Below are 56,201 nucleotides of genomic sequence, written 5' to 3'. Positions count from 1 at the left end.
ATCCTCGCGGTCGAGGACGGCAGCCTCACGTTTATGGGCGCCGCGCTCGGTCGCGTCGCGCTCGTGACGACCCTCGGAATGGGTGCGGGCGGTGCAATGGCGATGCTGACCTCCGCGCGCTACCAGGGCAAGCCTGACCCGCTCTGGACCGCGAACGGCCTCCTGGCCGGCCTCGTGGCCGTCACCGGCGCGGTCCCGCACGTCACCTGGTGGGGCGGCGCGCTGCTCGGCGGCCTCGGCGGCTTCTTGGTCCTGCCCGCGTTCCACTTCACCGTCGACCGGCTGAAGGTCGACGACGTCTGCGGCGTCTTCGCGGTCCACGGCGTCGCCGGCGCGGTCGGCACCGCGCTCATCCCGGTCTTTGCGGTCGGTGGCTTCGCGCTCAATCAGTTCGTGCTCCAGGTCGTCGGCGTCGGCGTCATCGCGCTCTGGACGATCGCCGCCTCGGCGGTCGTGCTCGTGGCGCTGGACTCGCTGGTCGGCCTCCGCGTGAGCGAGCGCGAAGAGAGCGAAGGCCTCGACGAGGGCGAACACGGCGTCGCGGTCTACCCCGAGTTCGTCCCCAACGAGCGTCGTGAGAGTACCGTCGCCACGGACGGCGGCGACATTCGTACCGACGGCGGTGCGGACGTCTCCGAAACGGAGGTGAGCGACGATGAGTGACGAGATCAAGCTGGTGATGGCGTACATCCGGCCGGACAAACTCTCGGACGTAAAGCAGGCGCTGGCAGAGGTCGGCGCGCCGTCGTTGACGGTCACGAACGTCTCCGGTCGCGGCTCTCAGCCCGCGAAGAAGGGACAGTGGCGCGGTGAGGAGTACACGGTCGATCTCCACCAGAAGGTGAAAGTCGAGTGCGTCGTCGCCGACATTCCGGCCGAGGACGTCGCCGACGCGATCCTCGAAGCGGCGAGCACCGACGAGAAAGGCGACGGGAAAGTGTTCGTGCTGCCTGTCGATTCGGCCTACCAGATCCGCACGGGCAAGACGGGTCCCGACGCGGTGTGACTGCCGTCCCCGCCGACGCAACGTAGCGCTCCGTTGGAGCGCAACGAGTGACTGGCCCACTCTTTCTTCTCCTGCCCTGACGCGGTTCTCGTCTCTCTTCCCGCTCTCGGATCAATCGCACCGCTCCTGATTTTCACGCGCGCTCACGGTCGCGGCTCGAAGACGGCCCACTGGACGCGCGGCGGTTCCCGGGCGACGAATGTCGCAAAGTTAGGCAACATTTGTCTCCTCTCTGCCCGATTCGAGACCTTATACTGTTCTTATATCCTTGTAATGTGGACGAACGAACTCTAAATACGGTATTATTTGAATAAATAAACGGAAATTATTATATCCTCCAAAGTCGGTAACATCTGACGGGACTCGCGAACGAAGGTTTGCGAATCAGCACAACAGATGTACGATCGTCCAAGTCACGCGGCTGCACCAACCGTGAGTGGTATCGAATGCTGAACAGCGTCCTTCAGTCGGATCTTTCGGCTGTCGTCCAGGGCGTCAACCTCGTGTGGGTCCTGACGGTGACGTTCCTGATCTTCTTCATGCACGCTGGGTTCGCGATGCTCGAAGCGGGACAGGTCCGCTCGAAGAACGTCGCCAACCAGCTCACGAAGAATCTCCTGACCTGGAGCGTCGGTGTCGTCGTGTTCTTCCTCGCGGGTGCGGCGATCTCGACGATCGTCGGCGGGCTGACCGGCGGCGGCTCGTACTCGGTCGCTGGCGCGTTTATGGATCTGTATTCGCCGGCAGCCGGGAACGTCACGGCCTGGGTCGACTGGCTCTTCGGTGCCGTCTTCGCGATGACGGCGGCGACCATCGTCTCCGGCGCCGTCGCGGGGCGCGCGAAACTCCGCGCGTACGTCACCTACACGATCATACTCGCGGCCGTCATCTACCCTGTCGTCGTCGGCTTCACGTGGGCGGGCGGCTTCCTCTCGGCGCTCGGCTTCCACGACTTCGCCGGTGGCGTGATCGTCCACGCGATGGGCGGTATCGCCGGGCTGACCGCCGCGTGGATCATCGGCCCGCGGGTGAACCGCTTCAACGACGACGGCTCCGTGAACGTCATCCCGGGCCACTCGATGACGTTCGCCGTCCTCGGGACGCTCATCCTGGCGTTCGGCTGGTACGGCTTCAACGTCGGCACCTCCGCGTCGCCGCTCGCGCTGACCGAGTCCGGCGGGGTCGCGCTCGGCTCTTTCGAGACTGTCGGTCGCGTCGCGCTCGTGACGACGCTCGGAATGGCCGCCGGCGCGATCGGTGCCGCGGCGGTCGCGACGTATAGGACCGGCAAAGTCGACACGCTCTACGTCGCCAACGGCGTCCTCGCCGGACTCGTCGGCATCACGTCGATCGCGGACGCCATCGTCTGGCCCGGCGCACTCGTCGTCGGCCTGCTCGCGGGCGCACAGCTCCCGGTCGTCTTCGAGTTCGTCGAGAAGCGCCTACAGATCGACGACGTCTGTGCGGTCTTCCCGGTCCACGGCTCCGCTGGCGTACTCGGCGCGCTCGCGTACCCGCTGTTCGCGACGGGCGTCTGGAACGGCTCCGCGTCTTTCGTCGGACTGGCGATCCCGCAGATCGTCGGCGTCGCGGTCATCGCCGGCTGGACGTTCCTCGCCACGGCAGTCGTCTTCGGCGCGTTCCGCGCGGTCGGACAAGCGCGCGTCTCCCGCCAGCACGAACTCGAAGGGCTCGACTCCTCGGAGCACGGCGTCGACACCTATCCGGAGTTCGGCGGCCCCGACGAGTCGGGCGCGCGCGTCGACGGCGGCGTGATCCGCCCGGACGGCGGCGTGACCCAAACTGATTCGGTCGACGACGGAGGTGAATCGCTATGAGCGACGCAACCACGAACGACAGCGAAATCAAACTCGTGATGGCGTACGTCCGCCCGGACAAACTCTCGGACGTTAAGCAGGCGCTGGCAGAGGTCGGCGCGCCGTCACTGACGGTCACGAACGTCTCCGGTCGCGGTTCCCAGCCCGCGAAGAAGGGCCAGTGGCGCGGCGAGGAGTACACGGTCGATCTCCACCAGAAGGTGAAAGTCGAGTGCGTCGTCGCCGACATTCCGGCCGACGACGTCGTCGACGCGATCGCCGACGCGGCGCACACCGGCGAGAAGGGCGACGGGAAAGTGTTCGTCCTGCCCGTCGAGTCGGCGCACCAGATCCGCACGGGTAAGTCCGGTCCTGACGCCGTATAGCGGCCCGTCCCCGATCGGTGCCGGAGAGAAAGATCAAAGACGGGCGCTCACCGCACTCCCGGTGTGGAACTGACGCCGGTCACCGCCCTCGGACTCGTCGCCGCGCTCGTCGGCTTCGAGTTACTCGACCGACTTCGCGGCGCCATCGCTGCCGAGTCGGGCGGACGCGCTGACGACGGCCCGTCTGCGCCCCCCGCGGACGTGAGTCCGCTGGCCACCGACCTCCGCGAGCACGTCTGGAAGTGGGTGATTCCGGGACTCCTTCTGGTGATCGTCGCCCTCGAAGGCAACTCGCTGGCCTCGATCGGCTGGCGGGTCGACTCCGTCGAACGGCTCATCTTCCAGATCGGCGTCGGTCTCGCGGTGATGCTCGGGATGAACATCCTCTTTTCGCCGCTGTGGGCGCGCGTCGGCGACGGCGGCGAGAGCCTCGCGGCCGGTCTCGGGACGTTCGCGTCGCTGTCGGTCCCCGAACGGCTGTTCGTCGCGCTCACCGCGGGCGCGACCGAGGAGACCGCCTTCCACGGTTACGCGCTCGAACGCCTGCTCGCGCTCACCGGGAACGTCCCGCTCTCCGGCGGGATCGCCTTTCTCGCGTTCACGCTCGGCCACACTGGCGACACGTGGGACCGGGACGCCGTCGCCCGAATCGCCCAGCCAGCCCTCGTCACGACGCTGCTGTATCTCTGGTTTCGATCGTTGCCAGTGCTGATCGCCATTCACGCGCTGAACGACGCGGTCGGCCTCCTGCTCGCAGATCGGTTCGTGGTCCCGGACGACGGTGGCGGGCCGGCCGACGGACGCGACCCTGAGGCGGCAGAACGGGCCACCTCCGCCGCCGACGGGGACGACTCGGACGCACTCGGGTGGCTCCGTGGCGAGTGAGTGGCCCCCAGTTTCAGACACAGTCTGCTGCGAACACTCACGTCTGCCCGACGACTGCGCGAAGCGACAAGGATTTTGGACGCGCCGGTCGAATCGAGGCGTATGAACCACGACGAGTCGCGGGCGCTGTACGACCGCGCGCTGTCGGTGCTCCCCGGCGGCGTCAACTCCTCGGTTCGGGCGACCCGACCGTACCCGTTCTTCATCGAGCGCGGCGACGGCGCACACGTCGTCGACGCCGACGGCAACCGCTACATCGACTACGTGATGGGCTACGGCCCGCTGCTGTACGGCCACGATATGCCCGAGCCAGTTCGCGCCGCCGTCCAGTCGCACGCCGCTGACGGCCCGATGTACGGCGCGCCGACGGAGATCGAAGTCGACCTCGCGGAGTTCGTCGCCCGGCACGTCCCCTCCGTCGAGATGATCCGCTTCGTCAACTCCGGGACCGAAGCGACCGTCTCGGCCGTCCGCCTCGCGCGCGGCTACACCGGCCGCGACAAGATCGTCGTGATGCAGGGCGGCTACCACGGCGCCCAGGAGTCGACGCTCGTCGAGGGCGGCCCCGAACACGCCGAACCGAGCACGCCCGGCATCCCCTCGTCGTTCGCGGAGCACACGATTCCGGTGCCGTTCAACGACGAGGAGGCGATCGAGCGCGTCTTCGAAGCGCACGGCGAGGAAATCGCCGCAGTTCTGACCGAACCGATTCTTGCCAATACCGGTATCGTCCTGCCCGTGGACGGCTACCTCGAACGCCTCCGCGAACTGACCGCCGCCCACGACTCCCTTTTGATCTTCGACGAGGTCATCACGGGCTTCCGCGTCGGCGGCCTCCAGTGCGCGCAGGGAAAATTCGGCGTCACGCCGGACGTGACGACGTTCGGCAAGATCGTCGGCGGCGGGTTCCCCGTCGGCGCGATCGGCGGCCGCTCGGAGATCATCGAGCACTTCACGCCCGCCGGCGACGTCTTCCAGTCCGGCACCTTCTCGGGTCACCCCGTGACGATGGCTGCCGGCTACGAGTACCTCACCTACGCTGCCGAGAACGACGTCTACGAACACGTGAACCGCCTCGGCGAGCGCCTGCGGAAAGGCATCGCCGAGATCGCCGCCGATCAGGCGCCCGCATACACGGTCGTCGGCACCGACTCGATGTTCAAGACGGTCTTCACGCGCGACGGCCCCGCCTCGGCCGACGCCGACGTCTGTGACGCCGGCTGCCGACAGCGCGAGTCGTGCGCGCGGTACGACCACTGTCCGAAGACGGGCGCCGACGTCGCCGACGCCGAGACCGAGCGCTGGGAGCGGATCTTCTGGCAGGAGATGAAAGAGCAGGGTATCTTCCTCACCGCCAATCAGTTCGAGTCGCAGTTCGTCTCCTACGCCCACACCGACGAGGACGTCGAGGAGACGCTCGAAGCGTACAAAGAGGCGCTGTAGGTCGTTTCGTCACGGTCCCGGACTTTTTGTAGGATACCGGCGTACGGAGGGGTATGTCGAGCCCTCCACACGACGAGTCTCCCTCTGAGGACGACACTCCGACGCCGCCGACCGACGAGCCGACGCCGCCGACCGACGAGCCGACGCCGCCGACTGACGAGCAGTCGCGAGAACGCGACGTGACCTCGCCCATCGGCGAGCAAGCGCAGGACTTCGACGACCCGATCGGCGACCTCCTCCCGCGCGCGAGCGTCGACTCGCGGTGGTGGTACTGGATCGCCGCGATCCCGCTGTACGTCGTCCTCGGCGGCGTCCTCGCCGTCCTGTTCGTCGGCGCGTTCCTCTTCGACATCTTTCTCACCGGCGGAATCGCGACGGTCTTCGGGGCGTTCATCGTTCTCCCCGTTTTGGGCCTTCTCGGCCTCGTCCTCACCATCCTGTTCCCGGTCGCGACCTACGTCGACGCGCGAGCGGTCGCCGAATCGGACGCGTCGTGGACGCCCGACCCGCTCGTCTGGGGCCTGGCGGCACTCGCGACGGTCGTCCTGAGCGCGTTCACGCTGAGCGTCGTGCTGGCGCTGTACTACCTCTACAAGCGGCACGTCGCGGTCGGCACGCCCTGAGACCACCCTTCGGTCTCCAGCGTGCCGTCTCTCATCCCGACTCGACCCCGATATACGCCCGGAACCATCGCCACGTTCGCGGATGCGCGAGCGCGACCCCGACAGCGAGCGCGACGAGCCAGTACGCGAGCGTGAGTCCGAACGCGCGCCACGACCCGCCCGTAGCGACGACACGCCCGTGCCCCGAGAAGACATATAGCACGAGGAACGTCACCATCGTCGCGACGCCGACGACGAAGCCGCGGAACAGTTCCCAGGAGGGGTCGTAGTATCGGACGACAGCGACGCCAGCGACCGAGAGAATCGGCGCGTACAGATCCTGCGCAGGCGGCGACAGCGGCAGCGCCGACGTGACGACGCTCACCGGCGTGAACGCCGAGTTGAGCAGGAACCACAGCACTGCGACGTGGAGGAGTTCGCCGAATTCGTCGGCGATCCGGGTAGCGAGGGACACGGGGATCTATCGGTAGCGCCGCAGTGAGTCGGTTTCGGTCCGTCGTTCGCGGCGGTCCCGACAGCTCACCCTGCCAGTGACACCTTCGCAACGGAAGTGGTGGCCTTTTCACCTGTGGCCGCCGAAGTTTCGGCAATGACTACTCGCGGGACACTCCGACTTGCGACGCGGGGCTCGGATCTGGCGCTCCGGCAGGCAGCCAGCGTCCGAGACTCGCTCTCGGACCGGAAACTGGACGTGGAACTCGTCGAAGTCGAGACGCGCGGCGACCAGATCAGAGACGAACTCATCCACCGACTCGGGAAGACCGGCGCGTTCGTCCGCGCCCTCGACGAGAAGGTCCTCGACGGCGAGGTCGACGCCGCGGTCCACTCGATGAAGGATATGCCGACCGAGCGCCCGCCGGACCTCGTCGTCGCCGGCGTCCCCGAGCGCGCGTCGGCCGCGGATCTGCTCCTCACGACCGACGGGACCGCACTGGAAGACCTGCCCGTCGGGGCCGTCGTCGGGACGTCGTCGCTCCGCCGGAAGGCGCAGATTCTCGCGACGCGTCCGGACCTCGAGGTCGAACCGCTCCGCGGCAACGTCGACACGCGGATCGAGAAGCTCCTCGCGCCCGAGCTACAGGCCGAACACGAACGGCGCGTCGACGCCGACCGCGACGAGAAGGGCAACGCTGCAGAGGCGTCTGCGGAGGGCGAAGAGTACGAATCGGAGTTCGACGAGTCCATCGAAGAGTGGTTCGACGGCCTCGCGGAGATCGAACGCCGCGCGCTCGAACGCGAACTCGACGTCGAGTACGACGCCATCGTCCTCGCGGAGGCCGGCCTGCGGCGCGCGGGCCTGCTACACCACGTCGAGTACGCGCGCCTCGATCCGGCCTCGTTCGTCCCCGCCCCCGGCCAAGGCGCGATCGCGATCACGGCCCGGCGCGACAGCGACGCGACCGAGAAGATCCGCTCGACGCTCGACCACCCGCGGACGCGCGTCGAGACGACCGTCGAGCGGACGGTGCTTGCCGAACTCGGTGGCGGCTGTATCGCCCCGATCGGCGTCCACGCCAAACTGCAGGGGAAGCACGTCCACACGACCGCTCGCATCCTCTCCGGCGACGGCGAGGAGGAAGTGCAGGCGAGCCGTGACCTGCCGGTCGACGACCACGCCAACGCGGCGGCTGAGTTCGCCGACGCACTCGCCGAGCGGGGTGCCGACGACCTGATTGCCGAGGCGCGCGAAGCCGCGGAGGAGTGACGATGGAAGACGAGACGACAGCCGACGCGGTCGACGGCGATGCGACGGGCGGCGCTGCGGCAGCCGAATCGGATGCCGACACCGACGTCGGGATGGTCTACCTCGTCGGTAGCGGCCCCGGCGACCCGGAACTGCTGACGGTGAAAGCGAAGCGACTCCTCGAAGAAGCCGACGTCGTCCTCCACGACAAGCTTCCCGGCCCGGAGATCATCGAGTCGATCCCCGAGGAGAAACGCGAGGACGTCGGCAAGCGCGCCGGTGGCGAGTGGACGCCCCAGGAGTACACCAACCGCCGACTCGTCGAACTCGCCCGCGAAGGAAAGACCGTCGTCCGACTGAAGGGCGGCGACCCGTTCGTCTTCGGGCGCGGCGGTGAGGAGATGGAACACCTCGCCAGCGAGGAAATTCCGTTCGAGATCGTTCCCGGTATCACGTCGGCGATCGCCGGCCCCGGAACGGCCGGCATCCCCGTCACGCACCGCGATCACGCCTCGTCGGTCTCGTTCGTCACGGGCCACGAGGACCCGACGAAAGAGGAGTCGGCGGTGAACTGGGAGGCGCTCGCGGCCACGGGCGGCACCATCGTCGTCCTGATGGGCGTCGGGAAACTGCCGGATTACACCGCCGCGCTTCGCGACGCCGGGATGGACCCCGACACGCCCGTGGCGCTCGTCGAGCGCGCGACGCGTCCGGAGATGCGCGTCGCGACCGGGACGCTCGATACGATCGTCGACGTCCGCGACGAGGAGGGGATCGAACCGCCCGCGATCACCGTGATCGGCGCGGTCGCGTCGACGCGTGAGCGCGTCGTCGAGGTCCTGCGGAACCGCACGGGCGACGCCGTCGAGGTGGCCGACGAATGACCCGCGACGTCAGAGTCGCCGTGTTCCGCCCCGACGACGAACGGATGGCCGAGGCCGTCGAACTGCTCGACTCCCTCGGCGCGGCTCCGGTTCCCGATCCGATGCTCGCGGTCGAACCAACGGGCGCGGTGCCTGATGGGGCCGACGACGTCCCCGATCCGGATATCGTCGTCCTGACGAGCAAGACGGGCGTCGAACTTCTCGCGGATGCAGGGTGGAGTCCGGGCGAGGCGACTCTCGTTTGCATCGGCCCGCGAACTGCTGCCGCCGCTCGCGACGCCGGCTGGACCGTCGACGTCGTCCCCGAGGAGTACACCTCGTCGGGCCTCGTCGAGACGCTCGCAGACGAGGTCGACGGCCGCCGCGTCGAGGTCGCGCGCAGCGATCACGGCAGCGACGTCTTACTCGACGGGCTTCGCGACGCGGGCGCGGACGTGCACGAGACGGTTCTGTACCGACTCGTCCGCCCCGAGGGCTCCGGCCAGTCGACCGTGATGGCTGCGGGCGGCGAACTCGACGCCGTCTGTTTTACCTCGTCGCTGACCGTCGCGAACTTCCTTGACGCGGCCGACGAACGCGGCGTCCGAGAGGAGGCCGTCGCCGGCCTGAATCGCGCCGTCGTCGGCGTCATCGGTGACCCGACGCGGGAGACAGCCGAGGGGTACGGTGTCCGCGTCGACGTCGTCCCCGAGAACGCGACGTTCGAGGAACTGGCCACCGAGGTCGTCGAGACCGCCGCGCCGACGTACCACGAGTGAGTTAGCACGTCGCCGAGCTGACACCACTCGCCTCCCCGATCACCGCCGCCGACTCGACAGCGTGAAGTCCGCCGCACTCCGACGACGCGAGCGTGTCGCGTGACTGGCGATCGGTCGGTCTCGTCGCAGGGTGGCAGACGGCCGCGAGTCTCTGCTACTACAGCATTTTCGCCGCGACGGGGTTCGTCCGCGAGGCGTTCACGCTTTCTGAGTCGCTCGTCGGCCTCTTTCTGACGGCCGCGCTCGTCGGCTACACCGTGACGCTCTTTCCGAGCGGGGCCGCCGTCGACGGCTACGGCGAACGCCCGGTGATGATCGCCGGTCTGCTCGCGCTCGCTGCTGCCGCAGTCGGCGTATCCTTCGCGCCGACGTACGCGACCGTCCTCGCGGCGGGCGGCGTCCTCGGCGCGGCGTACTCGACGGCGATGCCAGCCTCGAACCGCGGTATCGTCGCGCACGCACCGACGGGGCAGACGAACCTCGCGATGGGGCTCAAGCAGGTCGGCGTCACGACCGGCAGCGCGGCGGCCTCACTCCTCGTCACGGGCGTCGCCGCCGTCCTCGCGTGGCAGGTCGGCTTCTGGGTGATCGCGCTCCTGGCTGTGGGCTACGCTGCCCTGTTCGCTGCGCGCTACCGCGGGCAGGAGGGCACTGGCGAGCTCTCGGTCCCGGACGTGACGGGGCTGTTCGAGCAGCGCGCGTACGCCGTCCTCGTCGCGGCCGGTCTGTTTCTCGGGGCATCTATCTTCACGATGCTCGGGTACATCGTCCTCTACGTGCAGGACGCCGTCGGTGCCAGCGCCGCCATCGGCGGAATCGCGCTCGCACTCACGCAGATCACGGGGAGCGTCGCCCGCGTCGGCGCGGGTAGCCTCGCCGACCGGCTTGGCGGCGCACGCGGTGCCGCGCTCGTCGCGCTCGGCCAACTCGGGCTCGGAACCGCACTGTTCGGAACGCTCGCGTTCGATCCGGGATCGCTCGTCCCCGTGCTCGTCCTCTTCGCGGGCCTCGGACTCTCGATCCACGGCTCGACGGGCGTCTTCTACTCGTGTCTCACCGACCTCGTCGACGGCGACGAAGTGGGCGCGGCGACCGCCGGCGGGCAGACCGCGATCAACGTCGGCGGTGTGGTGACGCCGCCGATTTTCGGCTTCCTCGTCGAGACCGGCGGCTACGACGCCGCCTGGGCGCTCCTGGCACTCACCGCCGGCGCGGCCACGCTCCTGCTGCTGCTCGTCACTCGCCAAACGTAAGCCGCGGCGAGCCACCGCGGCGGACTGGAGCGCAGATTTAAATCCGAGAGCGCCCCACGCCCGGATATGAGCGCGGACACGACGCCGAGCGCCGAGGGACCGGTTCCCGAACTGCGGGAGCGGGCGGTCGCCTGCGCGGAGCGACTACAGAGTGCCGACCGTGTGCTGCTCGCGTCGCACATCGACGCCGACGGGCTGACGAGCGCGGCCATCGCCGCGACGGCGCTCGAACGTGCCGAGATTCCCTTCGAGACCGTGTTCGCGAAGCAACTCGACGAGCGGGAGGTCGCTCGCATCGCCGCCACCGACTACGACACAGTTCTGTTCACAGACTTCGGGAGTGGTCAGTTGGACGTCGTCGCGCCCTACGCGGCTGACGGCGCGTTCACCCCCGTCGTCGCCGACCATCACCAGCCGGCCGACGTTCCGGAGGGGATCGACGAACCGGCGTTCCATCTCAACCCACTTCTTTTCGGGCTCGACGGCGCGTCGGAACTCTCCGGGGCCGGAGCCAGCTACACGCTCGCGCGCGCACTCGAACCGCCGGAGGGAGACAACCGCGACCTCGCCGGCCTCGCGGTCGTCGGCGCGGTCGGCGATATGCAGGGCACCGACGGTGGGCTCTCGGGCGCGAATCAGGGCATCGTCGAGGAGGGCGTCGCCGCCGACGTGCTCGAGGAGGCGACGGACCTCCTCGTCTACGGCCGCCAGACGCGCCCGCTTCCGAAGTTCCTCGAATACGCGAGCGACGTCCGTATTCCGGGCATCACGAACGACGAGAACGGGGCGATCGAGTTCCTCTCGGGACTCGATCTCGATCTGAAACACGACGGCGAGTGGCGTCGCTGGGTCGATCTGACGATGGACGAGCGACAGACCGTCGTGAGCGGCCTCCTGAAACGCGCGATGGCCTCGGGCGTCCCCGCAGATCGCATCGACGACCTCGTCGGGACGACCTACACGCTCACCGACGAGTCGCCCGGAACAGAACTCCGCGACGTCAGCGAGTTCTCGACGCTCCTGAACGCGACCGCACGGTACGAGCGCGCCGACGTCGGCCTCGCGGTGTGTCTGGGCGACCGAGAAGATGCGCTCGCCCGTGCACGCAAACTCCTCCGGAATCACCGCCGCAACCTCTCGGAAGGGCTGCAGTGGGTCAAAAACGAGGGGACGACTGTCGAAGACAACGTCCAATGGTTCGACGCCGGCACGCGCATCCGCGAGACGATCGTCGGTATCGTCGCCGGGATGGCCGTCGGAGCCTCCGGCGTCCGCGGCGACATCCCGATTCTCGCGTTCGCGGAGAAGTCCGACGAGGAAGTGAAAGTCAGTGCGCGCGGGTCGCACGGACTCGTCCGCAAAGGGCTGGATCTCTCTCGCGTGATGCGCGAGGCCTCACGAGCGGTCGGCGGCGACGGCGGCGGTCACGACGTCGCCGCGGGCGCGACGATCCCGACTGGAACACAGACGGAGTTCGTCGCCGAGGCCGACCGCATCGTCGGCGAGCAACTCTCCTGAGCCGTCGTCGGTCTCTCGATTCCGGTTTTCTCTCGTGTCCACGTGTCGCTGCCGTCTTCTTTCGACTCATCGCCGATCTGCCGATTCACCGCGGCCGGACCAACACATTTTGTATAGCGTTATCAAGTTTACTCTGTGCCGTTTCCGGTCGGTGGTGGACGAGTCGTTCACAATAATGCACTTGGCGCTGGTCGACGTCGTCTCAAGTATGGTTGAGGCTCTCTCTCGCGACACGAAAAACGAGACTGTCACACTCTCTACGGGCCACCGAGTCGAGTTGCCGCTCGTCACGGAGGCAAGGATGACCGGCGTCGTCCTGTCGGCTGATCCCCTCGCTGCTCGTGCATTGCTTCCGGACGGGCTGACTCCGATTCGACTGACGCCGGGCCGAGCCGGCGTGACGTTCCTGTGCGTCGAGTACCACCGCATCGGGCGTCGCGGTGAGATCGAACCGTACAACGAGTTCGGCGTTCTCGTACCCGCTACTGCTGGCTCGGGTCCACCTCCCTACGCGTCGATTCTCACTCACGGCGTGAGCGGGTACGTCTGGTACCTTCCCGTGACTACCGAACCCGCGAAAGCACTCGGTGTCGACGTCTGGGGCTACCCGAAGGAAGTCGGAGACATCACCCACGTCGACCGGGGTTCGGAACGCCGAACGACCGTCACGGTGAACGATCAACGCGTTATCGATATAACGATCCCTCGACCGCCGACGTTCGAACAAACGCGGTCGTCGGTAAGCTATACAATCAAAGACGGACGTGTGCTGCGGGAAGCGTTGACGCTCGACGGCGACGTCGGATTCTGGCCCTACAGCCGGGTCACGTACTCGATGGGCGATCACCCCCGAGGGCGACAGCTGAAATCGCTCGATCTCGGTGATCGCGCGCTTCTTCGCTTTGCGGCGGACGCGGAGTTCGTCATCGAAACCGGAGAGCCGATAGAGAGCCGTTGAGAAACGACTCCAACGAGATCGGCGCGGACCGCGGTTCTCGGGCGTTCTAGGTGTCCTCCTCGCCCGTTCGTTAGACGTGCGTGACTTTCGATAAACTCTATAACGATATACCAAATCAGCTTCCCGCGTTCACTCGTCGTAGGTACCGCCATCCAGATAGTACTGGACGCGGTCGATCGTGGATTCGGCAACTTTGCAGAACTCGACGACGCGGTGGCCGTTCTCCCGGTAATCCGCTTCTACCTCGACCGTCAGCGACTGATCGCGCAGGTGCTCCAGCAGTGCGTCGAGCTCGTCGGCGTCCCCGCGCACACGATGTCGTTCACCGACGGTCTCACCCGCGTCGACATCCCGGATGGTCTCGACGGCCGGAAGGAGGATCGACTCGCCGAGGTCGTGGGCTCGGTCCCGGAGCCGTTCTTCGCTCTCGTCGAACTCGGCGGCCTGAAACGCCTCGCGGGTGATCCGAGAGAAGACGAAATCTCGACCGAGATCGAACGGCAGCGAGAACGCGTACGCGAGTTCGTCGTGGTGCTGGCTCTCGGTGGTGTATTTCACCATCGACTCGCTGTCGGCCGTCTTCATCACGACGCCTTCTCGTTCGGCGTCGTCGAGGTCGTCGATGACGGCGTGAATCTGCTCGGGGACTTCCGTTGGCTCGTATCGGCCGAACAGCCGGGGCTGCGGGAAGTCGTACCGTTCGCAGAGATCACGTCGCTCCGAGACCGAGAACGGGTCGCCCGATTCGCGGTCGCGAACGTCGAACACGCGAATCGCGTACGAGTCGACGCCGTCGTAGTCGTGCGTGGAGTACGGTGTCTCGGGGCCGATCAGTTCGGCGCACAGCATCTTTTTTGGGTGATTCTCGAAGAACGGTCCCAGATCGAGCAGTTCTCGCGCTTTCGCAGTCGTGTAGGGGCAGACGTACCCGCCGCGCGTGAACGCGAGCGGCTCGTCCGAGCCCCCGACGGCTGCGACGCGGACGTTGAATCCGTCGAGTTTCTCCTCGGCGACGACGGTCTCGCCGGTCTCGAAGAACGAGGTGACGCCGGCGTCGAGTGCGAGCACGCGCGGGATGCTCGGATAGCCACGTACGATGGCGTCGTCGCCGAGAATCACGGTCCCGCGCTCGACGCCGTGACGGGAGTCGGGAAGTACGTAGACTGTCTCGCCGCCGACCGTGCGCTGCTCGAAGTGTTCGAACAGTCCAGCGGGATCCGACGCGGTCGAGTCCAGCCGCTCGAAGCACGCGCGTTCGTCCATACGGATACTCCGGGAGATTCGGTGAAAAGAGTCGGCCCGTGGCGCGTCCGGTCGGCTCTATAATAGCGTTTGCAAGTCTTTACTCACTCGATCGCACGACTGCGTGCGATCTGATGAGCAATCAGTGCAAACGCTACTATAGGGGATGACCTCTTTAGGGTTCACTCACGAACAGCGAGGTATGCCCGGTGACCTTCCGCGCCAGCAGTTCGTCCTCGACACGTCGCTCTTCATCACCGAGGAGATCCGCCGGGACGACGAGTCGCTGACCGACGCCGTGCTCAGACTGCTCGACCTCGTCGCGACGGCCCGATTGGAACTCAACATCTCCTGTCATATGCCGCCCTCCATTCACGACGAACTCGCGACGATGCTCCGCGACCGCGACGTCGACGACGAGGTGTTCTCGCGGCTCGACACGTGGGTCGTCCGCAAGAGCCCCGACCGCTACGGCGTCACCATCCCGGCGAACATCGTCTACGACTTCATCGACGAGATGAGCGACCGGGTGGATCGAGGCCTCCGCGTCTCCGAGAAGGCGCTTCGCGAGGTCGAACAACTCGACCCGGCCAACCTCGCGCAGGGCGACATCGACGACGGCGCGGCCGACTATATGACCGAGGCCGACCGAATTCTCTCAAATATGCGGGACAAGTACCGGAAAGCGCTCCGGCAGGGCGTCCTCGACTCCCGGGAGGACTTCGACCTCCTCGTGCTCGCGCGGGAACTCGACGCCGGCGTCGTCACCGAAGACCGGGGCATCATCTCGTGGGCGGACGAGTTCGGCCTCCGTTACGTCCGCGGCGGGCAGTTCCCCACCTTACTGGAGGAGTACCTTCGGGCGACGGGTGCCGAGGGCTACGCACCCGAGTAGGCCGACCGCGACTCCACGCGACCAGCACAGAGTCGTTATCGTACCACAAACTATCAAGTGTCAAATTAAATTTATTACGAACCGCGAACAAGTATAAAGTGGAATCGAGGTGATCAGCAATGGCACTGCCGACTGATCCCACGAGTTCCTGGATGCAAGGGCTCGACTTCCCGTCCCGAATCTTCGGTGACGCCGGGAGTACAGACTACGAACTGTACGAGGAGGACGAGGAGTTCGTCCTCACCGTCGAGATGCCGGGGTTCGATCGCGAGGAGATCACCCTCGCGTGGGACGACGGCGTGTTGAACATCGCCGCTGATCACGTAGAGGAAGACCGCGGTCGGAAGCGGACCTACCATCGACGCTTCCGCTTCCCGAAGGACGTCGACGACGACGCGATCGACGCCACCTACAACAACGGCATCCTCGAAGTGACCCTCCCGCTCGAAGCCGAGGGAACCACGCACGGCAAGACCATCCCCATCGAGGGGTGAGACGGCCGGTAGCGCCGCGACCGACCCGCCGGCTTTCCGCCCGTGACGGTCGGTTCCGACGGGGTTCACAAACCGCGTGACCGACCGTTCGTCGACGGTCGACTCGGCGCGGATGCTGCGACCGTGATTGTTTCTGTGTCGACCGATCCGACTTTCACTCGATCCGGGAGAGTCCACCCCGGCGCTGTCTTCGCGTTCTGTCAGCATCCGAAACGAACGGAAGGGCTCTTTGCGTCGAATCTGTTCACTGCCTACTGATGGTTTCGACGTTGTTCCTCGTCGGCGTCGCTGTCGCCGCCTTCGTCGGCGTCAACATTGGCGGCTCCTCGACGGGCGTCGCCTTCGGGCCGGCGACGGGCAGCGGCGTTCTCTCGATGCGGCAGGCGTCCGGTTTGATGGCCGTGTTCGTCCTCGTCGGCGGCTTCACGATCGGAACCAACGTCGTGCAGACGCTCGGCAGCGGCTTCGTCGCCCCCGAGTACTTCACGCTCACCGCGTCGATCGGTGTGCTCCTGTTCATCGGGGTCGGGATCCTGCTCGGCAACGTCCTCAGAGTCTCGACTAGCACGAGCCAGACCGCCGTCGCTGCCGTCGTCGGGATGGGTGCAGCGCTCGGTGCGCTCAACTGGCGCACGGTCGGCGTCGTCGTGATCTGGTGGCTTCTCTCGACGATCTTGGCGTTCTGGCTTTGCGCGTTCGTCGGCCGCTACCTCTACGACGCGGTCGTCGACACGCTCGATTTGGCGTCTCGGGACAGCCGACTCGCGGAACTGGCGGTGATCGGTATCGGCTGCTATATGGCGTTTTCCGCCGGTGCGTCGAACGTCGCAAACGCCGTCGCACCGCTCGTTGGATCCGGGGAACTGAGTATGCTCCCCGGTGTCGCGATCGGTGGTCTCGCAATCGGCGTCGGTGCGTTCGCGCTTGGCCCGCGGACGATGGAGACCGTCGGCGAGGACATCACCGATCTCTCCTTGGAGGCGTCGTTGATCGCCGAGACGATCGCTGCCTCGATTCTCACCGGTCTGAGCTGGGCGGGCATTCCCGCGAGCCTAGCTGTCGTCTTGACTGCCTGCGTCATCGGTCTCGGGTGGGGGCGTGCGAGCCGTCGAGTGCCGCTCCAGGCTGTCGTCCGTCCGGACGGTCTCACGAACGACGAGCAGGCGACCTGGGCGATCGACCAGCTCGATCTGTTCGACCCGAGCACGACGAAGCGGATCGTGACGACGTGGATCGCGACACCGACGGTCGCAGGCGTCATTGCGTTCGCTGCGTTCGAGGCCGCGGAACGCCTTCATCTTCTCACGTGATATCGTGTCGTTCACGTGACGTCGAGATCGCCATCCTTCGACGCTCGCCGACGCAGTCTCGCGATTTCTGCGAGTCAGCCTTTTGCATCTCAGCCTCCAACACGCGTACGATGTTACTCAGTACGCTGAGCGGGGGCTTTCGCGGACGCGAGACGCAGTTCCACATCGAACTGCTCTACGGGGCGCTCTTCGTCGTCGGCTTCGCGTATCTCGTGTTCCGCGTCGACCCGCGGGTCGCGGCCTTCGAGGGTGGCCTCGTCGTGGGGTATCTCCTGCGGATCTGGGAGAAGATGTCCATCTACGAACGCGTACTGGAAGAGGCCGTCTCGCGGGAGGCCGAGACCCAGGTCGAAGCCGAGGTGCAAGAGCAGGTGGACGAGCAGGTGGAAGGCCACGTCGAAGCCGAGGTCGAAGAACAGGTCGACGAACGAGTCGGCGACCGCGTCGAAGCCGAGGTGCAAGAGCAGGTCGGCCAGCAGGTCCAAGCGGAAGTCGACGAACAGGTCGGCGAACACGTGCAGGAACACGTCGAAGCGCAGGTGAGTGAGCAGGTCAGTGAACACGTCGAGGAGGAGGTCGACGAACGGGTCCAAGAACGCGTCGAGGAAGAGGTCGGCGAACAGGTGCAACAGGAGGTCGACGAACGGGTGCGAGAACACGTCGAGTCGGAACTCGACGAGCGAGCGGGCTCACAGTGACCCAGACGGCGTCTCTACGCTCTTGCCTCCCTTGGAGGCTGTCTGCCGTTCGATCGTTTTCGACGCGGCTACGTCACAGTCACCCGGTGATCTCGCGGTAGAACGACACCGAGAACACGGTGAAGAATCCGCCGAACAGCGTTCCGAGGACGACGATCAACGCGGTGACGCCGGCGAGGCCAGCGATCGATGCTGACGTCTGCGGCGCGGCCGCTGCCATCCCCGGTCCCATCGCCGGACTCGACGTCGTGCTCGGCGTGAGGACGAACGAGCTGACGGCGAAGACGCTCCCGAGGAGGCCACCGACCACGCCTGCAAGCACCGTGTATCCGAACGTGCTCAGGAGGTTCCCGCGGACGACCCCGACGCTTCGCTTGAGGCCGTCGACGGCGTCTCTGTCTTCGAGGACGATCGCCTGCCCGTAGAACTGGACGAAGAAGACGATCAGCAGGTACGCCAGCAACGCCACGGCGACCACTACGCCGATCACGGCGAGCGCGGCGAGATTTGCGCTCTGGAAGCCGCCGCTCCCGAGGAACAGCACGCCGCCGGCGATGCTCGCGGCGAATCCGAACATCCCGAACACGAAGTTGACCGCGACGAGGACGAGATACGCGATCAGGACCGCGACGTAGTATTGCTTGCCGGCAGCGACGAACGTGTCGAGCGCCGTTCGGCCGCCGAGAGCCTCGTCAGCCATCGCGAACAGTCCGCCCTGTACGAACGGCATCGCGGCGACGAACACGAGCGACAGCGCCGCGGAGGCGACGCTCGCGAGCAGCGGATTGACCGACTGGAGGAGCAGTATCGGGAACTGTACGATCATCAGCGCGAGTATCGGTACGAAGAGCACCGGATTTCGGAGGAGGGCGCCGGGGCTCTGTCGGAGGGCTGTCTGGACGGCCATACGAGGGTACAGTTCTCCGCACCCGCACAAAAAGTCTGGCGTGGTCGCCGTCGTCGCCCGTCGCTGTGTGATCGCGCTGGGCGCCCTTCTCTACTCGATCTGTCGCTCTCGAACCGTCAACACCGGGACGGACGCCGTTCGGAGGATTTTCTCGGTCACGCTGCCGAGCAGGTAGCGATCGAGGCCCGTGCGGCCGTGCGTGCCCATCACGACGAGGCCGATATCGTGTTCGTCGACGTACGAGCAGATCGTCCGGTAGATCGACGTTCCCGTCTCGACGTGGCCCGTGATGTCGGCCTCGTCGACGCCGGCCTCGGTTGCGACGCGGACGCCGTCGTCGACGAACTGCTGTGCGTTCGATTCCAACTGTTCGATCTGGAGGTCGACCCGCACGTCGAGACCGAGGTGGGCGATGTCGACGACGGAGAGGAGGTTCAGCGTGGCGTCGTCAGCGGCCGCGAGGTTCGCGCCGAACGAGAGCGCCGTCGTGGCACAGTCGCTGCCGTCGATCGGGACGAGGATGCGCTCGTAGGGGTAGTCGAGATCGGACTCCTCGTCGGGTTGCACGGTGAGTACGGGGGCGTTCGAACGCCTGACGACGCGCTCGGTCGTACTCCCGAGCACGAGCCGTTCGATTCCCGTGCGTCCGTGCGTGGGCATCACGACGAGGCCGACGCCCGTCTCCTCGGCGTACTCGACGATCGCTTCGTAGGGCTCGCCACGCCGGACCGTCGTGACGGTCTCGACGCCCCGGTCGGCGGCGCGGGCGGCGGCGTCCGCGACGATCGTTTCCGCCTCTGACTCGACCGCCTCGGCGACCTCGTCGCCGTGAGTGAGCCGATCGCCGCCGGGGCCAGCCGCCGTGAGGACGTGTAACGTCGCCTCGTGTGCGACGGCCAAATCGAGCACGTGATCGAGTACCTGCTCTGCGCCCTCGCCGCCGTCGGTCGGAAAGAGAACCTCCTCGAACATACTTTCGCAATCCACGCGAGCCCCCAAATAGCGTCGGATATGTAATTAGGTTGTACTTTCTGTGATCCGGTGATCGTTTCCTGTGATCCGGTGATCGTTTCCTGTGATCCGGTGGTCGTCTCCGTCTGTGGACGACTGCCCGGCGCCAGCGGCGCTCACTCGGTGTCGTCAGGCGAGACGGGGTGGTCTTCGTCGTCGGCTTCGACGTCGAGCGGGTCTTCGAGGTCGCCCATCACGGCCTCGAAGGCGTCCGTCGCCGTCAGGAGGCCAGCGACGTCACCGCCGTCGAGGACGAGCGCGAGCTCCTGTCGCTCCACCTGAAACTGATCGATCGCCTCGCTGATGAGCGTATCCGCCGACAGCGTCATCGGTGGCGCGGCGATCTCCTCGAACGTCGTGGTTCCGTCCCGAAGGTCGTCGACGTTCGCGACGACGGTCGGTACGTAAACGATCCCGCGGAAGTCTTCGGGATCCGCGCCGACGAGCGGGAACCGGGTGTGCGGACTGTCACCGATCCGTTCGAGGTTCTCTACGACCGACGCGGTCGTCGAGAGGAAGACGACGTCCTCGGCGGGGGTCATCTCGTCGCGGATCGAGCGGTCGCCGACCGTGAGGGCGTTGAGAACCTCCTCGCGCCGCTCCTCGGGCAGATCGCCGCGGTCGAGGACCGAGCCGAGTTCGTGGCGGAGATCCGCCCGCGACTCGATGGCGTCGGTCTCGGCTTCGAGCCAGGCCCCGGTCATCTCGACCCCGAACAGTTTGAGCGTCCACTTCGCGACGCTGTCGCCGATCGTGATGATCGGAGAGATGATTTTCGCGAACCAGTACAGCGGCGTCGCGCCGTAGCGGGCGACGAACTTCGAACGCTCGACGCCGAGGTACGTCGGGGTCTGCTCGCCGTGCGTGAGGTGCAAGAGGTTGATAATCAGGAACGCCAAGACGCCGCCGGCGCCGATCGACGCCAGGACCGTCGCCTGGAAGTACGGCTCGAAGAGTGCCGCTAGTGCCGGTTCGGCGACGATCCCGACGGCGATACTGGAGGCCGTGATACCGACCTGACAGCTCGTCAGGTAGATCTCCAGGTCGTCGGTCATCTCCCACGCGCGACGCAACCCCGGTTTGTCGAACTCGGCTTCGGAGTACTGCCGCACGCGGGTGAGCGCGAACTCGATGGCGACGAAGAACCCGTTGACCAGAATCAGCGCGAGACCGGCGAGCAGTCGGAGGGAGATCTCGAGGCCGTTCATACGGCGGATTCGTCGCTCCCGCGACAAATACGTGGGGGACTCGGCCTGTCGCCGCGGAGCCGAGACGCCGACCCTGCTGAGCCGGGACGCCGACTCTGCCGCGCCCGGACAAAACCGGTTTGTACCGACCCGGCCAATCACGGGTATGACCGACTTCGATCCCGAGAAGTTCGAGGACAAGTACGCGAACTACTTCTCCGAACTCCAGCGCGCGTACAAGAACGCCTTCGAGACGATGAACGACCAGTACGACTCGGAACTGATCCACGCCATCGACCAGCAGATCCTCAACGAGTCCGAGCCGTTCTACGAGGACGGCGACTTCCGGATCGAACTCCCCGAGAACCCCACGGAGCGACTGACGGCCGTCATCGTCGACGACGAGAAGCTCTCGACAGTGCTCGATCGGTACGTCGAAGAACTCCGCGAGCAGCACCGTCGCGTCTTCGGTCTCGACGATTGAGGCGGCTTCGCTGCCTGCCGCTATTGGAGGGAACCAAAGGCCTAAGCCCGTCCACACCGAAGCGATCGGTATGAGCACGGACGCCGCGAACGGCGACGACGACCTGAAAGAGCGCGTCACGAACTTCCTGCGCCGCAACTTCCCACAGATTCAGATGCACGGCGGCTCGGCCGCCATCCAGCACCTCGACCGCGAGACGGGCGAGGTCACCGTTATGCTCGGTGGTGCCTGCTCCGGCTGTGGCATCTCTCCGATGACGATCCAGGCGATCAAGAGCCGGATGGTCAAAGAGATCCCCGAGATCGAGACCGTCCACGCCGAGACCGGAATGGGCGGCGGCGGCCACGACGGCGGAATGTCCCCCTCCTTCCCCGGCGAGAGCACGAGCGAGGGCGACGACGCCGACAGCGACGAAGGTCCCCAGGCCCCGTTCTGATCCCGACCATCGGGTCGAGTTCGACCTGGGACCGGTGACTCTTTGATGCCCTCGCTGCGAGGGTGGGTATGAGCATCGAATCGCCCGAGAACGTCCTCTTCGTGGTGATGGATACGGTCCGTAAGGACCGCCTCACGCCGTACGGGTACGACCGCCCGACGACGCCGAACCTCGCCGAGTTCGCCGAGGAGGCGACCGTCTTCGAGCAGGCCGTCGCACCCGCGCCGTGGACGCTGCCCGTTCACGCCTCTCTCTTTACCGGGATGTATCCCTCACAGCACGGTGCGGACCAGGAGAACCCGTATCTGGAGGGCGCGACCACGCTGGCACAGACGCTCTCGTCGGCGGGCTACGACACCGCCTGTTACTCCTCGAACGCGTGGATCACGCCGTACACCCACCTGACTGACGGCTTCGACGATCAGGACAATTTCTTCGAGGTGATGCCCGGCGAGTTCCTCTCGGGACCGCTCGCTCGCGCGTGGAAGGCGATGAACGACAACGAGGCGCTTCGAACGCTCGCGGACAAGCTAGTGAGCCTCGGTAACACTGCCCACGAGTATTTCGCCGACAGCGAGGGGGCCGACTCGAAGACGCCCGCAGTGATCGACCGAACCAAGTCGTTCATCGCGGACGCCGACCAGTCGTTCGCGTTCATCAATCTGATGGATGCACACCTTCCGTACCATCCGCCCGAGGAGTTCGCAGAAGAGTTCGCACCGGGCGTCGACTCCGCGGAAGTGTGTCAGAACTCCAAGGAGTACAACTCCGGCGCACGCGACATCGGCGACGACGAGTGGGCGGATATCCGCGGCCTCTACGACGCCGAAATCGCGCACATCGACGATCAACTCGGCCGCCTGTTCGACTGGCTGAAAGCGGAAGGCAAGTGGGACGATACGATGGTCGTCGTCTGCGCGGATCACGGCGAACTCCACGGCGAACACGACCTCTACGGCCACGAGTTCTGTCTGTACGACCCGCTCGTGAGCGTCCCCCTGATGATCAAACACCCCGCGCTCGACGCCGATCGCCGAGAGGACCAGGTCGAACTCGTCGACCTGTATCACACCGTCCTCGACGTCCTCGACGTCGACGGCGGCACGCCGGCGTCCCCAGCGGAAGACGCCGTCGCGCTCGATCGCACCCGCTCGCTCGTCTCCGACTCCTATCGCGCCTTCGAGGACCTCGACGCCGCCGACCGCGATCCGGGACAGCGCGGCGACGGCGACTACGCGTTCGTCGAGTACTCCCGGCCCGTCGTGGAATTGAATCAACTGGAGGAGAAAGCGGCCGACGCCGGCATCACGCTCCCGAGCGATTCACGGTTCTACTCGCGGATGCGCGCCGCACGCCGGACAGACGCGAAGTACGTCCGCATTGACCGCATCGAAGACGAGGCCTACCGACTCGACGAGGACCCCGCCGAGACGGAAAATCTCGCCGACGCCGCCGACTCCGCGATCGAGGCGACAGACGAGACGCTCGCCGCGTTCGAGTCCGCTGTCGGCGGTGCGTGGACCGACGCGCTCGACGACGACGTCTCCGACGACAGCGTCGACGAGATGGACGACGAGGCCCAAGAGCGGCTTCGCGACCTCGGCTATCTGGAGTAGTACTATAGTAGCACTTGCAAGTCTTCACGCATCGGATCGTCCGCTGTCGTGCGATCGGATGAGCAATCAGCAAATGCTACTATAGCTTTTCAGCGCACGCCGTGTCCGTCTTCCCAGGCTCTGAGGAGATCGGTCAGCGTTCGGTTTACCGGAACCCGCAGGTCGTGCTCTTCCGCCCGGCGAACCACTTCGCCGTTGATCGCGTCGCTCTCGGTGCGCCGACCGGCGTCGACGTCCTGCAGCATCGACGAGCGGTTCGCCGCCGTCGCGTCGATGACGGTCTCCAGTGCCGCTTCGGCGCGGTCGGTCGGGAGGTCGACGCCGGACGCGCGGGCGACACGGGCCGTCTCACGAGCGGCCCGCCGCGCCGTCTCCGCGCCCGGGCCCGACGCGAGCGCGCCGTTCTCGACCCGCGCGAGCGCCGTGACGGCGTTGATGCCGGCGTTGACCGCGAGCTTTTCCCAGCGACGGCGGGGCATATCGGCCGCGACGAGCGTTCGGACGTCGGCGTCGCGGAACGCCTTCCCGAGGCGTTCGGCCCAGGGGTGGCGCCCGCCGTCTCGGTTGCCCACGACGACGCGCCCGACGCCCGTGCAGACGACGTGTCCGGGACCTGCGAGTCGGGCCCCGTAGGTCGCTGTCCCGGCGAGTACCGGACACGCTAGCCCGCGGGCGAGGGTTTCCTCGGTCAAGCCGTTCTGGAGTGAACAGACGGCCTCGCACTCGCCGGTCGCGAGCGCCGCGGCGGCGTCCTCGGTGTCGAACGCTTTGACCGTCACGAGCGCGACGTCGGCCTCACGCCCCGCACCGTTCGTCGTCGCATCCGGGTGCGTGTGCGCCTCGACGCCCCCCGAGATTTCGACGCCTGACTCGCGGACGGCCGAGATGTGTGGGTCGCGGCCGACGAGAGTCACGTCGTGCGTGCGCGCGAGCAGGCCGCCGAGCAGCGTGCCGAGGCTCCCCGCGCCGAAGACGAGAACGTTCATACGACGCGGGAGGCGGCCGGATGCAAAAAAGCGGGTGGAGGCGGTTGGAATGGGAGTCGAGCGGAGATCGGGCGGCGCGAGATCTCGGTGAGAACGACGCGTTCACATAAAGTCCGCAATACCTGACTGTTTGTTCTTGTCGTTCTCGAAGACGGATTCGAGACTCTTCTCTAAGACTTCGAGCCGCTGTTTCGTGTACTCCCGGCAGCCGAACTCCTCGGCGACGTGAATGGCGGTGTCCATATACTTGTTCACCGAGCCCTGGTGCACCGTGAGATTCACTCGGCCGCCGCACTCGCGACAGTCGCCGGTCAGCGGCATCCTGCGATACTTCTCGCCGCAGTCGAGACACCGCGTCTCCTGCCGTGAGAACGCCCGGAGGTTCCCGATCAGGTCGGGGAGGAAGTGATATTCGATGACGCGCTCTGCGACGTCGGTCTCGTCGACTGCCCGGAGCTTTCGCGAGAGTTCCAACTGGGCGTCCATCTTGTCCATCATCGACCCGAGCGTCTTGTACGCCGACAGGTCGGGACCGAGCGCGATGTTCGAGGTGTCGTGGGTGTGGTCGAAGCCGCGGTACTCGTCGTCGGTGCCGAGCGTGTCTTCGCCCAGTTGGATCAGGTCTTCGACGTCCTCTGGGTCCGCGAGCTCTCGCGTGGCCTCGTAGAACTCAGTCGGGTACTGCCGGACGATGTCCATATTGTGCGCCTCGTCGTCGATCTCGCTGGGATCGATCCGCGAGGACATCACGAGCGGCGCGTCCATCTGCCCGCCGCGCTTGTCGGGCAGGTAGTCTTTCGAGAAGTTGAGCAGGCCGTCCATCAGCAGCATCACGCAGTCTTCGTCGCCGTCGCAATTCCGCCGTTTTGCGGCGTGAAAGTACGGATGCGCGTAGCCGACGGCCGCAGACGTGAAGCCGACGACGCGGCCGACGACCGCGGCGGAGGTGTGCGGTGCCATCCCGAAGACGAGTTCGCCGACGAGGTCCTCGCGGTCGTCGACTTCGTAGAACGGCGGCAGGTCGTAGAACTGCTCTAGGAGGTCGTCGACGAAGTCCGCGGTCTTGAGCATATGCTCGGCCGCGCCGTCCGAGAGGACGATGTCCTGGACTTTCAGTTCGACGAGCTGATCGTCGAACTGCAGGGGTTCGCCGTCGATATCCGTCTCGTAGCCGAGTTCGCGGAAGTCGGCGGCGGTCACGTCGAGCTCGGCGGGCCGGACCGCGGTGACCGGGAGGTCGGTCATATCGTAGCGGACCGTGCCGTCCTTGAACGACGTGACGCCGTTCTTCGCGCGGAGGACTCCCTTCTCCATCGGTTCGGGCGTCTTGTCCGCTGAGGTGAGTCCCTTGACGCCTTTCAGGATGTCGTAGGCCGATTCGCGCTCGCCCACCGCTTCGAGGGCCTCCCGGTACTCCTCGCCGACGTCGATGGAGAACCACTCGGGGCTCGTGACGTCGCGCTCGCAGCGCTCGCAGTGCACACGGCCGGATTCGTCGGGTTCGACGACGCGGCCGCACTCCTCACACTCGTAGTACGACTCGGTGTGCGTGCCGCACTCCGGGCACGTCGTTCGGTAGGTGTGGGTGTCGCAGTCGGGGCAGACGCGGTCGCCCACGCGGACGTCGACGACGCCACGCCGGCCTTGATCGTCCCGGAGCCGGGCGGCTTCGCCGACGTCGCGCTGGCTCCCGCCGGCCTCGCCGATGGGAAAGAGCGTGTGCACTGCCGGCGAGAGGTCGCGCGATTCGGACTTCTCGGGGCGGCCCATCCGGTTGCCGATGCGCGTCGGCGCGCGCTCGCGGAGGTCGAAGGGCGCGACCTCGTTCGCGGCTTCGAGCGCGCTCTCGCCGTCGTCCCACTCACAGGCACGGGACGAGAGGTCGTCCGCGTTCCACGTCCGTTCGAGCGAGCCCGTCTCGGCGTCGATCTCGAACCCGAGCGAGCGAACCAAGAGCCGCCACTCCGGCACGCGGATCGTCTCCTCGCGCTGGGTGTGTTCGACGAGGAGGTGTTCGAGCGTCTCCGCGATGGGTTCGGAGTTCGGGAGTTCGAGAACGTCGTTGCGGCCGTCCTCGTTCGCCCCGCGTCCGTCAGCGATACCGGCGTCGCGATCGGCGCTCCCGTCCGCGCCGGCGAGGCCACCGTCGGCCTCCGCAGCGCGGACCTGTCCGCTGTCGACGGTGTCGGCGAGCGCCTCGAACTGCTCGACGGAAACATCGTGCCAGAGATACGTGTAGTCGGGGTGCAGCGGGCAGTCGTACGTCGTCGCCCACTCGTAGGCCTCCGTGGGCGTCGGGTGTTCGAGGTCGACGCCGGGGTCGTCTTCGAGCGCCTGTACCGGCGCGCCGGCGTCCTCGAACTCCTGGACCCACCACTCGTAGACGTAGGAGGCGGGCGCGAGCGGGTGGTTGTTCTCGATGAACTCGCCGAAGTTGACGAGGTACTCGCCGAGGTCGATGATCTTCTCGACGCCGTTGCGGATCTCCAGCGCCTCTTCGGGGTCGTCGATCTGACGCACGTCGCCGTTGGCGAGTCGCACGGTCGGTCCCTCGATGGAGTCGACCGGGATCACGCCGGCTGCCTTCCCGGGGCGTTCGGTCTTTATCTGCGTTCCCGTCGCGAGGAAGTCGTCGACGAGGTGCATCGTCGCCGGATGGACGCCGGCGGTCGCGAAGCCGTGGTTGCGCGAGCGGCCGTAGCGGAGGCGGAACCCGCCCTCGGCGCTCGGGTGGCCGAAGACGGGGCGGCCGGCGATCAGGTCACGGAGGTACTTCGTCGAGGGATCGAGGCGCGGCGGCCCACTGGGGTCGCCGCTGTCCGTGCCGTCCTCGTTCGCGTCGCCGTCTTCGTCCGCCGCATCGCTTTCTGCGCTGGCGTGGCCGTTCTCGTCTCCCGCTGCGGCGGACTCGTCGTCTCCGTCGCTTTCGCCCTCGGTGCCGTCGTCGGCGTCCGCGCCGTCCTTGCCGATGGTGCCGTCGATGAGGTCCTGGAGCCACGGCCAGTCGACCTCCTCTAACCCGCGGGTGTAGCGCTGGATCTTCGGCGCTTTGAGCGCGATCCCCTCCGCGAGGACGAGGCACATCCCGCCGCGGGCGGAGTTGGTGTCGACGCGTTCGAGGTCGCGGAAGCCCGAGACCTCCTCGTCGCCGGTGGCTTCGCCGTCCAGCATAATCGGCATATGCTCGGCGATGAACTTCGTCTCCTTGTCCTTCGGCGAGTACTGCAGACCCGTCTCTTTGTCGTAGAGGGCGACCTCCTCGGCGTAGCGCTCGATCTCGTCGGACCGGGCCTTGTACTCGTCGATGCCGAGCAGCGAGCGGGCGTAGTCGGCGACGAGCACCGAGAGCGCCTGGGCGGTCCCGCCGGCCGAGCGGATCGGGCCGGCGTAGTAGACGTTCACGAACTCCGTGCCGTCGTCGTTTTCGAGGATCTCGACGCGGTCGATTCCCTCGATGGGGGCGGCGACGACCCCCTCGGTCAGGAGCGCGACCGCCGTCCGGACCGCGCCCTCGACCTTTCCGGCGCGGCTGTCGTAGTCGCCGACGCTCCCCTCGACGAAGTCGGTGACGAGTTCGAGTGCGGCCTCCTCGCGGGACATCTGTCCCTCTAGCTCGCGGACGCGCTCTGCGACGCCCGCGATGCCGAGGATGTTCTCGACGCGGTCGGCCATATCCTTCGCGACCGGAATCTCGACCTCGGGCTCGGGGTCGTAGCCGCGGCCTTTGGCGCGCTCTGCGCGGTCGAACGCCTCGTCGAGACGGGATTCGATCCGCTCGAAGTACCGTTCGTCGTCCTCGCGCACGGCTACAGCCAGAGGTCCAGATCGGTCAGTTCGTGGTGCTCCCGTTCGAGCCCCTCCTCGAACGCCCGGAGGTACACCTCGCCGGCGAAGACCGTCGCGGCGTTGAGGTGCCCCGCGAGCGACTGCCCGGAGGGCCGCGAGAGGACGGCGTGGGTGTGTGCGAAGCGCTCGCCGTCGAGGTAAGAGACGTTGCCGACGCAGGCTGCCACTTCCAGCGGTTCGTCGAACGTTACCGAGTGGTACTCTTTGTCTTCTTGATCGTAGAACCACACCTCGGCGTCCTGAACGGCGCCCATCGCCTGAAACCACGCGGCGTCGATCTCTTCGAGGGCGGCGAACTCCTCGATCTCGGTGCGCCAGTCGGCTCCCGTCTCGAGCCGAAGCAGGAACTCCCGGCTCGCGTCGACCTCGCGGTAGTGCATACTCCGTTGCTCGGGAGACGCGGACAAAAACCTCACTGTGTTCGCATCCGCCCTCGGCGCTGCCGACACCCGGCGCTCGCCGACCGGTACATTTAGGTATCAGTGTAAAGCATCCTTTACTGTAAAGCGAGCTTTACATAGCTCGCGTGATCACGATGACAGAGACGATGTCGACAACCGCTGCTTCGGAACGGTCGTATCGACGTGCACACGGTGTCCTCTCGGGGCTATCGGGACTCGCGCTGGGCGTGCTCATCGCTCTGGGCCGGCCGCTCCTCGGGGTCGTCGGGTTCGTCGCGTTCCTCGGTGCGGCGGGGTACCTCCGGGTGAGCTACGCGGGCACGCTGTTCGACGAGCGCGACGAGCGGACCCACGAGCGCGCCGCCGGGTGGACGCTCGCGCTCTTCGGATGGGCCTCGGCGGTTTTCTTCCCGACGCTGACGGCCCTCGTGGCTCTCGGATATACCACCTGGCCGACGTGGCTGACGCCAATTGCTCTGACCGTTCCGGTCGTCTACGGTGCGTACGGCGTCCTCCTGCTCGTCGCTCGGCGGCGCGTATGAAAAACGACCTCCCCGAGCGGCGCGAGCGCGCGGGAATCAGCCAGGCCGAACTGGCCGAGGCAGTCGGCGTCACTCGCCAGACGATAAACGCCGTCGAACGCGGGCGCTACGACCCGTCACTCGAACTCGCGTTCGCGCTCGCCGGCTATTTCGAATGTCGCATCGAGGACGTCTTCGACCCTGCCGACGAGTGACGCGGGACTGTCGCTCTCGACCGGCCCGATTGCGAAAAAGCGCTGAAAGCTACTGCGACTGCGAAGTGGCCTGTCAGGCCCACTCGTCGAGCGACGGCGCCTCCGATACTCGCATCGAAAGCCACGCATCATCGCGGGAAATGTCCGCGATAATGAACTCCGATTGAGCGGGAGTGGAGTCCACCGAGGCCATCACCTCGGCGCGCGACGCGTCGGACGCTGCGGCCGTCGCATTCGGCGTCATGTTTGTGAGTGTGTCTCATCCATACATAAACCCGTCGGATCGGTGTCGTGACGGAATCCACGGATGTGTATATTTTTCGGTCTGAAAGAGCACGATAATGCACATCTACCGCTCGAGGGTCGACGAATGGTACTCCGGCACCGACTGGTATGATAGGACTTACCAAGCAACCCGACACTACGGAGCGTGTGGTAGTGTGCGGACACCTAACAACCATCAGGTAAATTATATACAGATATGCCAACACGCAGCAAGTATGACTGACGAACTCCCGTCCCAACCCGGGCCGCGTCGCCAGGCGCAGCTGTTCTCGGAGACCGCAGACACGCCGGACATCCCGATGTCGTTCGATGATCTGGAGGCTGCCGCACTGGAGGCGCTCTCCGACGAAGCGTACGACTACGTTGCCGGCGGCGCGGGCGGCGAGGACACCGTCGACCGGAACCGCGAGGCGTTCCGCCAGTACCGCTTGCTCCCCCGGATGCTCCGGGACGTGAGCGAGCGGGACCTCTCGACGACGGTCTGCGGCACCGAACTGAACCACCCCGTGATGCTCGCGCCGGTCGGCGTCCAGTCGATCATCCACGAGGACGGCGAGCGGGCGAGTGCCCGCGCCGCCCGCGAGTTGGGTCTGGGTATGATCTCCAGTTCGGCGGCGTCGACGACGATGGAGGGCATCCGCGAGGAACTCGGCGACGCGCCCGGGTGGTTCCAACTGTACTGGAGCGCGGACCGCGACCTCGCGAAGAGCTTCGTCGATCGGGCGACGGAAGCCGGCTACGAGGCGCTCGTCGTCACGCTCGACACGCCGATGCTCGCCTGGCGCGAGCGGGATATGCAGCGCGGCTACCTCCCCTTCCTCGACCGCGACGGCGTCGCGAACTACTTCTCGGATCCGACGTTCCAGTCGCGCGTCGACGGCGACGTCGAGGAGAATCCGGTCGCGGCCGTCAACGAATTCCTTGAGGTGTTCAGCGATCCCTCGCTCACCTGGGACGACTTCGCGTGGCTCTGTGAGTACAGCGATCTCCCTGTCGTGCCGAAAGGCATTCTCCATCCCGCGGACGCCGAGCGAGCGGTCGAGGCAGGTGCGGCCGGCGTCGTCGTCTCGAACCACGGCGGCCGCCAGGTCGACGGTGCGGTCGCAGCCATCGAACAACTGTCGGCGGTCTCCGACGCCGTCGGCGACGAGGTCGACGTTCTGTTCGACAGCGGGATCCGACGCGGTGCGGACGCGCTGAAGGCGCTCGCGCTCGGCGCTGACGCCGTCTTGCTCGGCCGCCCGTTCGTGTACGGATTGGCTCTCGACGGGGCCGACGGCGTCCGCACCGTCTGTGAGAACTTCCTCGCCGATCTGGACCTGGGGCTGGGGCTCGTCGGCCACGACGACGTCGCGGACGTCGACGAGTCGGTACTGGCCGACTGAGACTGTGTGCGAGCGGTCAGCGCGTGGGCGCTTCCGGACAGGCCTTCAAAGAGTACAAGAGGTGTGGCACAGTAAAGCGCCGTATGAACGTTGCCGACGCGATGACTCCCCGTGAGGACGTTGTTACTGTCGAACTTCCGGGGACTCGCGATGACGTGTTGGAGTACATCCAAGAGCGCGGCTTCTCCTCGGTGCCGGTGGTCAAGCAGACCGACGACGGCGAAGAGTACCGCGGACTCGTCTCTCGCGAGGAACTGATCGAACGCCCCGACGAGGACCAGCTCGCGGTCTTGATGCGGGACGTCCCGACGGTCACCGCCGACACGAGCGTCGTGGACGCGGCGCATCTGATGATCGACGCCGGAACCCGGCGCGTCCCCGTCGTCGACGGCGAACTCGAAGGCATCTTCACCGTCACCGACGTCGTCCACGCCATCGCCCGCGGCGAGGTCGAACTGGAGGCGACCGCCGGCGACGTCGCGACCGAGGACGTGAACACGACCTACGACGGGACGCCGCTCCCGGTCGCCGAGCGCGAGATCTTCTACGCGAACGTCCCCTACGCGGTCTGTCTCGACGACGAGGGACGGATGAACGGCATCCTCACCGAAGTCGACATCATCGAGGTCGCCCGCGTCGTCGAGGGCGAAGACGACACCGGCGACTCGGTCGCCGGCCAGGACGACGAGTGGATGTGGGAAGGTATCAAAGCCATCGGCAAGCGCTACATCCCGACGCGGAACGTCGAGCTGCCGACCGAGCCGGTCTCGACCTTTATGTCTGAGGACCTCGTGACCGTCTCGACGCGCAAGCCCGGCGTCGAGATCGCACAAGCGATGATCACCGAGGACATCGAACAGATCCCCCTCGTCGCGGGCGACGAACTCGTCGGCATCGTTCGCGACATCGACCTCCTGGAGGCACTGTGATGAGCGAGGAGCAGACCGAAGGCGAGCGACTCGCCGAACTGGCCAAGCGCCGCGGCTACTTCTTCGGCGCGAGCGGCGCGTACGGCGGCGCGGCGGGGTTCTACACGTTCGGTCCGCAGGGCGCGGCGCTGAAGTCGAACGTCGAAGACGCCTGGCGCGACCGCTTCACCGTCCAGGAGGGTAACTTCGAGATCGAGGCGCCGACGATTATGCCCGAGCCCGTCTTCGAGGCGTCGGGCCACCTCGACGGCTTCGACGATATGCTCGTCGAGTGCCCCGAGTGCGGCGAGTCCCACCGCGCGGACCACCTGATCGAAGACGAGACCGACATCGAAGACGCCGAGTCGCTGCCGATCGCGGAGGTCGAGGCGCTGATCGAGGAGCACGACCTCCAGTGTCCGAACTGCGGCGCGCACCTCGCGGGCGAACCCGTCGAGGATTTCAACCTGATGTTCGAGACGAACATCGGCCCCGGCTCCTCGACGCCGGGCTACCTCCGACCGGAGACGGCGCAGGGCATCTTCGTCGAGTTCCCGCGCATCAAGGAGTACGCGCGAAACAGCCTGCCGTTCGGCGCGACGCAGATCGGCCGGGCGTACCGCAACGAGATCTCACCGCGGAAGAGCATCGTCCGCACGCGGGAGTTCACGCAGGCCGAACTGGAGCAGTTCGTCGACCCCGAGCGCGACGAACCCGACCTCAGTTCGGTCGAAGACGTCGAGGTGACGCTGTACCCGGCGACCGAACAGCAGGCCGACGACGGCGAGTACGTCGAGACGACCGTCGGCGAGGCGGTCGACGAGGAGATCATCGGCGACCCGTGGATCGGCTACTTCGTCGGGATCGCCCAGGAGTGGTACGAGCGCGTCGGCGTCGATATGGACCGCTTCCGGTTCCGTCAGCACCTCGCGGGCGAGCGCGCCCACTACGCGGCGGACTGCTGGGACGCCGAGAGCGAGGTCGACGGCGACTGGATCGAGATCGCCGGCTTCGCCTACCGGGGCGACTACGACCTCTCGAAGCACGGCGAACACAGCGACGACGACTTCACCATCTTCCGGCAGTTCGACGAGCCGAAGACGGTCGAGCGCGCGGTCGTCGAACCGGATATGAGCGTCCTCGGGCCGGAGTTCGGCGGGGCCGCCGCCGACGTGCAGTCGGCGCTCGAAGAGTTGGCCGAACGCGACCCCTCGGCGTTCGAAGACGAGGAGGTGTCGGTCACGGTCGGCGGCGAGACGAAGACCGTCGACGCCGACGTGGCGAACTTCCGCGTCGAGGAGCAGACGGTCTCGGGCGAGCACATCACGCCGCACGTGATCGAGCCCTCCTTCGGCGTCGACCGGACCGTCTACACGCTCTTGGCGCACGCCTACAACGAGGACGAGGTCGACGGCGAGACGCGCTCGTACCTCTCGCTGTCGCCGACGGTCGCGCCGACGGACGTCGGCGTCTTCCCGCTCGTCTCGAACGTCGAGGAACTCGTCGACCGGTCACAGGCGATCGTCGACGACCTGCGGGAATCCGGCTTCAGCGTCGTCTACGACGACTCCGGCAGTATCGGCCGGCGCTACCGACGCCAGGACGAGGTCGGGACGCCCTTCTGCGTCACCGTCGACCGCGACGGCCTCGAAGGAGAGGGTCCCGACAGCGTCACCATCCGCGAGCGCGACACTGCCCGGCAGATCCGCGTCCCGATCGACGACCTCGTCGCGGAACTCCGGACCGTCGAGAGCGGCGAGCGGACCTTCGACGACCTCGTCGAGGCGTACGAACTCGTCGCGCCGGGCGCGGACGCGTAGACGGTGTCCGCATCGCCCGTCGAATCGCTCCCTCGTCCGTCGGCGAGCGAGCTAAAGCGCCGTCTCGTCCACGCGAGCGGGACCGGCCTCCCGCTGCTCTACATACTCGGATTCGTGTCGTGGTCGCAGTTCGGCCTCGTGATGATCCTCTGTTCTGTGACCGCGGCCGTGCTGGAGTTCTTCCGACTCGTGGTCGGTCTCGACTGGGCGGTCTACGACGAACTCACTCGCTCCTACGAGCAGACGAACGTCGCGGGGTACGCGCTGTATATGTTCAGCGTCACCGCCGTGGTGCTCGTATTCGCGCCGCACATCGGCGTCCCGGCGACGCTGATGCTGACGGTCGGCGACCCCGTTTCGGGGCTGCTCGGGACGACTAGAGAGGCCGGTGAACCGAAGCGACTGCGGACGCTCGGGGCGATGTTCGCGGTCTGCCTGCTCGTTTCGGTTCCGTTTCTCGTCCCGGTCGCGGGCGTCGCGGTCGGCGGTGCGGCAGCCGTGGCGGCCGCGCTCGGGGCGACCGTCGCGGACGGATTCAAGCCGGTGATCGCCGGCTACGTCGTCGACGACAACCTCTCGATTCCGCCGGTCGCGGCCGTCGCTGCCGGCGCAGTCTTGGCTGCCGCCGGGGCCGCACCGGTCTTCGCCTGACCGACGGCCCTGCGGGACGGGCACCTCACCGACCGTATGGCTACTTCCCACGACGATTTTTGTACACAGCCGCCGAATCGCGTACTGTGACCGTCTACGAGAGCGACCTCCCCGGCGTCGGCAAGAAACACGAGATCGACCTCCCGGACGGCTCACAGCTCGTCGTCGTGACCCACAACGAGGGGCGGCGCGAGGTGTTTCTGCGGCCGACGCCCGAGAGCGACTCCGAGAAGCTCTTCGAGCTCTCGGATCAGTTAGCCCGACAGATCGGCACGATTCTGGAGGGCGCGTACTTTCAGCCTGTCCGCTCTGAGAGCATCGAGACGCTGCTCGGCGGCGACACGCTCTTGGAGTGGGTCGAAGTGGGCGCGGACTCGCCGATCGCCGACCAGACGCTCGGCGAGTCGAACCTCCGGCAGGAGACGGGGGCGTCCGTCGTCGCCATCGAGCGCGACGGTGAAGTCATCCCCTCGCCGGGCGGCGAGACGACAGTCCGCGCGGGTGACACGCTCGTGATCGTGGGCACGCGAGAGAACTGCGACGCGTTCGAGGCGCGCGTCACGGGCGAATAATGGCCGCCGGGCTGCTCGAACTCGGGGAGGTGTTCGTCGTCCTCGCGGTCGCGGGCGCGGTAGCGCTCCGCACCGGCCTCTCGGTCATCCCGCTGTACGTCGTCGGCGGGATGCTCGCCGGCCCCTTCGTCGCCGGTCGCGTCGGCCTGCCGTACGTGCCGAACGGCGAACTGCTGACCGTCCTCGCGGAGATCGGGATCGTTCTCCTCCTGTTCTTTCTCGGCTTGGAGTTCAGCCTCGGGCGCCTGCTGGCCGCGCGCACGAAGATCACTCGTGCGGGCCTGATCGACGTCGTCGTGAACCTCCCGCTGGGCGTCGCGATCGGCCTCGCACTCGGCTGGTCGTTCGTCGAGGCGCTGCTGCTCGGCGGGATCGTCTACATCTCCTCGTCGGCCATCGTGACGAAGACGCTGATCGACCTCGGGTGGATCGCCAACGAGGAGGCCGAGCCGATCCTCGGAACGCTCGTCTTCGAGGACCTGTTCATCGCCGTGTATCTCGCCGTCGTCACCTCGCTGGTCCTCGGCGGCTCGGGCGGCGCGGTCGCGACCGGGGCTGGCACTGAAGCGGTCGGCGGGCTGGGCGGCGTCGGCCGTTCGCTCGTCGTCGCCTTCGGCTTTCTCGGGCTCCTGCTAGTCGTCGTGCAGTACGGAACCGGGTTCTTCGTCCGGGTCCTCGACGTCTCCGAGAACGAAGCGTTCGTGATTCGGGCACTCGCCGTGGTCGTCCCCGTCGCCGGCCTCGCGCTGGCGCTGGGTGTGAGCGAGGCCGTCGCGGCCTTCTTCGTCGGGATGGGATTCTCGACCAGCGGGCACCGCGAGCGTATCGAGCGCCAACTCACGCCCGTTCGGGACGTCTTCGCGGCCGTCTTCTTCTTCTGGATCGGCGTCGGGACCGATCCCCGACTGCTCGGCGGCGTCGCCGTCCCGCTCGCGGCGGCGATCCTGCTGACGACGCCCTCGAAAGTCTTCTCGGGCTATCTGGGCGGTCGCACGTACGAGCTTTCGAGGCGGCGCTCGCTCCGGACCGGCCTCGGGCTAGTGCCGCGCGGGGAGTTCTCGCTCGTCATCGCCGCGCTCGCTGCCGGCGGGTCGACGCCGGTGATGCAGGAGACGATCCCCGCGCTCGCCGTCGGCTACGTGCTCGTGATGAGCGCGCTCGGGACAGTGCTGATGCAGCGCTCCGACGCCGTCGCAGGACTGATCGAACGCGCCTGGCCGCACGCTGACTTCTGACGCCTATTTTTGCCAGCAGGCTTTCGTCGGCTGCGCGAGAGCAGTCGGTAAATGGCTGCACGCTCGCCCGTCGTCGGCGTCGACGCCTGCCCCGCTGGCTGGGTCGCGACGGTGCTCGACCGCGACGACGCACGAATCGAGACGCATCGAGATTTCGCGGCGGTCGCCGACACGTATGCGGACGCCGAGCGAATTCTCGTCGACATCCCGATCGGCCTGCCGACGACGAGTCGGCGCCGCTGCGACGAGGACGCCAGCGACCTGCTCGGCTGTCGCGGGATCTCCGTGTTCTACCCGCCGAGCGCGGCCGCGATCGACTGTGACGACTACGAGACCGCGAGTGAGGCCCACCGCGAGGACGTCGGCCACGGGCTCTCACGGCAGGCGTTCTACATCGGCGAGAAGATCCGGGAGGTTGCGAGCGTCGTCGGCGACGACTACGACGGGCGGATCCGCGAGGCCCACCCAGAGCTCTGCTTTGCCGCGCTGAACGGGCAACCGATCGCGTACGCCAAGTCCACAGCGCGTGGGCGTCGCCTCCGGCGGTCGCTTCTCGCCGACGCGCTCGACGGCGCGGAAGACGCATACGAGCAGGCGCGAGAGGACTATCCGCTGAGTGACGCCGGCCGCGACGACCTCCTCGATTCGATGGTACTCGCCGTTGCGGCGGCGGGAAAGGCTGTGGCGGGCGGCCCGCTGAAGACGGTCCCCGCGGACCCCGACGCCGACGAACCGCGGATCTACTACCCGCCGTTCGAGGTGGCCTGAGCCGCTCCAGTCACAGACCTGTCCCGAAAACGTTTAGTGCGGCGGGATTGGTGTGGTGTTACAATGACGCGGCTCTCGCTGCCGACCGCTCGCGTCCAATCGAGAGTCGCTACTGCGGCCGTCTCGACGCTTTTCTCCGCGTTCTCCGTCGAGACCGCCGACGCCGCGCGACGACCGCGACGACGGGCCTGCTAGGCCCACTATTACCTCACCTCCACGTTGCAGCGAACTCAACTGAAAAGCGACCAGCGTCTCTATAGGCATCTCTACGATTTAATTTCTAACACTCAAACCGTGTAATTTATACGGGAGAGAGCCGGACTCGGATGTATATGACAAGCGTGGCACTCGCGTTCTCCGGCGGACTCGACACCACAGTATGCGTTTCACTCCTCCAAGAGGAGTACGGCTACGACGAGGTCGTCGGCGTCACCGTCGACGTCGGACAGCCGGAATCGGAGTTCGAGGAGGCACAGGAGACCGCCGACGCGCACGGACTCGACCTGCACGTCGTCGACGCCAAAGAGGAGTTCGCGGACCTCTGTTTCGACTCGGTTCGCGCGAACGCGACGTATCAGGGCTACCCGCTCGGCACGGCGCTTGCGCGCCCGGTCATCGCCAACGAGATTCTCGACGTCGCCGAGGCCGAGGGTTGTGACGCACTCGCACACGGCTGCACCGGCAAAGGTAACGATCAGCTCCGGTTCGAGGCCGTCTGGCGCGCCTCCGACCTCGACGTCGTCGCGCCGATCCGCGAACTCGAACTCACCCGCGAGTGGGAGCAGGAGTACGCCGAGGAACACGACCTGCCCGTCCAGTCCGGCAACTCCGGCATCTGGTCGATCGACACGAACCTCTGGAGCCGCTCCGTCGAGGGCGGACAGCTGGAAGACCCCGCCCACGTCCCGCCGGAAGACATCTACGAGTGGACCGACGACCCCGCGAACGCCACCGAGACCGAGCTCGTCGAGATCACCTTCGAGGACGGCTATCCCGTCGCGCTCGACGGCGAGGAACTCTCCCCGACGGAACTCATCCGCACGCTCAACGAGCAGGCCGGTAAACACGGCGTCGGCCGCACGGATATGATGGAAGACCGGATGCTCGGCCTGAAGGTCCGCGAGAACTACGAGCACCCGGCCGCGACGACGCTGCTCACCGCCCACGAGGCGCTCGAACAGCTCGTTCTCACGAAAGACGAGCGCGACTTCAAGCGCAGCATCGACAACGAATGGGCCCAGAAGGGCTACGAGGGCCTCGTCGACCACCCGCTCGTCGGCGCGCTCGAAGGCTTCATCGACGAGACGCAAGAGCGCGTCACCGGCACGGTGACGATCAAGTTCCAGGGCGGACAGGCCCGCCCGGTCGCCCGCGAGTCCGAGTACGCCGCCTACTCCGAGGACGCCGCCTCGTTCAACACCTCCGGCGTCGGCGACATCACCCAGAAGGACGCCACCGGCGTCGCGAAGTACCACGGCTTCCAGTCCCGCCTCGCGAACGCCGCGACGGCCGCTGCGAAGGCGAAGAAGAACGACTCCGAATAGACAATGACAGGCGCGGAGGAGACGGGAGACGGCGACACAGACGCCTCGGGCGTCGTCCGGCGCGACCGCTTCAGCGGCGGCCCCGCCCGCGGCTTTATGTCCAGCCTCGCGGCCGACGAGCGCATCTTCGCGGCGGACCTCGCTGTCGACCGCGCGCACGCGGTGATGCTGGCCGAGCAGGAGATCATCGGCGACGACGTCGCGGGCGAGATCCTCGCCGCGCTCGACGACGTCGAGTCGGCGGGCCACGGCGCGCTCCCCGACGGCGAGGACGTCCACGAGGCGATCGAGACGGCCGTCGTCGACCGCGTCGGCCCCGACGGCGGGAAGATGCACACCGCCCGCAGTCGGAACGACGAGGTCGCGACCTGCATCCGCTACCGCCTGCGTGCGGACCTCCTCGACGCTATCGAGGCGACGATCGCGCTCCGCGAGGCGCTCGTCGAGACCGCCGCGGCGCACGTCGACACCGTGATGCCCGGCTACACGCACCTCCAGCCCGCACAGCCGACGACGGTCGCGCACTTCCTGCTCTCCTACGAGTCGGCGGTCGCCCGCGACACTGCGCGCCTGCTCGACGCCTACGACCGGACGAACCGCTCGCCGCTCGGCGCGGCGGCGTTCGCCGGCACGCCGTTCGACGTCGACCGCGAGCGCACGGCGGACCTGCTCGGCTTCGACGGCGTCGTCGAGAACTCGATGGACGCGTCGGCGGGGAGAGATTTCCTCGCGGAGGCGACGGCGGCGCTCGCGACGCACGCGACCACCGTATCGGGCCTCGCGGAGGATCTGGTGATCTTCGCGAACAAGGGGTTCGTCGACCTCGCCGACGAGTACTCCTCGACGTCCTCGATTATGCCCCAGAAGGTCAACCCCGACACCTTAGAATTGGTGCGCGCGGTCGCGGGCGACGCCGTCGGCGGCCTCACGGGTCTCTTGACGACGCTGAAGGGGCTCCCCCGCGCGTACAACCGCGATCTCCAGCGCGCGACGCCGCACGCCTGGGAGACGGTCGACGCCGTCTCCGAAGCGACAGCCGTCGCCGCCGGCGCGGTCGCCACTTCCGAGTGGCCCGCCGAGACGCTCGAAGCCGAGGCCGGCGCGGGCTTCTCGACGGCCACGGGCGTCGCGGACGCGCTCGCGATGGCCGGCGTCCCGTTCCGCACCGCCCACGAGGTGCTCGCTGCGGCCGCAGAGCGCGCCGACGGCGAGACGCCCGACCTCGCAACACTTGACGCGGTCGCAGCGGACGTGCTCGGCGAGTCCCTGTTCGAGTACGTGAGCCGCGAGCGCGTCGAAGCGGCGCTGGATCCCGTCCAGAGCGTCGCGAGCCGCGACTCCGTCGGCGGGCCGGCACCCGAAGCGGTGGCGTCACAGCTCGACGGGTCCGAGGCCGGAATCGATGCCGACCAGACAGCACTCGAAGAGCGCGGCGACGCGCTCGAGGACGCCACGGAGATGCTCCAGACGGAGGTGGCCCACTATGTGTGAGCCAGGCGACTGGCGGGTCCCCGGCCCCCATCTGCGACGCTCGCCGCGACGGTCCCCTCACGGGGACGATAACATATGAAATCAGACATAGATTTCACACGGGCGGACTGATCGACTGTTCCACGCCGTTAGTGGTTTCGCTGCTTAGTTAATTTATTCGATACTTTCGATGGGTTTAAGGCTCTTCCTCGCCCACCGACGAGTATGGCAGAGACCATCACCGCAGAAGACCCGCTCACCGGAGAGGAGATCGAGATTCCCGCCGACGTCGAAGTCGGTGAGATCGTCGACAGCCCCGCGACCGGCGCGGAGCTGGAAGTCGTCTCGATCGATCCCGTAACACTCGAAGAAGCCCCCGAGCTCGAAGAGGACTGGGGCGAGTGAAATGAAGGTTGGGCTGCTCTACTCCCGGATTCGGCGAGACGAGAAGCTCCTCCTCTCGGAGCTTCGCGAGCGCGGACACGAGATAGAGAAGATCGACGTCCGGAAAGAGCAGTTCAACATCTCCGAACCGCCGGCGTCGCTCGACGGCGTCGACATCGTCGTCGACCGCTGTCTGGCGACCAGCCGGAGTATCTACACCACGCAGTTCCTCGACGCCTACGACGTCCCCGTCGTCAACTCCGCACACACCGCGGACGTCTGCGCGGACAAGGTGAAAAACAGCCTCGCGCTGGAACGGGCCGGCGTCCCGACGCCGAACACCGAAGTCGCGTTCACCACCGACAGCGCCTTGGAGACGATCGAGAAGTTCGGCTACCCCTGCGTGCTGAAGCCCGTCATCGGGTCGTGGGGACGCCTGATGGCGAAGGTCGACTCCCGGTCGGCCGCCGAAGCCATCCTCGAACACAAGGCGACGCTCGGTCACTACGAGCACAAGGTGTTCTACGTCCAGGAGTTCGTCGAGAAGCCCGGCCGCGACATCCGCGTGCTGGCCGTCGACGGCGAACCGATCGCCGCGATGACCCGCTCGTCGGACCACTGGCTGACCAACGCCGCGAAGGGCGGAGAGGTCGAGGCGTTCGACCTCGACGACCGCGCCCGCGAACTCGTCGCGGCCGCCTCTGACGCCGTCGGCGGCGGCCTGCTCGGCGTCGACCTGATGGAGACGGGCGAGGACTACACCGTCCACGAGGTCAACCACACCGTCGAGTTCAAGGCGCTCAACGACGCCGTCGACGTCGACGTGCCCGCACAGGTCGTCGACTGGATCGAAAACAAGGTAGCGACGGAAACCGAGGCGAGCGTATGAACGCTGACGCGACTGACGCAGATCCCGACTACACGGCCGCCGTCGTCGGCGGCTCGGGCTTCACCGGCGGCGAACTGCTCCGCCTGCTCTATCAGCACCCCGAGTTCGACGTCGTGCAGGCGACGAGCCGTTCGAAAGAGCGCAAGACCGTCGGCCACGTCCACCCGAACCTCCGCGAGATGGATCTTCGGTTCACCTCGCCGGAGGACCTCGAATCCGTGAACGTGCTCTTCGCGGCGACGCCACACGGCGTCTCGATGGAGCACATCGACGCGTTCCGCGACGCCGCCGACACCGTCGTCGACCTCTCGGCGGACTTCCGCCTCGACACGGAGGAACAGTACGACGAGTGGTACGACGGCCACGTCTGTCCCGAGTACCTCGACGACGCGGAGTACGCGCTGCCGGAGATCAACCGCGAGAACCTCCCCGGGGCCGAACTGATCGCCTCCGGCGGCTGCAACGCCACGGCGACGATCCTCGGCCTGAAGCCGCTCTTCGACGCCGGCATCCTCGCGGGCGACGAACAGGCGGTCGTCGACGTGAAGGTCGGCTCCTCGGAAGGTGGCGCCGGCGGCGGCGACGCCTCCAGTCACCCCGAGCGCTCGGGCATCGTCCGCCCGTACGCGCCGACCGGCCACCGCCACGAGGCCGAGATCGAGCAGTTCCTCGGCCTCTCGGTGTCGTTCACCGTTCACGCCGTGGATATGACCCGCGGCGCGAGCGCGACCTGTCACCTGTTCCCGAACGAGCCCGTCTCGAAGGGCGACCTCTGGAGCGCCTACCGCGACGCCTACGCCGAGGAGCCGTTTATGCGGACCGTCGCCGGCGGTGGCGGCGTCTACCGCTATCCGGAACCGAAGGCGGTCGCCGGGACCAATTACGGCGAAGTCGGCTTCGAGGTCGACCCCGGAAACCGCCGGCTGGTCGTCTTCTCGGCGATCGACAATATGATGAAAGGCTCAGCCGGCCAGGCCGTCCACGCGGCGAACATCGCCCTCGGGATCGAGGAGACCGCCGGTCTGGAGTTCACCGGCCTCCACCCCGTCGGAGCACCCTGACGATGACGCACGAAGACCACACACACGACGACACACGCGACGCGCGCCAGACGCCGGACGCCCGCGACACGCGCGGGTCCGCTCGTGGCTCCCACGAGTCGGCCGCCGAGCGACCGCTCCGAACTGACGGCGGCCGGAGCGAGGCCCGTCCGCCGGTCGTCGTGAAGGTCGGTGGCGCACGCGCCGTCGACCCCGCCGGCGCAGTCGCGGACGTCGCGGCCCTCGTCGAAGACGGCCGCCAGGTCGTCGTCGTCCACGGCGGCTCGACCGCCGTCGACGACACGCTCGAAGAACTGGGCGAAGAGCCCACCTACGTCGAGACGCCGAGCGGTGTCGTCGGTCGCTTCACCGACGAGCGCACGATGGAGGTGTTCTCGATGGTGATGCCCGGCAAACTCAACACCGACCTCACCGTCACCCTCCGCGACGCCGGCGTCGACGCGCTCGGTCTCTCGGGTGTCGACGGCGGCCTCCTGACCGGTCCGCGCAAGTCGGCCGTCCGCGTGATCGAAGACGGCAAGAAGAAGATCAAGCGCGGCGACCACTCGGGGAAGATCACCGGCGTGAACGCCGGCCTGCTCGAAACGCTCCTGCAGGACGGCTACACGCCGGTCGTCACCGTCCCGATGCTAGCCGACGACGGCGTCGCGGTCAACGCCGACGCCGACCGCGCTGCCGCGGCGGTCGCCGGCGCGCTCGGCGCCGAATTAGTCGTCCTCACGGACGTCGAAGGCATCTACGCCGACCCCGACGACGCGTCGACGCTCATCGAGTCGGTGGCGACACCCGCTGAGTTCGACGCGCTGAAAGACGCTGCGGAAGGATTTATGACGAAGAAAGTGATGGCGGCGAAAGAAGCCCTCGACGGCGGCGCCGTGACAGTCATCGTCGCGGACGCCAACGCCGACGAGCCGATCCTCTCGGCGCTCGCCGGCGGCGGCACGCACATCGACGCGAGCGCCGTCGCGAGCGACGACGCGGGCGAGGATGCGGAGGTGGCACAATGACTGGCGGCTTCGTCTTCTCGGAGAAGCCGATCCAGATCGAGTCCGGCGAGGGCGCGTACCTCTACAGCCCCGACGGCACCGAGTACCTCGACTTCGGGGCCTCCTACGCCGTCGCCGCGCTCGGTCACTCCCATCCGGCCGTCACGGAGGCGGTCCAAGAGCAGGCCGCGCGGCTGACCTACGTGCAGGCGTCGTATCCGGTCGAAGTCCGGACGGAACTCTATCAGAAGTTGGCGACGCTCGCACCCGGCGACATCGACAACGTCTGGCTCTGTAACTCCGGGACAGAGGCCAACGAGGCGGCGATGAAGTTCGCCCGCTCGGCTACCGGCCGCTCGAAGATCGTCGCGACCAAGCGCGGCTTCCACGGCCGGACGATGGGCGCGCTCGCAATGACCTGGAAGGACAAGTACAAGAAGCCCTTCGAGCCGCTGGCGGGCGACGTGGAGTTCGTCCCCTACGGCGACGCCGACGCGCTCGCTGAGGCGGTCGACGAGGAGACCGCCGCGCTCTTCCTCGAACCGGTGCAGGGCGAAGGTGGCATCCACCCCGCCGCTACTGAGTACCTCGAACGCGCCCGCGAGGTGACAGACGAGGCCGGCGCGGCGCTCGTCTTCGACGAGATCCAGACTGGCGTCGGCCGCACCGGCGACCTGTGGGCTTGCGAGGGCGTCGGCGTCGAACCCGACATCCTCACCTCGGCGAAAGGTATCGCCAACGGCCTGCCGCTGGGCGCGACGCTCGTGAAAGACTGGATCGCCGAGGACCCCGGCAACCACGGCTCGACGTTCTCCGGCGGCCCGGTGGTCTGTGCGGCCGCCAACGCCACGCTCGACACCATCGTCGAGGAGGACGTCCCCGGCCACGCCGCACAGGTCGGCGAGTACCTGCAGAGCGAACTGCGGGCTGCGACCGAAGAACACGACCTGCCCGTCCGCGAGGTTCGCGGCCTCGGATTGATGATCGGCGTCCAGGTGAAACGCGGGGCCAACCGCGTGCTGAAGAACCTCGCGATCCAGGAGCAGGTGCTCGCGCTCCCGGCCGGTCGGACGGTCGTCCGCCTCCTGCCGCCGCTCGTCGTCGACGAGTCCCACGCAGACCAGTTCGTCGACTCCTTCGTGGAGGTGCTCGGATGAGCGCCGAACTCGACGCCGACGAGAGCGAGGACGTCGCAGCCGACGGCGAGGGCGGCATCGAAACCGAGGAGGCGCACGAACTCGACCCCGAGGAGGCCACCGAGGCCGCGGCCGAACTCGACGCCGAACTGTCTGCGGAGGCGTCGTTCGTCCCCGACCACGACGTCTTCGAGGTCGAAGAGAACCTCACCGACGGGCTGACCGAGGCCCAGGCGCTCCTGGCCGACCTGGTCTCGATCCCCTCACCGTCCGGCGAAGAAGAAGCTGCGGCTCGGCGCCTGAAGGCGTTCTTCGAGGCGCACGACCGCGACGTCTGGATCGACGAGATCGGCAACGTCCGTGCGCCCGCCGACGACTCGGTGCTTTTGACCTCGCACATCGACACCGTCCCGGGCGACGTCCCGGTCAAGATCGAAAACGGCGTGATCTGGGGTCGCGGGAGCGTCGACGCGACGGGGCCGCTCGCCTCGATGGCCGTCGCGGCCGTCGAAACCGGCGTCTCCTTCGTCGGCGTCGTCGGCGAGGAGACCAGTTCCCGCGGCGCGTGGCACCTCGTGGAGAACCGCGACCAGCCCGAGGCGGTCATCAACGGTGAACCGTCGGGCTGGGACGGAATCACGCTCGGCTACCGCGGCTTCCTCTCGGGCACGTACGTCTCGACCAGCGAACTCGGCCACTCCTCGCGCCCCGAAGACAACGCCATCCAGTCGGCGGTGAACTGGTGGTCGAGCGTCGCGGACTTCTTCGACGAGGACGAGTCCGACGGCGTCTTCGACACCGTGACGACGAAGCCGGTCCGTTTCGACGGCGGCCCCACCGAGGACGGCCTCGCCGTCGAGTCGACCGTCGACGTGCAGTTCCGCGTTCCACCGAAGTACTCTATCGACGACATTCGGGAGGTCGCGGAGGGAGAACTCGACCGCGGAAGCGTCCACTGGGAGAAACCGATCCCGCCGGTGATGACGAGTCCGCGGACAGAGGTCGCCCGCGCGTTCCGCGTCGCGATCCGGCAGGCCGGCGGTGAACCCCGGCTGCTCCGGAAGACCGGGACCAGCGATATGAACATCTTCGCCGGCACGTGGGACTGTCCGATGGCGACCTACGGCCCCGGCGACTCCGACCTGGATCACGCGCCGAACGAACACCTCGACCTCGCGGAGTACGATAGCTCGATCGACGTCCTCGTGGACGTCTGCGAGCGCCTTATGGAGTGACGATCCGGATGCTCGAAACCGACCACTTCCTCGACATCGACGACCTCTCGACGGACGAACTGCACACCGTTCTCGACCGTGCCGCGGCCATCAAAGCCGGCGAGGACGACACCCAACTGCCCGACCAGACGCTGGGGATGCTCTTCGAGAAGCCGAGCACCAGAACCCGGATCTCCTTCGAGACCGGGATGACCCAGCTCGGCGGCCACGCCATCTTCCTCGGGCCCGACGACATCCAGCTCGGTCACGGCGAACCGCTCTCGGACACCTCGCGCGTCCTCTCGCGGTACGTCGACGCTGTGATGGCGCGGCTGTTCGACCACGAAGACCTGCTCGAAATCGCCGAATACTCCGACGTGCCGATCGTCAACGGCCTCACCGACGACGCCCACCCCTGCCAGACGCTCGCCGATCTGCTGACGATCGAGGAGGCCTTCGACGGCTTCGACGGCGTGCAGGCGGCGTGGGTCGGCGACGGCAACAACGTCGGCCAGTCGTTCGTGATCGGGGCCGCGATGGTCGGCCTTGATCTGACGGTCGCGACGCCGGAGAACTACGGGATGGACGACGCGGTGCTCGAACAGGCCGAAGAGATCGGTCACGCGCCGACGGTCGTCGACGACCCGAAAGACGCCGTCGACGACGCCGACGTCGTCTACACCGACGTCTGGATCTCGATGGGCCAAGAGGACCAGCGCCACGAGAAACTGGCTGCCTTCGACGGCTATCAGGTGAACGAGTCGCTGCTCGCAGACTCCGACGCGCAGGTGATGCACTGTCTCCCCGCCCACCGCGGCGAGGAGATCACTGACGAGGTCTTAGAGTCCGATCGGGCTCTCGTCTGGGACCAGGCGGAGAACCGCCTGCACGCCCAGAAGGGCCTGCTCGTCGAACTGCTCGACGCGTAGTTCGGCGCGTTCGAGGCTCGGTGCGTTCTTCTGTGCTGCTTCTCATAGGGATTATCGTACGTCTCCATAGATGTCTCGCCGGACGGTACGGCGAGAATCTCCGAACAGTGACGATAATCCCTATCAGTTCCCCGTCCGTGAAGCGCTCGCGAAACCGATCAGAGTTCGCTCTCGTCGGTGTAGACCTCGTCGAGGTCGACGTTGGGTTCGCGACGCGGTTCGCGCTCGGGGTTGCGCGACTCTCCAGGGTCTCGCGCCCGTGCGCGCTCCATCAGGATCTCCTGTGTGTCGCGGACGGGTTCCTCACCGGGGCGCTGCTGTACGTAACTGCCATCAGATTGCATCACCCAGCGCCGGCGGTTGTCCGAGAGCATCACCGAGAGAATCTCGTCGAGTTCGGCCTGTAGATCCGGATCTTCGACCGGCGCGACCGCTTCGATGCGGCGATCTAAGTTCCGCGTCATCCAGTCGGCCGAGCCGACGAAGTACGCGGGCTCGCCGGCGTTCCCGAACTTGAAGATCCGCGAGTGTTCGAGGAACCGACCGACGATGCTGTGGACCTTGATCGACTCGGTCGCCCCGTCGACGCCCGGGCGGAGCCGACAGATGTCGCGGACGAACAGGTCGATGTCGACGCCCGCGTCGCCGGCCTCGTACAGTTTTTCGACGATGCCGGGGTCTTCCAGCGCGTTCATCTTCGCGACGATCCGGCCGCCGTCGCCCGCCTCGGCGTGTTCGATCTCGCGGTCGATGAGTTCACAGATGCGCGATCGAAGCGTCTCGGGGGCGACCAGCAGCTTGCGGTACTCCTGCTGTCGGGAGTGGCCAGTGAAGGAGTTGAACAGGCGGACGATGTCCTGTCCGACGTCCGGATCGGCCGTGAACAGGCCGAGATCGACGTATCCCTTCGCCGTCCCCGAGTGATAGTTCCCGGTCGCGACGTGGGAGTAGATGCGGACGTCGTCGTTCTCCTGTCTGACCGCCAGCGCGACCTTGCTGTGGGTCTTCAGGTCGATCGAGCCGTAGGCGACGTGGATCCCCTCCTCCTCGAGGCGCTTGACCCAGCGGAGGTTGTTCTCCTCGTCGAAGCGGGCTTTCAGTTCGACCATCACGGCGACCTGCTTGCCGTTCTTCGCGGCGTCGATGAGGCTCCGGAGCACGCGCGAGTCGGGTGCGGTGCGGTAGATCGCGGCTTTGATCGCCAGCGTGTCTGAGTCGTGTGCGGCCGCGTCGAGGAACGCCTGGACGGTGTCGTCGAAGGTGTGATAGGGGTGATGCACGAGCGCGGGCTTCTCGCGGATCGCCTCGAACAGTTCGTCGGGGCGGTCCGGGTCCAGTTTGGCGAATCGCGGGTGCTGCTGTGGCGTCCACGGCCGCAGCTTGAGCGAGGGTGCGTCGAGCTCGACCAGACCGTCGAAGTCGCGCAACGCCAGCGGTGAGGAGACCTCGAACACCTCGTCCTCGGTGATATTGAGGTGTCTGACCAACAGCTCTCGGATGCGGTCGGCCGCACCGTCTGCGATCTCCAGGCGGACGATCGTCGCGAACCGCCGCTGTCGGAGGACGTCTTCGATCTGTTCGATCAGCCCCTCCGCGACGTCCTCGTTGCGCCGCACCTCCGCGTTCCGCGTCACGCGGAACGTCGTGTAGTGTGTGACCTCGACGTTCGGAAACAGGAGGTCGAGGTTCGCCGCGATGACCTCCTCGATCGGGATGTAGCGGCCGCGCGGGTCGCCCTCGATCTCGTCGACGGGCGTCCCGACGTCGAAAAGGGGGATCAGCCGGGGCAGATTCGCGGGCACCTTGATCCGGGAGAAGCGCTCTTCGCCCTCGTCGTCGCGGGTGAGCACCGCGAGCGACAGCGACAGATTGGAGATGAACGGGAACGGATGCGCCGGATCGAACGTCAGCGGCGTCAGCGTCGGCAGGACCGAGGACTCGAAGTACGAGCGGAGTCGATCTGACTCCTCGTCGGTCAACCCCGCCGCTCCGATGATTTCGATGCCTGCGTCCTCGAGTTCGGGCTGAACTGCGTTCTGATAACACCGCGCCTGCGTCTCGACCAGGTCCGACGCCATTTCGAGGGACTCGCGCCACTGCTCTTTGGGCGAGCGGCCGTCGACCGTGGACGTGGTGACGCCGGCGTCGATCTGCTGTTTCAGCCCGCCGATCCGCTTCATAAAGAACTCGTCGAGGTTCCGCGTCAGAATCGAGAGGAACCGGAGTCGGTACAGCGGTGGCTGGCGCCCGTCTAACGCCTCGTAGAGCACCCGCCACTGGAAACTCAGCTCCGAGAGCTCCCGGTTGAGATACCAGCTCTCGTCGTCGAAGGAGCCGGTCGGCTCCTCGTCGGCCAGCGGCGGCGTTCGTGCCGGCGCGTCGGTCGCCCACTCGGTCGGACCGAGCGTGACCGGCTCGGGGATGTCCGACGCCGACGACGCCGCCTCGTCGTCGGTCGCGGTCGTCGGTGTGGCGTCCTCAGTCGCCGCTGTATCCCCGATCCCTGCTGCGTCGTCCTCGATCCCTGAACCGGTCCCGTCGTTCGCTTCGACGTCGCGAGCGGGGTCGGACTCGCTGTCGACGTCCGCGGCCGGGCTGGTTTCGTCTGCGCTTTTCGCCTTCGGATCGCCGTCTTCGGTGGAGTTGTGACTATCTGACATTCTTCTCGTGCGCCGTCGAGGCGACCTTCGAGTCGGGTCGTTCGAGCCCCGTTTGTTGAGCCGGGACGCGGTGGATGGAGCCGTCGCCGAGGCGGTACGCCGTCAGCGACCCGCCGTAGACGCAGCCGGTATCGAGCCCGACGCTCCACGCCCTCACGAGCGGTTCCTCGAGTACGGTGTGACCGAAGAACACGCGCGGCGGTCCCTCGTAGGAGTCGTACCAGAACGGGCCGTCGTAGCCGCCGCCCGGGACGGTCGCTCGCGCGGTCTGGAGGTCATCGACCGTGTGTTCGGCCAGCGGCACGTCGGGATAGACGCCGCCGTGGACGACGAGTGCGCCGTCCCAACTGATCGCGACCGGGAGCGACCGGATCCACTCGCGCGCCGCTTCGTCGAGTTCCGGCAGCGTCGCCTCCCCGCGGAGGACCTGTTCCTCGTTGTTGCCGCGGACCGAGAGCATATTCTCGGCCGCCCGCACGCGCTCGACGACGCCGGCGCTGTCGGGACCTTTTCGGACGAGGTCGCCGACGAAGACGAACAGGTCGTCCGCCGACATATCAACCGCGCCGACGAGCTGATCGAGCGTCTCTCGGCACCCGTGGACGTCGCCGACGACGTAGATGTCGTCCCACTCCGTCGGATCGATCCGCCGGTGTTGATCGGCGACGTCGGGGGCGAATGATAGCGGCATTCCCTCGAATAGAGACGCTCGATCGACTTTAAGACGTGCTAAGATCGGTACGTACTGCTATTGAGAGATGGGTATTCGACGCTCTCGGAGCGTGGTCGACGCGTCCGAGCGGGGCCAACAGCGGTGACGGGGCGCGGCCGCTCACCGAAGCGCCGCGTAGGCTCCGCCGAGCACGACGCCGTAGACCACGTGACCGACGAGACTCATTACGCTCACGTTCGGGAGCGGCGGATTCGCGGCCGACCCGACCACGGAGAGCCAGATTGGCATCACGAGGACCGCGAGTACGATCCAGAGCACGACGCCGTACCCCACGCCGAGCGCGGTGCTCTTTGCGATCGTCAGATCTGCCTGCGTCGACGCGATCGCGGCGAAGACGACGCCGAGGACCGCACCGTGGGCGACGTGGATCGTGAACCCCGCGAGCCCGCCCGTCAGGAAGTACATCGAGGGGATCGCGACTTCGAGCACGGGCCGCATCTGCATCGCCATCAGCCCGCCCATCACGATCGCGGCGACGACGCCGGCGACGACGCCGTACTGCCACTCGTTCGTTTCGGTCTGTGCTGTCGTCTGGGTGGCGGTGTCTGTCGCCATAGCAGAGACGACCGCATACTCCCGAATAATGGCATCCCGGCCGCGCGATCCGGACGCACTGGGCCGATAGAAATATGTGGTATGAAAACAAACAGCACAAAATTATCGAGCCTACAGATTTCTGTCGGTATCTGCAATCTTGTAGTACAACTACACTACAAGTGAAAAAAATCAATGTTTGCTACGAGTAATATCCGGCCACCGTTGAGAACCGTTTCCTTCCCGTTATAAGCTAGCCCGCAGATAGTATTGTGTAGAAAAAGAATGACTGTAGTAAATGGCTTAGACACCGACGAGCTCGAAAACCTGATCGAAGCGGCTGCGGAAGACCCTGATTCGGCGTCGTTCACGTTCCGGGCAGAAACGGAGTGGACTGGTGGATTTGCGAGTGAAACGCACATCAGCGACTTCGAGCAGGACGGGACGACTGTCGAGTCGCCGGAGTTCACGATTACTGGCGACGAACCCGAAGCGCTCCTCGGCGAGCGGGCCGGTCCCAACGCCGTCGAGCACCTCCTCGCCGCGATCGGTTCGTGTCTGGCCGTGACGTATGCGGGGCACGCGGCGGCGCACGGCATCCAGATCGAGGACCTCTCCTTCGAGTTCGAGGGCGACATCGACCTCCGTGGATTCCTCGGTCTGAGCGACGACGTCCGACCGGGCTACGACGAGATCCGCGCGACGACGCATATCGACGCCGACGCGTCGGAAGCGGAACTCCAGGAACTACACGACGAAGTCACGGCGACTTCCCCGCTGTACGACAACGTGACGAACGAGGTCGCACTCGACTTCGACCTCCAGTTCGAGTAAGCCGCCCGCGCCGCCACGCGAAGCACACGCACACGTCTCTTCCCCCGTCCGAGGCTTTTAATCTCAGGAGGGCGGAGAGACCCCTGTGTCGACGACCGGCGAGTACGAGCGGTTCTTCCCCTACGAGGAGCCGTATCCGAATCAGCGCTCTGCGATGGCCGAAATCGCCGAGGCGCTGGACGACGAACGCGACGTTCTGTTAGAGGGCGCTCCGGGGACGGGCAAGACGCTCTCGGCGCTCGTGCCGGCGCTTGAGTACGCCCGCCGGACGGACAAGACGGTGGTCATCACCACCAACGTCCACCAGCAGATGCGCCAGTTCGTCGAGGACGCCCGCGCAATCACGCGGGAGGAACCGCTCCGCGCGGTCGTGTTCAAGGGCAAATCGTCGATGTGTCACATCGACGTCGAGTACCAGGAGTGTCAGACGCTTCGCGACACTACGCGGACGCTCGTCGAGAAGGAAACCGAGCGCGCCGAACTGAACCAGCAGGCCGAGGCGCTCTTGGATCGGATCCGCGAGGGCGAAGACGGCGCTGGCGAGGCCAGAAACACGGTGACGGACGAACTCGACGCCGTCGAATCCGAACTCGAAGAGCTACGGGACGGCAACGTCTGTGAGCACTACTACAACAACCTCGTCGGCAACACCGACGAGTTCTTCGAGTGGCTCTTCGAGGACGTTCGAACCCCAGAAGAGATCTACGAGTACGCGGACCAACGACAGCTCTGCGGCTACGAACTCCTCAAAGAGGGGATGGAGGCGGTCGATCTGGTGGTCTGCAACTACCACCACCTGCTGGACCCCGCGATCCGCGAGCAGTTCTTCCGGTGGCTCGGTCGCGATCCAGAAGACGTCGTCACCGTCTTCGACGAGGCTCACAACATCGAGTCGGCCGCGCGCGACCACGCGAGTCGGACACTGACCGAAAACACGCTCGAAGAGGCGCTCTCGGAACTGGAAGACGCCGACGACTCGCGGGCGCAACCGGCCGAGAACGTCCTCTCGGCGTTCCTCGGCGCGCTCAGAGCGACCTACGACGACGCGCTCGGCTTCGGGGAGCGCGAGCAGGTCGGCGACGACTGGTACGATCTCACGATCGCCAACAGCGACCGCCGCGACGACCTGACGCTGGCGTTTCTCGACCGCTACGAGGGCCGCGGCATCGACGCAGAAGTGGATCTGGCGCTCCAACTCGGGCGGGCGCTCGACAGGGAGTACGAGGAAGCGTACAAGAACGGGCAGGCGACGACGCGCTCGGAATGTCAGACGCTGCAGGCCGCGGAGTTCATCGCGGCGTGGATGGCCGACGGCGGGAAACTCGGCCAGCACCCGATGTGTTCGGTGCGGCGCGACGCCGGGACCGAGGAGGTGTACGGGCGCGCGGAACTGTACACCTGCATCCCGCGGGAGGTGACCGAGACGCTGTTCGAGGAGGTCAACGCGAGCATCCTGATGTCGGCGACGCTGCGCCCCTTCGACGTGATCGAAGACGTGCTCGGCCTCTCGGATCCGGCGACGATGGCCTACGGCCTCGAATATCCCGAGGACCGCCGGCGGACGCTCGCGGTCGAAGCGCCGGCGCTTTTCAGTTCCGAGCGGAGCGACCCCAACACGCAGTCTGCGGTCGCGGACGTACTGGCCGACGCGACGCGCTTCACCCCGGGGAACGTGCTCCTGTTTTTCCCCTCCTACGCCGAGGCCGAGCGGTATCACGACCGCCTGCGGAACCGCGCCGACGTGACGAGTCGGCTCCTCCTCGACGAACCGGGCGTCGAGACCGAGTCGATGCGCCAATCGTTCGTCGGCGGGGACGACGCGATTCTCTGCACGTCGCTGTGGGGGACGCTCGCAGAGGGCGTGAGCTTCGACGGCGACGACGCCCGGACGGTCGCCGTCGTCGGCGTGCCGTATCCGCACCTCTCAGAACGGATGGAGGCGATACAGGACGCCTACGACCGCGCCTACGCCGACCGGCGCGAAGCGGGCTGGCGCTACGCGGTCGAGATCCCGACGATCCGGAAGACGCGACAGGCGCTCGGCCGGGTCATCCGCGCCCCCGACGACTACGGCGTCCGGCTGCTCGTCGACAAGCGCTACACCCGCGCGAGCGCCGATATGGGGAAGTACGGCGTCCGCGGGAGCTTTCCCCCAGAGGAGCGCGCCGAACTCGTCGACGTCGACCCCGAGAAGTTGAAATTCGCGATGTTGAACTTCTACGCCGACCTCGACGCCTACCCGGACGAACCACCGCGGCCGTAGCCCTGGCCTCACGCGAACCACCCACGCGCCCCGACGCCTGATCGGCCGAACGGCTGATATCGTTGGAGACCAACTAGACTCCGATGCGAACTCAGCCGCCTGGACCCGCGGGCGTACCGGTCTTCGGGAACAGCCGCCAGTACGCGCGGGACCCCTTCACGTTTCTCACGAGCGTCGCGGACGCCTACGGCGACGTGGCGCGCTTCGACCTCGGGCCGATCGAGACGTATATGGTCACGAATCCCGCGGACATCGAGCGGGTGCTGGTGACCGAGGACGCGAAGTACCACAAACCGGACTTCCAGGACGACGCCATCGGCACGCTGCTCGGCGATGGGCTGCTGCTCAGTGAGGGCGAGACGTGGCGCAAACAGCGCCAACTCGCCCAGCCCGCCTTCGGCCCGAAGCGCATTTCGGCGCTCGGCGACGTGATCTCCCGTCACGCCCAGACGATGCTCGACGACTGGGAGGCGGGCGAGGTCCGCGACGTCCACCTCGAAATGGCGCGCGTGACCGTTCGGATCATCGTCGAGGCGATGTTCGGCTCGCAGCTGACCGACGAGCAAACCGAACTGGTCCAGGAGAACCTCGAACCGCTCGGGAAGCGCTTCGAGCCCGACCCGCTGCGATTCCTCGTCCCCGACTGGGTCCCGACACGAGAGAACCGCGAGTACCACGAATCCGTCCGTATCTTAGAGGAGATTATCGACGACGTCGTCGCCGAGCGGCGCGGCACCGAACACGACCCCGACGTCGACCCAGCCTCCGACATCGTCGGCGACGCCGACGAGCCGATGGACCTGCTGTCGATCCTGCTGCGCGCGAAACAGCGCGGCGAGCAGTCCGACCAGCAACTCAGAGACGAACTGATGACGATGCTGCTCGCGGGTCACGACACGACGGCGCTGACGCTGACGTACACGTGGTATCTCCTCTCACAACACCCCGAGGCGGAGGCGCGGGTCCACGAGGAACTCGCCGCGGTCTGCGGCGACGCGCCGCCGACGGCCGCGGACGTGCGGCAACTCGACTACCTCGAACGCGTGTTACAGGAGGCGATGCGGCTCTATCCGCCGGTGTACGTCATTTTCCGAGAGCCGCAGGTCGACGTCGAACTCGGCGGGTATCGGATTCCGAGCGGCTCGGCTGTGATGCTGTCGCAGTGGGCGGTCCATCGATCCGAGCGGTGGTACGACGACCCCGAGACGTTCGACCCCGACCGCTGGCTGCCGGAGCGCCGGCGCGAGCGGCCGCGATTCGCGTACTTCCCGTTCGGCGGCGGCCCGCGTCACTGCATCGGCAAGCACCTCTCGATGCTGGAGGCGAAACTCATCCTCGGCACCGTCGCTCAGGAGTACGAACTCGACTACGTTCGCGACCGGCCGTTCGAGCTCCGCGGATCGCTGACGATGCACCCCGAGGAGCCGATGGGGATGCGGCTCACGCCCCGCTGAGCGGTCCGCGGTAGCCCGGCGCGGTCACCGTAACGGAATCCGCGCCGCGGGCTCCCGATAGCGCGAGTCCCAGATCTGGACCTCGTTCGTCGTCCACGCGATCGGTTCGATCTCCGTGCGATCGACGAGGTCGGCGGCGTCCGCGATGCGACCCCCGCGAGCGAGCGTCACGTGCGGGACGTACCCCTCTCCCTCCATCCCTTCGACAGTGCCGAACGACTCACAGAGTCGGCGATGCAGCGCGTGGAGGTCCGGGCTCTCGACGGTGAGGTAGACGACCGGGCCGGGGCCTCGCGGCGGCGTCTCGAAGTAATCAAGCCCGGTCACTCGGAGATCGATTCCGGAGTGACCACCCCTGCGCTCCCGAAGAATCGGCCGGAGTCGCTCGCGGAGCCGCGGGAGCGAGTCGGCGTCGTCGTCGAGTGCGGTGTCGAAGCGCTTCGCGAGCAGCGTGTGCCGCTCGCGGATCCGCTCGAACCGCGTGAGTTTCGGATGCAACTCCGAGGCGAGGCGGTCGACCTGCCCCGGGACCGGGACGTTCAGACTGAACACGGTCGAGCGTCGGCGCCAGCGGGCAAGAAGCCGTCGGCAGCGACCCGCCCACCGGAGTGTTTTGTGCCGGACCGATCAACAGAGTCGTATGAATCGCTGTCCAACGCTCGCCCGACGTCGCCTTCTCGCCGGGGCGGCGAGCGTGTTCGTCGGTGGAGTGCTGGCCGGATGTAGCGAGCAGTCGAACGGGGCCGACAGTGGCGACGGACCGACTGGCGTCACGGCCGGGTCGAACAGCACGACTGGGTCGACCACTGCCACCGACGGGCCGGCCAGTGAGACTGGAGCGACCGACGATGACGACTCCGAGGCGACGGACGAGTCGCCCCTCGATCTCCGAGAGGCGAACGTCGTCGGTGTCAGTTTCGAGGGCCAGGCGGGGTCCTACACGTTCGACGTGACGCTCCATCACGACGACGCCGGCGAAGACGGCTACGCGAACTGGTGGCAGATCGAGCGTCTCGACGGGA

General features: G+C 66.8%; 56 protein-coding genes (2 of these 56 running past the window's edge). 43 read left to right on the top strand and 13 right to left on the bottom strand.

Annotated features, from left to right (window positions below; translation table 11 throughout):
* From NO362_RS03730 to NO362_RS03700, 7 genes are all read left to right on the top strand, one after another.
* Positions 1-663, top strand: the final stretch of a protein-coding gene (locus NO362_RS03730; RefSeq protein ID WP_256288485.1) for an ammonium transporter. The gene continues 711 nt to the left of window position 1, outside the view; only the last 663 of its 1,374 coding nucleotides appear in the window; the start codon falls outside the window, past its left edge; its stop codon occupies positions 661-663.
* Positions 656-1,006, top strand: coding sequence for a nitrogen regulatory protein GlnK1 (glnK1, locus tag NO362_RS03725; protein WP_256546172.1), 351 nt, complete (start codon positions 656-658; stop codon positions 1,004-1,006). The genes NO362_RS03730 and glnK1 (NO362_RS03725) overlap by 8 nt, the downstream gene beginning before the upstream one ends.
* A gap of 446 nt (positions 1,007-1,452) precedes the next feature.
* Positions 1,453-2,844, top strand: coding sequence for an ammonium transporter (locus NO362_RS03720; protein WP_439331161.1), 1,392 nt, complete (start codon positions 1,453-1,455; stop codon positions 2,842-2,844).
* A complete protein-coding gene (glnK1, locus tag NO362_RS03715; protein ID WP_256546171.1) occupies positions 2,841-3,209 on the top strand; it encodes a nitrogen regulatory protein GlnK1 in 369 nt (122 codons plus the stop codon). The genes NO362_RS03720 and glnK1 (NO362_RS03715) overlap by 4 nt, the downstream gene beginning before the upstream one ends.
* Before the next feature lie 63 nt (positions 3,210-3,272).
* Positions 3,273-4,094 (top strand): CPBP family glutamic-type intramembrane protease, encoded by an 822-nt coding sequence (locus tag NO362_RS03710; protein ID WP_256288487.1) that lies wholly within the window; start codon positions 3,273-3,275, stop codon positions 4,092-4,094.
* Positions 4,095-4,196: 102 nt separating this feature from the next.
* On the top strand, positions 4,197-5,537 hold the full coding sequence (gene hemL / locus NO362_RS03705; protein ID WP_256546170.1) for a glutamate-1-semialdehyde 2,1-aminomutase: 1,341 nt from the start codon (positions 4,197-4,199) through the stop codon (positions 5,535-5,537).
* A 53-nt stretch (positions 5,538-5,590) separates the two neighbouring features.
* A complete protein-coding gene (locus NO362_RS03700; protein WP_256546169.1) occupies positions 5,591-6,160 on the top strand; it encodes a hypothetical protein in 570 nt (189 codons plus the stop codon).
* A gap of 31 nt (positions 6,161-6,191) precedes the next feature.
* On the opposite strand, the gene NO362_RS03695 is transcribed toward NO362_RS03700, so the two are convergent.
* Complete coding sequence (locus NO362_RS03695) at positions 6,192-6,614, bottom strand: hypothetical protein (RefSeq protein ID WP_256546168.1); 423 nt, start codon at positions 6,612-6,614, stop codon at positions 6,192-6,194.
* 135 nt (positions 6,615-6,749) lie between these two features.
* Between NO362_RS03695 and hemC the strand changes: the two genes are divergently transcribed.
* The 6 genes from hemC to NO362_RS03665 all read left to right on the top strand — a co-directional run bounded on the left by hemC (position 6,750) and on the right by NO362_RS03665 (position 13,215).
* Positions 6,750-7,865: a hydroxymethylbilane synthase gene (gene hemC / locus NO362_RS03690; protein ID WP_256546167.1), complete on the top strand. Its 1,116-nt coding sequence runs from the start codon at positions 6,750-6,752 to the stop codon at positions 7,863-7,865.
* Positions 7,866-7,867: 2 nt separating this feature from the next.
* Positions 7,868-8,728: a uroporphyrinogen-III C-methyltransferase gene (gene cobA / locus NO362_RS03685; RefSeq protein ID WP_439331160.1), complete on the top strand. Its 861-nt coding sequence runs from the start codon at positions 7,868-7,870 to the stop codon at positions 8,726-8,728.
* Positions 8,725-9,486, top strand: coding sequence for a uroporphyrinogen-III synthase (locus tag NO362_RS03680; protein ID WP_256546166.1), 762 nt, complete (start codon positions 8,725-8,727; stop codon positions 9,484-9,486). Before cobA ends, NO362_RS03680 begins: the two co-directional genes overlap by 4 nt.
* A 92-nt stretch (positions 9,487-9,578) precedes the next feature.
* Positions 9,579-10,739: an MFS transporter gene (locus NO362_RS03675; RefSeq protein WP_256546165.1), complete on the top strand. Its 1,161-nt coding sequence runs from the start codon at positions 9,579-9,581 to the stop codon at positions 10,737-10,739.
* A gap of 66 nt (positions 10,740-10,805) precedes the next feature.
* Entirely contained in the window at positions 10,806-12,257 is a 1,452-nt protein-coding gene (recJ, locus tag NO362_RS03670; protein WP_256546164.1) for a RecJ family nuclease, read from the top strand.
* A 208-nt stretch (positions 12,258-12,465) separates the two neighbouring features.
* Positions 12,466-13,215, top strand: a complete 750-nt coding sequence (locus NO362_RS03665) for an acetoacetate decarboxylase family protein (RefSeq protein ID WP_256546163.1) — start codon at positions 12,466-12,468, stop codon at positions 13,213-13,215.
* A 129-nt stretch (positions 13,216-13,344) separates the two neighbouring features.
* Here the strand turns inward: NO362_RS03665 and NO362_RS03660 are convergent, their stop codons facing one another.
* Entirely contained in the window at positions 13,345-14,478 is a 1,134-nt protein-coding gene (locus NO362_RS03660; protein WP_256546162.1) for an RNA ligase, read from the bottom strand.
* 181 nt (positions 14,479-14,659) lie between these two features.
* Here NO362_RS03660 and NO362_RS03655 point away from each other — a divergent pair, with 181 nt between their 5' ends.
* From NO362_RS03655 to NO362_RS03640, 4 genes are all read left to right on the top strand, one after another.
* Positions 14,660-15,352: an RNA ligase partner protein gene (locus tag NO362_RS03655; protein ID WP_121570818.1), complete on the top strand. Its 693-nt coding sequence runs from the start codon at positions 14,660-14,662 to the stop codon at positions 15,350-15,352.
* 119 nt (positions 15,353-15,471) lie between these two features.
* Positions 15,472-15,846 carry an Hsp20/alpha crystallin family protein gene (locus tag NO362_RS03650; RefSeq protein WP_256546161.1) on the top strand — a complete coding sequence of 125 codons (375 nt, stop codon included), beginning with the start codon at positions 15,472-15,474 and terminating at the stop codon, positions 15,844-15,846.
* A gap of 257 nt (positions 15,847-16,103) precedes the next feature.
* The gene (locus NO362_RS03645) at positions 16,104-17,156 is read left to right on the top strand and encodes an inorganic phosphate transporter (protein WP_256546160.1); all 1,053 of its coding nucleotides are present in this window, start codon (positions 16,104-16,106) and stop codon (positions 17,154-17,156) included.
* A gap of 110 nt (positions 17,157-17,266) precedes the next feature.
* Positions 17,267-17,854, top strand: a complete 588-nt coding sequence (locus NO362_RS03640; protein WP_256546159.1) for a hypothetical protein — start codon at positions 17,267-17,269, stop codon at positions 17,852-17,854.
* Between the two features lie 79 nt (positions 17,855-17,933).
* Here the strand turns inward: NO362_RS03640 and NO362_RS03635 are convergent, their stop codons facing one another.
* The 3 genes from NO362_RS03635 to NO362_RS03625 form a co-directional block, all read right to left on the bottom strand.
* Positions 17,934-18,761 (bottom strand): DUF7847 domain-containing protein, encoded by an 828-nt coding sequence (locus NO362_RS03635; RefSeq protein WP_256546158.1) that lies wholly within the window; start codon positions 18,759-18,761, stop codon positions 17,934-17,936.
* 90 nt (positions 18,762-18,851) lie between these two features.
* Positions 18,852-19,733 carry a universal stress protein gene (locus NO362_RS03630; RefSeq protein ID WP_256546157.1) on the bottom strand — a complete coding sequence of 294 codons (882 nt, stop codon included), beginning with the start codon at positions 19,731-19,733 and terminating at the stop codon, positions 18,852-18,854.
* A 155-nt stretch (positions 19,734-19,888) separates the two neighbouring features.
* The gene (locus NO362_RS03625; protein WP_256546156.1) at positions 19,889-20,980 is read right to left on the bottom strand and encodes a CNNM domain-containing protein; all 1,092 of its coding nucleotides are present in this window, start codon (positions 20,978-20,980) and stop codon (positions 19,889-19,891) included.
* Between the two features lie 145 nt (positions 20,981-21,125).
* Between NO362_RS03625 and NO362_RS03620 the strand changes: the two genes are divergently transcribed.
* The 3 genes from NO362_RS03620 to NO362_RS03610 all read left to right on the top strand — a co-directional run bounded on the left by NO362_RS03620 (position 21,126) and on the right by NO362_RS03610 (position 23,495).
* Positions 21,126-21,443: a DUF5783 family protein gene (locus tag NO362_RS03620; protein WP_121568797.1), complete on the top strand. Its 318-nt coding sequence runs from the start codon at positions 21,126-21,128 to the stop codon at positions 21,441-21,443.
* Between the two features lie 70 nt (positions 21,444-21,513).
* Entirely contained in the window at positions 21,514-21,879 is a 366-nt protein-coding gene (locus NO362_RS03615) for a NifU family protein (RefSeq protein ID WP_256546155.1), read from the top strand.
* A gap of 68 nt (positions 21,880-21,947) precedes the next feature.
* Positions 21,948-23,495, top strand: coding sequence for a sulfatase (locus tag NO362_RS03610; RefSeq protein ID WP_256546154.1), 1,548 nt, complete (start codon positions 21,948-21,950; stop codon positions 23,493-23,495).
* Between the two features lie 89 nt (positions 23,496-23,584).
* Here the strand turns inward: NO362_RS03610 and NO362_RS03605 are convergent, their stop codons facing one another.
* The 3 genes from NO362_RS03605 to NO362_RS03595 all read right to left on the bottom strand — a co-directional run bounded on the left by NO362_RS03605 (position 23,585) and on the right by NO362_RS03595 (position 28,707).
* A complete protein-coding gene (locus NO362_RS03605) occupies positions 23,585-24,481 on the bottom strand; it encodes a ketopantoate reductase family protein (RefSeq protein ID WP_256546153.1) in 897 nt (298 codons plus the stop codon).
* Positions 24,482-24,583: 102 nt separating this feature from the next.
* Positions 24,584-28,285, bottom strand: coding sequence for a DNA polymerase II large subunit (locus NO362_RS03600; RefSeq protein WP_256546152.1), 3,702 nt, complete (start codon positions 28,283-28,285; stop codon positions 24,584-24,586).
* Positions 28,286-28,287: 2 nt separating this feature from the next.
* On the bottom strand, positions 28,288-28,707 hold the full coding sequence (locus NO362_RS03595) for a PPC domain-containing DNA-binding protein (protein ID WP_121568792.1): 420 nt from the start codon (positions 28,705-28,707) through the stop codon (positions 28,288-28,290).
* 167 nt (positions 28,708-28,874) lie between these two features.
* Here NO362_RS03595 and NO362_RS03590 point away from each other — a divergent pair, with 167 nt between their 5' ends.
* A complete protein-coding gene (locus tag NO362_RS03590; RefSeq protein ID WP_256288507.1) occupies positions 28,875-29,270 on the top strand; it encodes a DUF2178 domain-containing protein in 396 nt (131 codons plus the stop codon).
* Positions 29,267-29,464 (top strand): helix-turn-helix transcriptional regulator, encoded by a 198-nt coding sequence (locus NO362_RS03585; protein WP_256288508.1) that lies wholly within the window; start codon positions 29,267-29,269, stop codon positions 29,462-29,464. The genes NO362_RS03590 and NO362_RS03585 overlap by 4 nt, the downstream gene beginning before the upstream one ends.
* Before the next feature lie 73 nt (positions 29,465-29,537).
* Here the strand turns inward: NO362_RS03585 and NO362_RS03580 are convergent, their stop codons facing one another.
* Positions 29,538-29,708: a DUF7556 family protein gene (locus NO362_RS03580; protein WP_199723005.1), complete on the bottom strand. Its 171-nt coding sequence runs from the start codon at positions 29,706-29,708 to the stop codon at positions 29,538-29,540.
* A gap of 256 nt (positions 29,709-29,964) precedes the next feature.
* Here NO362_RS03580 and NO362_RS03575 point away from each other — a divergent pair, with 256 nt between their 5' ends.
* From NO362_RS03575 to argF, 17 genes are all read left to right on the top strand, one after another.
* Positions 29,965-31,134 (top strand): alpha-hydroxy-acid oxidizing protein, encoded by a 1,170-nt coding sequence (locus NO362_RS03575; RefSeq protein WP_256546151.1) that lies wholly within the window; start codon positions 29,965-29,967, stop codon positions 31,132-31,134.
* Positions 31,135-31,217: 83 nt separating this feature from the next.
* The gene (locus NO362_RS03570) at positions 31,218-32,063 is read left to right on the top strand and encodes a CBS domain-containing protein (RefSeq protein ID WP_256546150.1); all 846 of its coding nucleotides are present in this window, start codon (positions 31,218-31,220) and stop codon (positions 32,061-32,063) included.
* The gene (gene glyS, locus NO362_RS03565) at positions 32,063-33,862 is read left to right on the top strand and encodes a glycine--tRNA ligase (RefSeq protein WP_256546149.1); all 1,800 of its coding nucleotides are present in this window, start codon (positions 32,063-32,065) and stop codon (positions 33,860-33,862) included. The genes NO362_RS03570 and glyS overlap by 1 nt, the downstream gene beginning before the upstream one ends.
* A gap of 3 nt (positions 33,863-33,865) precedes the next feature.
* Positions 33,866-34,513 (top strand): diacylglycerol/polyprenol kinase family protein, encoded by a 648-nt coding sequence (locus tag NO362_RS03560; RefSeq protein WP_256546148.1) that lies wholly within the window; start codon positions 33,866-33,868, stop codon positions 34,511-34,513.
* 86 nt (positions 34,514-34,599) lie between these two features.
* Complete coding sequence (locus tag NO362_RS03555) at positions 34,600-35,085, top strand: cation:proton antiporter regulatory subunit (protein WP_256546147.1); 486 nt, start codon at positions 34,600-34,602, stop codon at positions 35,083-35,085.
* The gene (locus NO362_RS03550) at positions 35,085-36,320 is read left to right on the top strand and encodes a cation:proton antiporter (protein WP_256546146.1); all 1,236 of its coding nucleotides are present in this window, start codon (positions 35,085-35,087) and stop codon (positions 36,318-36,320) included. Before NO362_RS03555 ends, NO362_RS03550 begins: the two co-directional genes overlap by 1 nt.
* A 51-nt stretch (positions 36,321-36,371) precedes the next feature.
* The gene (locus tag NO362_RS03545; RefSeq protein ID WP_256546145.1) at positions 36,372-37,088 is read left to right on the top strand and encodes a DUF429 domain-containing protein; all 717 of its coding nucleotides are present in this window, start codon (positions 36,372-36,374) and stop codon (positions 37,086-37,088) included.
* Between the two features lie 63 nt (positions 37,089-37,151).
* Complete coding sequence (locus NO362_RS03540) at positions 37,152-37,283, top strand: hypothetical protein (RefSeq protein ID WP_256546144.1); 132 nt, start codon at positions 37,152-37,154, stop codon at positions 37,281-37,283.
* A gap of 137 nt (positions 37,284-37,420) precedes the next feature.
* Positions 37,421-38,632, top strand: a complete 1,212-nt coding sequence (locus NO362_RS03535) for an argininosuccinate synthase (protein ID WP_256288517.1) — start codon at positions 37,421-37,423, stop codon at positions 38,630-38,632.
* A 3-nt stretch (positions 38,633-38,635) separates the two neighbouring features.
* Positions 38,636-40,123, top strand: a complete 1,488-nt coding sequence (argH, locus tag NO362_RS03530) for an argininosuccinate lyase (protein ID WP_256546143.1) — start codon at positions 38,636-38,638, stop codon at positions 40,121-40,123.
* A gap of 204 nt (positions 40,124-40,327) precedes the next feature.
* A complete protein-coding gene (lysW, locus tag NO362_RS03525) occupies positions 40,328-40,507 on the top strand; it encodes a lysine biosynthesis protein LysW (protein ID WP_256546142.1) in 180 nt (59 codons plus the stop codon).
* A 1-nt stretch (position 40,508) separates the two neighbouring features.
* A complete protein-coding gene (gene lysX / locus NO362_RS03520) occupies positions 40,509-41,375 on the top strand; it encodes a lysine biosynthesis protein LysX (protein ID WP_256288520.1) in 867 nt (288 codons plus the stop codon).
* Positions 41,372-42,436, top strand: a complete 1,065-nt coding sequence (argC, locus tag NO362_RS03515; protein ID WP_256546141.1) for an N-acetyl-gamma-glutamyl-phosphate reductase — start codon at positions 41,372-41,374, stop codon at positions 42,434-42,436. The genes lysX and argC overlap by 4 nt, the downstream gene beginning before the upstream one ends.
* A 2-nt stretch (positions 42,437-42,438) precedes the next feature.
* Positions 42,439-43,443 (top strand): acetylglutamate/acetylaminoadipate kinase, encoded by a 1,005-nt coding sequence (locus NO362_RS03510; protein ID WP_256546140.1) that lies wholly within the window; start codon positions 42,439-42,441, stop codon positions 43,441-43,443.
* Positions 43,440-44,579, top strand: coding sequence for an aspartate aminotransferase family protein (locus NO362_RS03505; protein WP_256546139.1), 1,140 nt, complete (start codon positions 43,440-43,442; stop codon positions 44,577-44,579). The genes NO362_RS03510 and NO362_RS03505 overlap by 4 nt, the downstream gene beginning before the upstream one ends.
* Entirely contained in the window at positions 44,576-45,793 is a 1,218-nt protein-coding gene (locus NO362_RS03500; protein WP_256546138.1) for a [LysW]-lysine hydrolase, read from the top strand. Before NO362_RS03505 ends, NO362_RS03500 begins: the two co-directional genes overlap by 4 nt.
* A gap of 8 nt (positions 45,794-45,801) precedes the next feature.
* Complete coding sequence (gene argF, locus NO362_RS03495; protein ID WP_256288525.1) at positions 45,802-46,701, top strand: ornithine carbamoyltransferase; 900 nt, start codon at positions 45,802-45,804, stop codon at positions 46,699-46,701.
* Between the two features lie 158 nt (positions 46,702-46,859).
* On the opposite strand, the gene ppk1 is transcribed toward argF, so the two are convergent.
* The 3 genes from ppk1 to NO362_RS03480 form a co-directional block, all read right to left on the bottom strand.
* Complete coding sequence (gene ppk1, locus NO362_RS03490) at positions 46,860-49,058, bottom strand: polyphosphate kinase 1 (protein WP_439331177.1); 2,199 nt, start codon at positions 49,056-49,058, stop codon at positions 46,860-46,862.
* 292 nt (positions 49,059-49,350) lie between these two features.
* Complete coding sequence (locus NO362_RS03485; RefSeq protein WP_256546136.1) at positions 49,351-50,052, bottom strand: metallophosphoesterase family protein; 702 nt, start codon at positions 50,050-50,052, stop codon at positions 49,351-49,353.
* 141 nt (positions 50,053-50,193) lie between these two features.
* Positions 50,194-50,649, bottom strand: a complete 456-nt coding sequence (locus NO362_RS03480; RefSeq protein ID WP_256546135.1) for a DUF6789 family protein — start codon at positions 50,647-50,649, stop codon at positions 50,194-50,196.
* 264 nt (positions 50,650-50,913) lie between these two features.
* On the opposite strand from NO362_RS03480, the gene NO362_RS03475 reads away from it, so the two are divergent.
* From NO362_RS03475 to NO362_RS03465, 3 genes are all read left to right on the top strand, one after another.
* Entirely contained in the window at positions 50,914-51,462 is a 549-nt protein-coding gene (locus NO362_RS03475) for an OsmC family protein (protein WP_256288529.1), read from the top strand.
* Between the two features lie 85 nt (positions 51,463-51,547).
* Positions 51,548-53,725 carry an ATP-dependent DNA helicase gene (locus NO362_RS03470; protein ID WP_256546134.1) on the top strand — a complete coding sequence of 726 codons (2,178 nt, stop codon included), beginning with the start codon at positions 51,548-51,550 and terminating at the stop codon, positions 53,723-53,725.
* 83 nt (positions 53,726-53,808) lie between these two features.
* Positions 53,809-55,179 (top strand): cytochrome P450, encoded by a 1,371-nt coding sequence (locus NO362_RS03465; RefSeq protein ID WP_256288531.1) that lies wholly within the window; start codon positions 53,809-53,811, stop codon positions 55,177-55,179.
* Between the two features lie 24 nt (positions 55,180-55,203).
* Here NO362_RS03465 and NO362_RS03460 read toward each other — a convergent pair whose 3' ends face one another.
* Entirely contained in the window at positions 55,204-55,731 is a 528-nt protein-coding gene (locus tag NO362_RS03460) for a 2'-5' RNA ligase family protein (protein WP_256546133.1), read from the bottom strand.
* A gap of 88 nt (positions 55,732-55,819) precedes the next feature.
* Here NO362_RS03460 and NO362_RS03455 point away from each other — a divergent pair, with 88 nt between their 5' ends.
* A protein-coding gene (locus NO362_RS03455; protein ID WP_256546132.1) for a hypothetical protein crosses the window boundary here: on the top strand, positions 55,820-56,201 show its 5' portion. It continues 227 nt past the right edge of the window; the window shows 382 of its 609 coding nt (coding positions 1-382); its start codon is at positions 55,820-55,822; the stop codon falls past the right edge of the window.

This window comes from Halobellus inordinatus (assembly GCF_024498335.1).
In the GTDB taxonomy this organism is placed as follows: domain Archaea; phylum Halobacteriota; class Halobacteria; order Halobacteriales; family Haloferacaceae; genus Haloquadratum; species Haloquadratum inordinatus.
Note: the sequence above shows the minus strand (reverse complement) of the source record. Positions and strands in the feature narration are given on the sequence as shown.

What these genes read in the sequence shown, in the direction of transcription:
- glnK1 (WP_256546172.1), top strand. Translation starts at nt 656, where the DNA reads ATGAGTGACGAGATCAAGCTGGTGATGGCGTACATCCGGCCGGACAAA.
- NO362_RS03720 (WP_439331161.1), top strand. Translation starts at nt 1,453, where the DNA reads ATGCTGAACAGCGTCCTTCAGTCGGATCTTTCGGCTGTCGTCCAGGGC.
- glnK1 (WP_256546171.1), top strand. Translation starts at nt 2,841, where the DNA reads ATGAGCGACGCAACCACGAACGACAGCGAAATCAAACTCGTGATGGCG.
- hemL (WP_256546170.1), top strand. Translation starts at nt 4,197, where the DNA reads ATGAACCACGACGAGTCGCGGGCGCTGTACGACCGCGCGCTGTCGGTG.
- NO362_RS03700 (WP_256546169.1), top strand. Translation starts at nt 5,591, where the DNA reads ATGTCGAGCCCTCCACACGACGAGTCTCCCTCTGAGGACGACACTCCG.
- hemC (WP_256546167.1), top strand. Translation starts at nt 6,750, where the DNA reads ATGACTACTCGCGGGACACTCCGACTTGCGACGCGGGGCTCGGATCTG.
- cobA (WP_439331160.1), top strand. Translation starts at nt 7,868, where the DNA reads ATGGAAGACGAGACGACAGCCGACGCGGTCGACGGCGATGCGACGGGC.
- NO362_RS03680 (WP_256546166.1), top strand. Translation starts at nt 8,725, where the DNA reads ATGACCCGCGACGTCAGAGTCGCCGTGTTCCGCCCCGACGACGAACGG.
- recJ (WP_256546164.1), top strand. Translation starts at nt 10,806, where the DNA reads ATGAGCGCGGACACGACGCCGAGCGCCGAGGGACCGGTTCCCGAACTG.
- NO362_RS03665 (WP_256546163.1), top strand. Translation starts at nt 12,466, where the DNA reads ATGGTTGAGGCTCTCTCTCGCGACACGAAAAACGAGACTGTCACACTC.
- NO362_RS03660 (WP_256546162.1), bottom strand. Translation starts at nt 14,478, where the DNA reads ATGGACGAACGCGCGTGCTTCGAGCGGCTGGACTCGACCGCGTCGGAT.
- NO362_RS03655 (WP_121570818.1), top strand. Translation starts at nt 14,660, where the DNA reads ATGCCCGGTGACCTTCCGCGCCAGCAGTTCGTCCTCGACACGTCGCTC.
- NO362_RS03650 (WP_256546161.1), top strand. Translation starts at nt 15,472, where the DNA reads ATGGCACTGCCGACTGATCCCACGAGTTCCTGGATGCAAGGGCTCGAC.
- NO362_RS03645 (WP_256546160.1), top strand. Translation starts at nt 16,104, where the DNA reads ATGGTTTCGACGTTGTTCCTCGTCGGCGTCGCTGTCGCCGCCTTCGTC.
- NO362_RS03640 (WP_256546159.1), top strand. Translation starts at nt 17,267, where the DNA reads ATGTTACTCAGTACGCTGAGCGGGGGCTTTCGCGGACGCGAGACGCAG.
- NO362_RS03635 (WP_256546158.1), bottom strand. Translation starts at nt 18,761, where the DNA reads ATGGCCGTCCAGACAGCCCTCCGACAGAGCCCCGGCGCCCTCCTCCGA.
- NO362_RS03630 (WP_256546157.1), bottom strand. Translation starts at nt 19,733, where the DNA reads ATGTTCGAGGAGGTTCTCTTTCCGACCGACGGCGGCGAGGGCGCAGAG.
- NO362_RS03625 (WP_256546156.1), bottom strand. Translation starts at nt 20,980, where the DNA reads ATGAACGGCCTCGAGATCTCCCTCCGACTGCTCGCCGGTCTCGCGCTG.
- NO362_RS03620 (WP_121568797.1), top strand. Translation starts at nt 21,126, where the DNA reads ATGACCGACTTCGATCCCGAGAAGTTCGAGGACAAGTACGCGAACTAC.
- NO362_RS03615 (WP_256546155.1), top strand. Translation starts at nt 21,514, where the DNA reads ATGAGCACGGACGCCGCGAACGGCGACGACGACCTGAAAGAGCGCGTC.
- NO362_RS03610 (WP_256546154.1), top strand. Translation starts at nt 21,948, where the DNA reads ATGAGCATCGAATCGCCCGAGAACGTCCTCTTCGTGGTGATGGATACG.
- NO362_RS03605 (WP_256546153.1), bottom strand. Translation starts at nt 24,481, where the DNA reads ATGAACGTTCTCGTCTTCGGCGCGGGGAGCCTCGGCACGCTGCTCGGC.
- NO362_RS03595 (WP_121568792.1), bottom strand. Translation starts at nt 28,707, where the DNA reads ATGCACTACCGCGAGGTCGACGCGAGCCGGGAGTTCCTGCTTCGGCTC.
- NO362_RS03590 (WP_256288507.1), top strand. Translation starts at nt 28,875, where the DNA reads ATGTCGACAACCGCTGCTTCGGAACGGTCGTATCGACGTGCACACGGT.
- NO362_RS03585 (WP_256288508.1), top strand. Translation starts at nt 29,267, where the DNA reads ATGAAAAACGACCTCCCCGAGCGGCGCGAGCGCGCGGGAATCAGCCAG.
- NO362_RS03580 (WP_199723005.1), bottom strand. Translation starts at nt 29,708, where the DNA reads ATGACGCCGAATGCGACGGCCGCAGCGTCCGACGCGTCGCGCGCCGAG.
- NO362_RS03575 (WP_256546151.1), top strand. Translation starts at nt 29,965, where the DNA reads ATGACTGACGAACTCCCGTCCCAACCCGGGCCGCGTCGCCAGGCGCAG.
- NO362_RS03570 (WP_256546150.1), top strand. Translation starts at nt 31,218, where the DNA reads ATGAACGTTGCCGACGCGATGACTCCCCGTGAGGACGTTGTTACTGTC.
- glyS (WP_256546149.1), top strand. Translation starts at nt 32,063, where the DNA reads ATGAGCGAGGAGCAGACCGAAGGCGAGCGACTCGCCGAACTGGCCAAG.
- NO362_RS03550 (WP_256546146.1), top strand. Translation starts at nt 35,085, where the DNA reads ATGGCCGCCGGGCTGCTCGAACTCGGGGAGGTGTTCGTCGTCCTCGCG.
- NO362_RS03545 (WP_256546145.1), top strand. Translation starts at nt 36,372, where the DNA reads ATGGCTGCACGCTCGCCCGTCGTCGGCGTCGACGCCTGCCCCGCTGGC.
- NO362_RS03540 (WP_256546144.1), top strand. Translation starts at nt 37,152, where the DNA reads ATGACGCGGCTCTCGCTGCCGACCGCTCGCGTCCAATCGAGAGTCGCT.
- NO362_RS03535 (WP_256288517.1), top strand. Translation starts at nt 37,421, where the DNA reads ATGACAAGCGTGGCACTCGCGTTCTCCGGCGGACTCGACACCACAGTA.
- argH (WP_256546143.1), top strand. Translation starts at nt 38,636, where the DNA reads ATGACAGGCGCGGAGGAGACGGGAGACGGCGACACAGACGCCTCGGGC.
- lysW (WP_256546142.1), top strand. Translation starts at nt 40,328, where the DNA reads ATGGCAGAGACCATCACCGCAGAAGACCCGCTCACCGGAGAGGAGATC.
- lysX (WP_256288520.1), top strand. Translation starts at nt 40,509, where the DNA reads ATGAAGGTTGGGCTGCTCTACTCCCGGATTCGGCGAGACGAGAAGCTC.
- argC (WP_256546141.1), top strand. Translation starts at nt 41,372, where the DNA reads ATGAACGCTGACGCGACTGACGCAGATCCCGACTACACGGCCGCCGTC.
- NO362_RS03510 (WP_256546140.1), top strand. Translation starts at nt 42,439, where the DNA reads ATGACGCACGAAGACCACACACACGACGACACACGCGACGCGCGCCAG.
- NO362_RS03505 (WP_256546139.1), top strand. Translation starts at nt 43,440, where the DNA reads ATGACTGGCGGCTTCGTCTTCTCGGAGAAGCCGATCCAGATCGAGTCC.
- NO362_RS03500 (WP_256546138.1), top strand. Translation starts at nt 44,576, where the DNA reads ATGAGCGCCGAACTCGACGCCGACGAGAGCGAGGACGTCGCAGCCGAC.
- argF (WP_256288525.1), top strand. Translation starts at nt 45,802, where the DNA reads ATGCTCGAAACCGACCACTTCCTCGACATCGACGACCTCTCGACGGAC.
- NO362_RS03485 (WP_256546136.1), bottom strand. Translation starts at nt 50,052, where the DNA reads ATGCCGCTATCATTCGCCCCCGACGTCGCCGATCAACACCGGCGGATC.
- NO362_RS03480 (WP_256546135.1), bottom strand. Translation starts at nt 50,649, where the DNA reads ATGGCGACAGACACCGCCACCCAGACGACAGCACAGACCGAAACGAAC.
- NO362_RS03475 (WP_256288529.1), top strand. Translation starts at nt 50,914, where the DNA reads ATGACTGTAGTAAATGGCTTAGACACCGACGAGCTCGAAAACCTGATC.
- NO362_RS03465 (WP_256288531.1), top strand. Translation starts at nt 53,809, where the DNA reads ATGCGAACTCAGCCGCCTGGACCCGCGGGCGTACCGGTCTTCGGGAAC.